Annotated in this window: 57 protein-coding genes and 1 tRNA gene (2 of these 58 running past the window's edge); 24 read left to right on the top strand and 34 right to left on the bottom strand. The window is 65.3% G+C overall.

The features are described 5' to 3' along the window. From AB4118_RS06530 to AB4118_RS06520, 3 genes are all read right to left on the bottom strand, one after another. Positions 1-127, bottom strand: partial view of a branched-chain amino acid aminotransferase gene (locus AB4118_RS06530; protein WP_441488977.1) — the beginning only. Its footprint begins 740 nt before the window's first position; the window shows 127 of its 867 coding nt (coding positions 1-127); it begins with the start codon at positions 125-127; its stop codon lies off the left edge, out of view. A 125-nt stretch (positions 128-252) separates the two neighbouring features. Then, positions 253-570, bottom strand: a complete 318-nt coding sequence (locus AB4118_RS06525; protein ID WP_113515472.1) for an AzlD family protein — start codon at positions 568-570, stop codon at positions 253-255. Beyond that, the gene (locus tag AB4118_RS06520) at positions 557-1,288 is read right to left on the bottom strand and encodes an AzlC family ABC transporter permease (RefSeq protein WP_441488976.1); all 732 of its coding nucleotides are present in this window, start codon (positions 1,286-1,288) and stop codon (positions 557-559) included. The genes AB4118_RS06525 and AB4118_RS06520 overlap by 14 nt, the downstream gene beginning before the upstream one ends. Before the next feature lie 131 nt (positions 1,289-1,419). Here AB4118_RS06520 and AB4118_RS06515 point away from each other — a divergent pair, with 131 nt between their 5' ends. Then, complete coding sequence (locus tag AB4118_RS06515) at positions 1,420-2,028, top strand: 4'-phosphopantetheinyl transferase family protein (RefSeq protein ID WP_441488975.1); 609 nt, start codon at positions 1,420-1,422, stop codon at positions 2,026-2,028. A gap of 8 nt (positions 2,029-2,036) precedes the next feature. On the opposite strand, the gene AB4118_RS06510 is transcribed toward AB4118_RS06515, so the two are convergent. The 8 genes from AB4118_RS06510 to pheS all read right to left on the bottom strand — a co-directional run bounded on the left by AB4118_RS06510 (position 2,037) and on the right by pheS (position 10,943). Beyond that, entirely contained in the window at positions 2,037-2,777 is a 741-nt protein-coding gene (locus AB4118_RS06510) for a TerC family protein (protein ID WP_441488974.1), read from the bottom strand. Positions 2,778-2,795: 18 nt separating this feature from the next. Continuing rightward, positions 2,796-3,500, bottom strand: coding sequence for a TerC family protein (locus AB4118_RS06505; protein ID WP_441488973.1), 705 nt, complete (start codon positions 3,498-3,500; stop codon positions 2,796-2,798). 72 nt (positions 3,501-3,572) lie between these two features. After that, positions 3,573-4,652, bottom strand: coding sequence for a tartrate dehydrogenase (locus AB4118_RS06500; RefSeq protein ID WP_069877427.1), 1,080 nt, complete (start codon positions 4,650-4,652; stop codon positions 3,573-3,575). Next, positions 4,649-5,446 carry an alpha/beta fold hydrolase gene (locus AB4118_RS06495; RefSeq protein ID WP_441488972.1) on the bottom strand — a complete coding sequence of 266 codons (798 nt, stop codon included), beginning with the start codon at positions 5,444-5,446 and terminating at the stop codon, positions 4,649-4,651. Before AB4118_RS06495 ends, AB4118_RS06500 begins: the two co-directional genes overlap by 4 nt. A 359-nt stretch (positions 5,447-5,805) precedes the next feature. Further along, entirely contained in the window at positions 5,806-8,229 is a 2,424-nt protein-coding gene (gene pheT / locus AB4118_RS06490; protein ID WP_441488971.1) for a phenylalanine--tRNA ligase subunit beta, read from the bottom strand. Then, positions 8,226-8,642, bottom strand: coding sequence for an ASCH domain-containing protein (locus tag AB4118_RS06485; RefSeq protein ID WP_441489226.1), 417 nt, complete (start codon positions 8,640-8,642; stop codon positions 8,226-8,228). Before AB4118_RS06485 ends, pheT begins: the two co-directional genes overlap by 4 nt. A 2-nt stretch (positions 8,643-8,644) precedes the next feature. Beyond that, entirely contained in the window at positions 8,645-9,832 is a 1,188-nt protein-coding gene (locus tag AB4118_RS06480) for a ceramide glucosyltransferase (protein WP_441488970.1), read from the bottom strand. Positions 9,833-9,860: 28 nt separating this feature from the next. Further along, the gene (gene pheS / locus AB4118_RS06475) at positions 9,861-10,943 is read right to left on the bottom strand and encodes a phenylalanine--tRNA ligase subunit alpha (RefSeq protein ID WP_441488969.1); all 1,083 of its coding nucleotides are present in this window, start codon (positions 10,941-10,943) and stop codon (positions 9,861-9,863) included. A gap of 129 nt (positions 10,944-11,072) precedes the next feature. Between pheS and AB4118_RS06470 the strand changes: the two genes are divergently transcribed. The 4 genes from AB4118_RS06470 (at position 11,073) to AB4118_RS06455 (ending at position 13,511) form a co-directional block, all read left to right on the top strand. Next, positions 11,073-11,507 carry a hypothetical protein gene (locus tag AB4118_RS06470; RefSeq protein ID WP_441488968.1) on the top strand — a complete coding sequence of 145 codons (435 nt, stop codon included), beginning with the start codon at positions 11,073-11,075 and terminating at the stop codon, positions 11,505-11,507. Between the two features lie 3 nt (positions 11,508-11,510). Then, the gene (locus AB4118_RS06465; protein WP_441488967.1) at positions 11,511-12,026 is read left to right on the top strand and encodes a hypothetical protein; all 516 of its coding nucleotides are present in this window, start codon (positions 11,511-11,513) and stop codon (positions 12,024-12,026) included. Continuing rightward, positions 12,023-12,619: an SCO family protein gene (locus tag AB4118_RS06460; RefSeq protein ID WP_441488966.1), complete on the top strand. Its 597-nt coding sequence runs from the start codon at positions 12,023-12,025 to the stop codon at positions 12,617-12,619. Before AB4118_RS06465 ends, AB4118_RS06460 begins: the two co-directional genes overlap by 4 nt. A gap of 130 nt (positions 12,620-12,749) precedes the next feature. Beyond that, positions 12,750-13,511, top strand: a complete 762-nt coding sequence (locus AB4118_RS06455; protein WP_441488965.1) for an LOG family protein — start codon at positions 12,750-12,752, stop codon at positions 13,509-13,511. A 59-nt stretch (positions 13,512-13,570) separates the two neighbouring features. Here AB4118_RS06455 and rplT read toward each other — a convergent pair whose 3' ends face one another. The 4 genes from rplT to AB4118_RS06435 form a co-directional block, all read right to left on the bottom strand. Further along, complete coding sequence (gene rplT / locus AB4118_RS06450; RefSeq protein WP_043233082.1) at positions 13,571-13,945, bottom strand: 50S ribosomal protein L20; 375 nt, start codon at positions 13,943-13,945, stop codon at positions 13,571-13,573. A 28-nt stretch (positions 13,946-13,973) separates the two neighbouring features. After that, complete coding sequence (gene rpmI / locus AB4118_RS06445) at positions 13,974-14,174, bottom strand: 50S ribosomal protein L35 (protein WP_043233081.1); 201 nt, start codon at positions 14,172-14,174, stop codon at positions 13,974-13,976. Positions 14,175-14,375: 201 nt separating this feature from the next. Next, positions 14,376-14,747 (bottom strand): VOC family protein, encoded by a 372-nt coding sequence (locus AB4118_RS06440; protein ID WP_441488964.1) that lies wholly within the window; start codon positions 14,745-14,747, stop codon positions 14,376-14,378. A 60-nt stretch (positions 14,748-14,807) separates the two neighbouring features. After that, the gene (locus AB4118_RS06435; protein ID WP_441488963.1) at positions 14,808-15,701 is read right to left on the bottom strand and encodes a LysR family transcriptional regulator; all 894 of its coding nucleotides are present in this window, start codon (positions 15,699-15,701) and stop codon (positions 14,808-14,810) included. A gap of 96 nt (positions 15,702-15,797) precedes the next feature. Between AB4118_RS06435 and AB4118_RS06430 the strand changes: the two genes are divergently transcribed. Next, the gene (locus tag AB4118_RS06430) at positions 15,798-16,793 is read left to right on the top strand and encodes an aldo/keto reductase (protein ID WP_441488962.1); all 996 of its coding nucleotides are present in this window, start codon (positions 15,798-15,800) and stop codon (positions 16,791-16,793) included. 149 nt (positions 16,794-16,942) lie between these two features. Here AB4118_RS06430 and AB4118_RS06425 read toward each other — a convergent pair whose 3' ends face one another. Then, positions 16,943-18,166 carry an MFS transporter gene (locus tag AB4118_RS06425; protein WP_441488961.1) on the bottom strand — a complete coding sequence of 408 codons (1,224 nt, stop codon included), beginning with the start codon at positions 18,164-18,166 and terminating at the stop codon, positions 16,943-16,945. A gap of 117 nt (positions 18,167-18,283) precedes the next feature. Between AB4118_RS06425 and AB4118_RS06420 the strand changes: the two genes are divergently transcribed. Both AB4118_RS06420 and AB4118_RS06415 read left to right on the top strand, forming a co-directional pair. Further along, positions 18,284-18,889: a TetR/AcrR family transcriptional regulator gene (locus AB4118_RS06420; protein WP_441488960.1), complete on the top strand. Its 606-nt coding sequence runs from the start codon at positions 18,284-18,286 to the stop codon at positions 18,887-18,889. Between the two features lie 250 nt (positions 18,890-19,139). Continuing rightward, on the top strand, positions 19,140-19,433 hold the full coding sequence (locus AB4118_RS06415; RefSeq protein WP_441488959.1) for a GYD domain-containing protein: 294 nt from the start codon (positions 19,140-19,142) through the stop codon (positions 19,431-19,433). A 192-nt stretch (positions 19,434-19,625) separates the two neighbouring features. Here AB4118_RS06415 and infC read toward each other — a convergent pair whose 3' ends face one another. Both infC and AB4118_RS06405 read right to left on the bottom strand, forming a co-directional pair. Continuing rightward, complete coding sequence (gene infC / locus AB4118_RS06410) at positions 19,626-20,168, bottom strand: translation initiation factor IF-3 (RefSeq protein WP_069877443.1); 543 nt, start codon at positions 20,166-20,168, stop codon at positions 19,626-19,628. A gap of 107 nt (positions 20,169-20,275) precedes the next feature. Then, the gene (locus tag AB4118_RS06405; RefSeq protein WP_069877444.1) at positions 20,276-21,493 is read right to left on the bottom strand and encodes a glycosyltransferase family 4 protein; all 1,218 of its coding nucleotides are present in this window, start codon (positions 21,491-21,493) and stop codon (positions 20,276-20,278) included. Positions 21,494-21,605: 112 nt separating this feature from the next. On the opposite strand from AB4118_RS06405, the gene AB4118_RS06400 reads away from it, so the two are divergent. Beyond that, positions 21,606-22,379 carry an alpha/beta hydrolase gene (locus tag AB4118_RS06400; protein WP_441488958.1) on the top strand — a complete coding sequence of 258 codons (774 nt, stop codon included), beginning with the start codon at positions 21,606-21,608 and terminating at the stop codon, positions 22,377-22,379. Positions 22,380-22,389: 10 nt separating this feature from the next. Here the strand turns inward: AB4118_RS06400 and AB4118_RS06395 are convergent, their stop codons facing one another. From AB4118_RS06395 to AB4118_RS06370, 6 genes are all read right to left on the bottom strand, one after another. Continuing rightward, complete coding sequence (locus AB4118_RS06395) at positions 22,390-22,656, bottom strand: BQ00720 family protein (RefSeq protein WP_441488957.1); 267 nt, start codon at positions 22,654-22,656, stop codon at positions 22,390-22,392. 97 nt (positions 22,657-22,753) lie between these two features. Next, complete coding sequence (locus tag AB4118_RS06390) at positions 22,754-23,182, bottom strand: Hsp20 family protein (RefSeq protein ID WP_043233104.1); 429 nt, start codon at positions 23,180-23,182, stop codon at positions 22,754-22,756. A gap of 225 nt (positions 23,183-23,407) precedes the next feature. Next, a complete protein-coding gene (locus AB4118_RS06385) occupies positions 23,408-23,764 on the bottom strand; it encodes an HdeA/HdeB family chaperone (protein ID WP_441488956.1) in 357 nt (118 codons plus the stop codon). 1,426 nt (positions 23,765-25,190) lie between these two features. After that, positions 25,191-25,267 (bottom strand) — tRNA-His (locus AB4118_RS06380). 150 nt (positions 25,268-25,417) lie between these two features. Further along, positions 25,418-26,551 carry a hypothetical protein gene (locus AB4118_RS06375; protein WP_441488955.1) on the bottom strand — a complete coding sequence of 378 codons (1,134 nt, stop codon included), beginning with the start codon at positions 26,549-26,551 and terminating at the stop codon, positions 25,418-25,420. A gap of 99 nt (positions 26,552-26,650) precedes the next feature. After that, a complete protein-coding gene (locus AB4118_RS06370) occupies positions 26,651-27,046 on the bottom strand; it encodes a phasin (protein WP_069877448.1) in 396 nt (131 codons plus the stop codon). 216 nt (positions 27,047-27,262) lie between these two features. Here AB4118_RS06370 and AB4118_RS06365 point away from each other — a divergent pair, with 216 nt between their 5' ends. The 3 genes from AB4118_RS06365 to AB4118_RS06355 all read left to right on the top strand — a co-directional run bounded on the left by AB4118_RS06365 (position 27,263) and on the right by AB4118_RS06355 (position 34,328). Continuing rightward, entirely contained in the window at positions 27,263-30,178 is a 2,916-nt protein-coding gene (locus tag AB4118_RS06365) for a sensor histidine kinase (RefSeq protein WP_441488954.1), read from the top strand. A gap of 334 nt (positions 30,179-30,512) precedes the next feature. Next, positions 30,513-32,174, top strand: coding sequence for a GGDEF domain-containing protein (locus tag AB4118_RS06360; RefSeq protein ID WP_441488953.1), 1,662 nt, complete (start codon positions 30,513-30,515; stop codon positions 32,172-32,174). 210 nt (positions 32,175-32,384) lie between these two features. Further along, complete coding sequence (locus AB4118_RS06355) at positions 32,385-34,328, top strand: M23 family metallopeptidase (RefSeq protein ID WP_441488952.1); 1,944 nt, start codon at positions 32,385-32,387, stop codon at positions 34,326-34,328. 128 nt (positions 34,329-34,456) lie between these two features. On the opposite strand, the gene mgtE is transcribed toward AB4118_RS06355, so the two are convergent. Next, complete coding sequence (gene mgtE / locus AB4118_RS06350) at positions 34,457-35,830, bottom strand: magnesium transporter (protein ID WP_441488951.1); 1,374 nt, start codon at positions 35,828-35,830, stop codon at positions 34,457-34,459. Positions 35,831-36,153: 323 nt separating this feature from the next. On the opposite strand from mgtE, the gene AB4118_RS06345 reads away from it, so the two are divergent. From AB4118_RS06345 to AB4118_RS06305, 9 genes are all read left to right on the top strand, one after another. After that, a complete protein-coding gene (locus tag AB4118_RS06345) occupies positions 36,154-37,311 on the top strand; it encodes an acyl-CoA dehydrogenase family protein (protein WP_441488950.1) in 1,158 nt (385 codons plus the stop codon). Positions 37,312-37,337: 26 nt separating this feature from the next. Further along, positions 37,338-38,000 carry a glutathione S-transferase family protein gene (locus AB4118_RS06340; RefSeq protein WP_441488949.1) on the top strand — a complete coding sequence of 221 codons (663 nt, stop codon included), beginning with the start codon at positions 37,338-37,340 and terminating at the stop codon, positions 37,998-38,000. A gap of 82 nt (positions 38,001-38,082) precedes the next feature. Beyond that, positions 38,083-39,027, top strand: coding sequence for a DMT family transporter (locus AB4118_RS06335; RefSeq protein ID WP_441488948.1), 945 nt, complete (start codon positions 38,083-38,085; stop codon positions 39,025-39,027). Between the two features lie 135 nt (positions 39,028-39,162). Further along, positions 39,163-40,152: a LysR family transcriptional regulator gene (locus AB4118_RS06330; RefSeq protein ID WP_069877455.1), complete on the top strand. Its 990-nt coding sequence runs from the start codon at positions 39,163-39,165 to the stop codon at positions 40,150-40,152. Next, positions 40,152-40,670 carry a tripartite tricarboxylate transporter TctB family protein gene (locus AB4118_RS06325; protein WP_441488947.1) on the top strand — a complete coding sequence of 173 codons (519 nt, stop codon included), beginning with the start codon at positions 40,152-40,154 and terminating at the stop codon, positions 40,668-40,670. Before AB4118_RS06330 ends, AB4118_RS06325 begins: the two co-directional genes overlap by 1 nt. A 4-nt stretch (positions 40,671-40,674) precedes the next feature. Continuing rightward, positions 40,675-42,177, top strand: a complete 1,503-nt coding sequence (locus AB4118_RS06320; protein ID WP_113518957.1) for a tripartite tricarboxylate transporter permease — start codon at positions 40,675-40,677, stop codon at positions 42,175-42,177. 62 nt (positions 42,178-42,239) lie between these two features. Beyond that, a complete protein-coding gene (locus AB4118_RS06315; protein ID WP_441488946.1) occupies positions 42,240-43,214 on the top strand; it encodes a tripartite tricarboxylate transporter substrate-binding protein in 975 nt (324 codons plus the stop codon). A gap of 81 nt (positions 43,215-43,295) precedes the next feature. Then, on the top strand, positions 43,296-43,823 hold the full coding sequence (locus AB4118_RS06310; protein WP_441488945.1) for an ureidoglycolate lyase: 528 nt from the start codon (positions 43,296-43,298) through the stop codon (positions 43,821-43,823). 121 nt (positions 43,824-43,944) lie between these two features. Beyond that, positions 43,945-44,376, top strand: coding sequence for a DUF1236 domain-containing protein (locus AB4118_RS06305; protein WP_441488944.1), 432 nt, complete (start codon positions 43,945-43,947; stop codon positions 44,374-44,376). A gap of 99 nt (positions 44,377-44,475) precedes the next feature. On the opposite strand, the gene upp is transcribed toward AB4118_RS06305, so the two are convergent. From upp to AB4118_RS06275, 6 genes are all read right to left on the bottom strand, one after another. Next, positions 44,476-45,117: a uracil phosphoribosyltransferase gene (gene upp / locus AB4118_RS06300; protein ID WP_441488943.1), complete on the bottom strand. Its 642-nt coding sequence runs from the start codon at positions 45,115-45,117 to the stop codon at positions 44,476-44,478. A 70-nt stretch (positions 45,118-45,187) separates the two neighbouring features. Continuing rightward, positions 45,188-46,405: a URC4/urg3 family protein gene (locus AB4118_RS06295; RefSeq protein ID WP_441488942.1), complete on the bottom strand. Its 1,218-nt coding sequence runs from the start codon at positions 46,403-46,405 to the stop codon at positions 45,188-45,190. A gap of 15 nt (positions 46,406-46,420) precedes the next feature. Further along, a complete protein-coding gene (locus AB4118_RS06290) occupies positions 46,421-47,683 on the bottom strand; it encodes a GTP cyclohydrolase II (RefSeq protein ID WP_441488941.1) in 1,263 nt (420 codons plus the stop codon). 110 nt (positions 47,684-47,793) lie between these two features. Further along, positions 47,794-47,961 (bottom strand): Thivi_2564 family membrane protein, encoded by a 168-nt coding sequence (locus tag AB4118_RS06285; protein WP_441488940.1) that lies wholly within the window; start codon positions 47,959-47,961, stop codon positions 47,794-47,796. A gap of 231 nt (positions 47,962-48,192) precedes the next feature. Next, a complete protein-coding gene (gene glyS, locus AB4118_RS06280) occupies positions 48,193-50,331 on the bottom strand; it encodes a glycine--tRNA ligase subunit beta (RefSeq protein ID WP_441488939.1) in 2,139 nt (712 codons plus the stop codon). Continuing rightward, a complete protein-coding gene (locus AB4118_RS06275) occupies positions 50,331-51,248 on the bottom strand; it encodes a glycine--tRNA ligase subunit alpha (protein WP_069882152.1) in 918 nt (305 codons plus the stop codon). Before AB4118_RS06275 ends, glyS begins: the two co-directional genes overlap by 1 nt. A 238-nt stretch (positions 51,249-51,486) precedes the next feature. Here AB4118_RS06275 and AB4118_RS06270 point away from each other — a divergent pair, with 238 nt between their 5' ends. Together AB4118_RS06270 and AB4118_RS06265 are read left to right on the top strand one after the other, a co-directional pair. Next, positions 51,487-51,777, top strand: coding sequence for a hypothetical protein (locus AB4118_RS06270; protein ID WP_441488938.1), 291 nt, complete (start codon positions 51,487-51,489; stop codon positions 51,775-51,777). A 137-nt stretch (positions 51,778-51,914) separates the two neighbouring features. Beyond that, the gene (locus tag AB4118_RS06265; RefSeq protein ID WP_441488937.1) at positions 51,915-52,235 is read left to right on the top strand and encodes a hypothetical protein; all 321 of its coding nucleotides are present in this window, start codon (positions 51,915-51,917) and stop codon (positions 52,233-52,235) included. 187 nt (positions 52,236-52,422) lie between these two features. On the opposite strand, the gene AB4118_RS06260 is transcribed toward AB4118_RS06265, so the two are convergent. Then, entirely contained in the window at positions 52,423-53,178 is a 756-nt protein-coding gene (locus AB4118_RS06260) for a tRNA1(Val) (adenine(37)-N6)-methyltransferase (RefSeq protein WP_441488936.1), read from the bottom strand. Beyond that, entirely contained in the window at positions 53,171-53,395 is a 225-nt protein-coding gene (locus tag AB4118_RS06255; RefSeq protein WP_069877466.1) for a putative signal transducing protein, read from the bottom strand. Before AB4118_RS06255 ends, AB4118_RS06260 begins: the two co-directional genes overlap by 8 nt. A gap of 150 nt (positions 53,396-53,545) precedes the next feature. Between AB4118_RS06255 and AB4118_RS06250 the strand changes: the two genes are divergently transcribed. Continuing rightward, the gene (locus AB4118_RS06250) at positions 53,546-54,562 is read left to right on the top strand and encodes a polyprenyl synthetase family protein (RefSeq protein WP_069877467.1); all 1,017 of its coding nucleotides are present in this window, start codon (positions 53,546-53,548) and stop codon (positions 54,560-54,562) included. A 54-nt stretch (positions 54,563-54,616) separates the two neighbouring features. On the opposite strand, the gene AB4118_RS06245 is transcribed toward AB4118_RS06250, so the two are convergent. Then, a protein-coding gene (locus AB4118_RS06245; protein WP_441488935.1) for a 4-(cytidine 5'-diphospho)-2-C-methyl-D-erythritol kinase crosses the window boundary here: on the bottom strand, positions 54,617-55,276 show its 3' portion. Its footprint extends 225 nt past the window's final position; only the last 660 of its 885 coding nucleotides appear in the window; its start codon lies off the right edge, out of view — the gene reads right to left on this strand; its stop codon occupies positions 54,617-54,619.

Here is a 55,276-nt window from a genome sequence, read left to right as displayed (position 1 = left end):
AATAGCGAGCCCCGTCGAAGACGGTCGAAGCCAGCCAGCTGGCATGGGTCCGCGGGCCCATGATGCCCGGATTTCCCTCATGCCATTCACCTTCGAACCAGCTCCAGGTTTGCGAATACCAAGCCATAACCATCCTCGATTTTGTCAGTGTTATTGACCGACACCGTCTGCCGCCCCGCCGCGCGCGTCAACATGCCGAAGGCCCTCCGGCAATGACGTCATGTGATGGAAGCAATGCAGCCGGGTGATGGATCACAAGCCAAAGGCGCGGGCGAGCGAAACCACCGCCATGCCGACGACAAGTGCCAGAAGCTCGCTTCGGCGCAGTACCATGCTGCCGACAGCGGCCAGCAGCGCCAGCGCCGCAGCAAGCCCCAGACGCTCGACCAATGGCAGCACGGTTGCGACGACGATCGAGCCCGGCAATGCGGCCAGCCCGCGCCGGACATGCGGCGTGAGAGGGATGAACCCCATCAACACCACGCCCGAGATGCGACAGAGATAGGTGGCGATCGCCATGGCGGCGATCGCTGCCCAGGCTCCCCAGCCGGCGAGATCAGGCAGCGTCATCGAGGAAAGCTCCAGCGACCGCGCCAGAGAGCGCTCCGACGATGATGAAGGCATAGCCATCGACCAGCTTGGCCGTGACAAGCGCCACGATGCCCGCAACCAGCCAGGGCCGCGCCGCCTTCCGGCCACGCCAGAGCGGCACGATCATCGCTGCGAAGAAGATCGGCATCACGAGATCGATGCCATAGCGTCGCGGATCACTCACCAGCGAGCCGAGCAGATATCCCGGCACGGTGGCAAGAACCCAGACAACCCAGAGCAGGAGTCCGCCGCCGATCAGCACGCCGAGATCGCGCCCACCCTCGGCGTGATAGCGCGTTCCGACCAGCCAGTTCGCATCGGTGAAGAAGAACAGATGCAAGGCGTTGAGGGCCCGCGGAAAACGCGAGAACCAGGGCTGAAGCGACGCACCTTGCAGCACCATCCGCGCATTCACCGTCGCGGTGACGGCTGCAAGGCCGGCGATCGCCCCCCAGGTCCATTCCGGCCGCCAGAGTTCCATCGCCACGAGCTGCGCGACCCCGGCATAGACAATCGCGCTCATCATCACGGTTTCCAGCAGGCTCAGGCCCTTCGCCGCGGCGGCTGCACCGAAGGCAACCGCGAAAACGATGATGCCCGGGAGCACCACGGAAATCTTGCGGACTCCCAGAATCATGCCGCGCCAGGTCACGGGCGCGCGCGCTTCCTTCGGGAGTGGGTCGGGTGACGACGTCATGCTTCTTCCATGGACCAAGCAGGCCCCGCGTCAACGGGTCCAGGCGGCGCCGTTGCATGAATTCCATGCAGGGCGGCGCAACGCGGATCAACAGAGGCGACGGAACGCCCCGAGCCCGCTAGCATTCCGCGATGCTCTGGCTGACCTCGATCGATACAAAGGCCTCCACACTCCCCGCGGTCTGGCTGATCCCGACCAGCGAGCGACCGGCCAATCTGATGGAGCGCGCGCGGCTCAGACGTAGCGTGGCTGGGCTCGTGCTGGACCACCAGCTCGGCCAGCCGGCCGCCACCAGTGAGATCGGCCATGACGAGCGGGGCCGGCCGCTGCTCGTCGGCCCCGCTGGCCGCGACCTGCATCTTTCTCTCGCGACGCGCTCAGGCATCGTTGCCGTGGGCCTTGCCGAGCGGCCGATCGGCGTCGATGTCGAGCGGGTGGAGCAGCAAACAGAGCCGCCGCTGGCCGTTCTGCACCCCACCGAAAGGGACATTCTGCTTGCCCTGCCTGCGGCTGAAAGACCGCTCGCCTTCGCGCAACTCTGGAGCGCGAAGGAAGCCTATGTGAAGGCACTGGGCACGGGCTTCGCGCACGCGCCCGAACGCTTCTGCGTGAGATTCCTGGCGGAAGGATTCTTCACGGTCGAGGACGCGGGCGTTCGCTCCATCGGTCTCGGAGCGGCCCGCCTCATGAAAAACGGCGACCAGGAAGACCTGGCCGCCGCGATTGTCGTTCTTGCCTGAAGGGCGGCTTAGCCGGGCTGGTTCACCGGCTTGCGCTTCAGGACGTAGCCGATGATGCAGACGAGCGCCGCGCCGAGAGCCGCGCTGACATAATGGGGCAGGTTCGCAGGCCCGACGCCGAGCGGGTTGACGTCCGTCGAGACCGCCTTGACCCAGGTCGGCATGTTCACCTGCAGCCATTGCAGCACGGCGATATCACCCAGAATCATCTCTGCCGCGATCCAGCCGAGCAGTGCAGCGCCAATCCAGATCAGGATCGGGAAACGCTCGATGATCGAGGTCAGGAGCTGCGCGCCCATGATGATCAGCGGGATCGAGAGCAGCAAGCCGAAGATGAAGAGCTCAGGGTGGCCCTTGGCGGCGCCGGCGATCGCGATGACGTTGTCGAGGCTCATCACGGCATCGGCGATGGCGATGGTGCGCACGGCCTTCCAGAGATTGTCCGCTGCCTTGATGTCGGTATGCGCTTCCTCTTCACCCTTGGCGAGCTTGACCGCGATCCAGAACAGCAAGAGGCCGCCGACGACCTTCAGATAGGGCACGGCCAGCAGATAGGTGACCACCAGAGCGAAGGCGATACGCAGGCCGACCGCCGCACCCGCGCCGAGCCAGATGCCGACCTTGCGCTGATTCTCCGGAAGGGAGCGGACGGCAAGCGCGATCACCACCGCGTTGTCGCCGGACAAGAGCAGATCGATCCAGATGATCTGCAGCAGCGAGATCCAGAATTGGCTCGACGAAAAATCCATTTTACGGTCAGTCCTCTATCAAGTTGCCGGGTCGGGCCGGCGTGATTTCAGCCAATAGCCAAGGCCGAGAACCAGCAGCGCTCCAAGGATCGCCGCCGGATATTCAAGCTGGTGCATCACTGCTGCACCAAATTGCGATGCGAACCAGGGGTCGCTATCGAGCATCTCGCCCGCGACCCAGCCGAGCAGCCCCGCCCCCGCCCAAACCAGGAGCGGGAACTGGGCCAGCAGGCGGGTGATCAAGGAGGCGCCGACGACGATCAGCGGGATCGAGATCACCAGCCCCGCCACCAGGAGCGGAATCGAGTCCTTGGCGACCGCAGCGATCGCCAGGACATTGTCGAGGCTCATGACGATATCGGCGATCGCAACCGTCTGAACGGCCTTCCAGAGCTTGCTGCTGGCGGCGATGGCGTCGTCGTCACCCTCGCCATCCTCCAGAACCAGCTTCACGGCGATCCAGAACAGCAGCACCGCGCCGGCGATGCGCAGGAAAGGCGCGCTCAGGAGCGAGGCCACCACGACCGTGAACACGACCCGCAGCAGCACGGCGACAATGGCACCAAGCGCAATGCCCTTGGTGCGTTGCGCCGGTGCCAGCGCCCGACAGGCGAGCGCGATCACAACCGCGTTGTCGCCCGACAGCACGATGTTCAGCACGATGATTTCGAAGAGCTTGCCCCAGAGGAGGGGATCGGCCAGCGAAGCAGCGGTGAAATCCATGGATGAAGCAGCCTCTCGCGGAATATGATCGCTTTCTAGCCAATACCCTGGCTGGAGTCGCGCCCTTCTTGCTCAGCCCAGCGCTTGCTCGACTGCTCTGCCCGCAGCCTCGGTGCTCAAGGTTCCGCCGAGATCGCGCGTGCGCGTCCGGGCGTCTCCAAGGGCACGCTCGATCGCGGCCTCGATGGCCTTTGCGGCCTCGCGCTCGCCGAGATGGTCGAGCATCATCGCGCCTGACCAGATCTGGCCGACGGGATTGGCGATGCCCTGGCCGGCAATGTCGGGCGCCGAGCCGTGAACGGGTTCGAACAGCGAAGGGAATTCACGGGTCGGGTTGATGTTCCCCGACGGCGCGATGCCGATCGTGCCGGTGCAGGCCGGCCCGAGATCGGACAGGATGTCACCGAACAGGTTGGAGGCGACCACGACGTCGAAACGATCGGGATTCAGCACGAAATGCGCGGTGAGGATGTCGATATGGTACTGATCGACCGCGATATCCGGATAGTTCTTGGCCATCTCCTTCACCCGCTCGTCCCAGTAGGGCATGGTGATCGAGATGCCGTTCGACTTGGTGGCCGAAGTCAGCTTCTTGCGCGGCCGGCGCTGGGCGAGCTCGAAGGCGTATTTCAGCACGCGGTCGACGCCGACGCGGCTCATCACCGTCTCCTGCAGCACGATCTCGCGCTCGGTGCCGGCATACATGCGCCCACCGACAGAGGAGTACTCGCCCTCGGTGTTCTCGCGCACGACAAAGAAATCGATATCGCCCGGCTTGCGGTTGGCCAGCGGGCCAGGCACGCCGGGCATCAGCCGCACGGGGCGGAGATTGACATACTGGTCAAATTCACGCCGGAACAGCAGCAGCGAGCCCCAGAGCGAGATGTGGTCCGGCACCTGCGCCGGCATGCCGACAGCACCGAAATAGATCGCGTCATGCCCACCGATCTGGTCCTTCCAGTCGTCGGGAAGCATCTTGCCGTGCTTGGCGTAGTAGTCGCAGGAGGAGAAATCGAAGCTGTCGCAGCGCAGCTCGAAGCCGAACTTCTTCGACGCCGCTTCGAGCACCCGCAGACCTTCGGGCATGACCTCCTTGCCGATGCCGTCGCCGGCGATCACAGCGATGCGGTAGACGCGATTGGTTCCGGTCATGTGTCTTCTCCGAAGAAAGCCGTGAATTCGGCAGCGACGAGATCGGGGATCTCCTCCGCCAAATAATGGCCACCGGGCAAGGGCCGGCCTTGGACATTCTGTGCACGCTGGCGCCAGAGCGCCAGGGGATCGAAGCAGCGCCCGATCACGCCCTGCTCGCCCCAAAGCGCCAGCAGGGGCTGCTCAAGCTTGCGGCCACCATCCTCGTCGTCATGACGGAGGTCGATGGTCGCGGCCGCGCGATAATCCTCGCAGCTCGCGTGAATCGTCGCCGGATCGGCGAAGCAGCGCAGGTAGTGTTCAAGCGCCTCAGGCGCGAAAGGGGTCAGACCGGCGGAGCCCGAGCCGCATTTCTTCAGCCAATAGGCCTTGGAATCAGCACCGATCATGCGCTCGGGAAAGGGCGCGGGCTGGATCAGGAAGAACCAGTGCCAATAGGCACGCGCGAAGGCGTCGGTGGTATTGGCATACATCTCGCGCGTGGGCGCGATGTCGAGCGTGGCGAGCCTCGTCACACGGCCTGCGTGGTCGAGCGCCATGCGATGGGCCACGCGCGCGCCGCGATCATGCGCCCCAACGGCAAACCGATCATGGCCAAGCGCAGCCATGACCTCGACCATGTCCTGCGCCATCGCACGCTTGGAATAGACAAGATGAGCGGCATCGGAGACAGGCTTCTCGCTGTCGCCATAGCCACGCAGATCTGCACACACCAGGGTAAAATGCCGCTTCAGCCGGTCCGCGACCTTGTGCCAAAGCGCATGCGTCTGCGGATAACCGTGCAGCAGCAGCAAGGCCGGCCCCTCCCCGCCTGTCCGCACGCGAATTCGCGCACCCGACGTCTGAACGTCGAGCAGGCGAAAGCCAGGGAAAAGGCTGTCCGCAACGGGACATTCGGAGATGGTCATACAGCCAGGGCACGTTGAAACGATCAGCAGCCGATAGCGCGATTGTTCACGGATTGCGCGGGCGGATTATTACACAATCTGGATCAATAACGCGCACTGGCCCATCGCCCCAGAGGCGCACCAACGCTCTGCCCCGAGACAGCCCGATGACAGGCCTGCCAGATACGCAAAAGGCGGGCGCGCCCAGTGTCGCTCCCGCCTTCCCGCATGTCTGCTCCGGGGAACCGGTGCTCCCGGCCTGAGGATCAGCTCCGCAGGGTCGCGCCGTAGCGCTTGGTCATCTCGGCGACGATCTTGCTGCCGACCGCATCGATCTCGACATCGGTCAGCGTCTTCTCGGCAGGCTGGAGCGTGACGGCGAGCGCCACGGATTTCTTGCCTGCCTCGACGCCCGGCCCCTCATAGAGATCGAACACCGTGACATCGGAGATCAGGCTGCGCTCGGCATTCTGCGCCGTGCGCATCATGTCACCCGCCGCAACCTTGGCATCGACGATGAAGGCGAAATCGCGCGTCAGCGGCTGGAAGCCGGAGAGGCTCAATTTCGGCTTGACCTTGGTCGGCCTGGCCTTCGGCAAAGGCAGGGTGTCGAGATGGATCTCGAAGGCCACGAGCGGCCCCTTCACGTCCAGCGCCTTGAGGATCTTGGGATGGACTTCCCCGAAGGCGCCGATGACGCCCTTCGGCCCGAACTGCAATGTCGCCGACCGCCCCGGATGAGCCCAGGCAGGGCCACCGGCCACGACCTGCAAGCCGCCGACGGGGATTCCGAGACCGGAGAGCAGGGCCATGACGTCGGCCTTGGCATCGAAGGCATCGACAGGCTCGGCCGCACCGTCCCAATGACGGCCGACACCCTCGAGCCGGGCCGTGCCGCGGCGCAAGCCGGCGGCCGCTATCACCTGGCCTTCGGGCTCATCGCTGAAGAAGACCTGCCCGACCTCGAACAATGCGACATCGCCGAAGCCGCGTGCCGCATTGGCCTGGGCCGAACGGATCAGCCCCGGCAGCAGCGACGGCCGCATGTCGGAGAGATCGGCGGCAATCGGATTGGCCAGAACCAGCTTGGGCGAGCCGCCGCCGAAGAGCGTCGCCGCCTCGTGCGAGATGAAGGACCAGGTCACCGCCTCGACCAAGCCACGGCTGGCAAGCAGACGCTTGGCGGCGCGGGTGCGCTTCTGAAGCACGGTGAGAACCGGCTTCACCACCTCTGCCTTGATGCGCGGCAGCGGCGTGGAGGCCACGCGGTCGAGCCCGGCAATACGCAGGATCTCCTCGACCAGATCGGCCTTGCCCTCGACATCGCCGCGCCAGGACGGCGCCGCGACCTTCACCCGCTCGCCCGCACCCGAGACATGGAAACCGAGCGAGGTCAGCGCGAGCTTCATCTCGACCTGCGGCAGATCGAGCCCCGTCAGACGCTTCACTTCCGACCACGGGAAATCGATCGCGGGGCGCGACTCCGGAAGCTCGCCCTCGAACACCATTTCGGAGGCTTCGCCGCCGCAGAGATCGATGATCATCACCGTCGCGAGATCGAGGCCCGGCCGGCAGAAATCCGGATCGACACCGCGCTCGAAACGATAGCGCGCATCCGAGTTGATACCGAGTGCTCGGCCCGAACGGGCGATGTTGAGCGGGTCCCAGAGCGCGCTCTCGACCAGGACATCCACCGTGTTCTCGTCGCAGCCCGAAGCCTCGCCACCCATGATGCCGGCGAGCGATTCGACGCCATGCGCATCGCAGATCACCACCTGTTCGTCGCTCAGCTTGTAGGTGCGTCCGTCGAGCGCGAGAATCTCCTCGCCCGCCTTGGCCCGGCGCACCGTGAGATCTCCCCTGACCTTGGCCGCGTCGAAGACGTGAAGCGGCCGGTTGCGGTCGAAGGTCATGAAATTGGTGATGTCGACGAGCGTATTGATCGGCCGCAAGCCGATGGCGCGCAGGCGGGCCTGCAACCATTCCGGTGACGGACCGTTCTTCACGCCGCGGATCAGGCGCAAGGCAAAGGCCGGGCAGAGCTTCTTGTCCTGCGGCGCGAAGTCGAGCGTGACCTTGACCGGGCACGGGAACGAGCCGCGCACCGGCTGGATCGACGGTGTCCTCAGCGTGCCGAGACCTGCGGCGGCGAGATCGCGCGCGACACCGCTGACGCCGAGCGCGTCGGCCCGGTTTGGCGTGACCGCGATCTCGATCGTGGCGTCGTCGAGCTTTGCATAGGTTGCGTAGGGCATTCCGACCGGAGCATCCTCCGGCAGTTCGATGATGCCGTCATGATCCTCGGAGAGCTGGAGCTCGGCCTCCGAGACCAGCATGCCGTTCGACTCGACGCCACGAATGACGCCCTTGCCGAGGGTGATGTCCTTGCCGGGAATGTAGCTGCCCGGCGGCGAGAACACCCCCTTCATGCCGGTGCGGGCATTGGGCGCGCCGCAGACGACCTGCACGGGCTCGCCGGTGCCGGTGTCGACCAGGCAGACGCGCAGCCGGTCGGCATTCGGGTGCTGCTTGGCCTCGATCACATAGGCGATGGTGAAGGCCTGGAGCGCCTTCGCCCTGTCCTCGACGCCTTCGACCTCGAGCCCGACACGCGTCAGGGTCTCGGTGATGGTGTCGACCGTATCGGTGGTGTCGAGATGGTCTTTGAGCCAGGAGAGCGTGAATTTCATGCGTGTGCGTCCATCGGAGCGAGCACTTCCACCAGACGGAAGCGTTCGCAAATCAAGGTCATGTCGGGACTGAAGACGCCGAGGCGTCGGAAATAGGCTTCATGGGCTTGGCGCCATGAGGCCAGAGTACGGTCGTCCTCGCCTTCCTCGAAGGCGAATTCGGCATCGATCTCGTCGAACCGCCGCGTCGTCAGTTCGAGCGTCTCGATGACGCAGACAGGTCGCTTGCCGCCGTCGAGGACGATCCACATCTGGCCGACCTCCGGGCAGTCGGGATCATCGGGCGTGTTCACCGTCGCCCGCTTGCGGCCGCTGACGACGAGCGCGGCCAGTTCGGAGGCCAGCTCCGGGCTGTCGCCAAAGGAGAAGCTCGGGCAGTCCCGGTAGCGCTCGGGGATCGTGGTCGTGCCCATGGTCACGCCGCCCCGTCCCGCCGAGCCGCGACCGGCGACAGCTGGGACTGGTCATCGTTCAACCGGTCCTCGCCATCGGTCCTGATCTTCATCGCGTTGCCGCGCCACGTCACCTCGCCCGCGACGAAGGCATAGGCCCAGATCCCGGGAAAGACGATGTCGCGCACCAGGAAGGCGAAAGGCAGCCGCCACGACAGGTACCAGCCGACGCCATAGGCCAGAAGCATCTCGCCCGCGTACCAGGGCAGCAGCACGGCACATAGCGCGACCCAGGCCGGCAACCCAAAGGCTGGCGCCGCAACAACGGCCGCCAGCACCGGCAACAGCGGTCCCGACAGGATCTCCGGTGCGAAGAAGGGCAGGAACGTCACCCGGCGCAGCCTGGCCCAGCGGAACTGGCGCTGCACCACGTCGCGCAGGCTGCGCTCGCCCAAGGGCTGCTCGAAGGGCTGGCCGACGAGATGGACATGCTTGCCGGCCCGGCGCACCAGCTTCGTCGCCGCCGCATCTTCGGCGATCTCCGCCCCCAACGCTGCAATGCCGCCATTGGAGTCGAGAAAGGGCTTGTTCCAGAGCATCGACTTGCCCTGCGCGAATCCGAAGCCGAGCGCCTCGCCGGCATATTGCCAGCGCGCCTGGAAGGTATTCAGGAAGGCGCATTCGAGTTCGGCGCAGAAGCCCTGCGGGCGCGAACCGGCCGGTGTCGAGCAGACGAGCGCGGTCGTGGGCCGCCACGCCGCCAGCATCCGCTGGATATAGTCCTTCGGCATCAGCACGTTGGAATCGGCGAGAATGACCCAGTCCGTGTCCGCCGCGTCCCAGCCTTTGACGCAGTTATTGAGCTTCGGATTGGCGCTGACGGCGACATCGCCGACGATCAGCCGCACGCGATCGTCGCCGAAGCGCCTGATCAGATCCTCGATCAGCGGTACGATAGGGTCGTCGCCATCGGCAACGCAGAAGATCGTCCTGTAGCGGGGGTAGTCGAGCACCAGCCCCGAGCTCAACGTCTCGCGGCTGAACGCCTCGAGACCGCGCACCGGCCGCACGATCGTGACGGCCGGGCACTGGTCGAGCAAGGCCGAGCCCAAAGCGCGGTGGCGCAGGCGGAAATAGGCGATCGCGAGGCACAGCAGGTTGAGCGCGACGGCAAGCACCGCGAACAGTCCTGCTCCTGCTGCGACTGTCATCCCGCCCTCCCCTGCACGACCGGCTCCCTCACGACGTCAGGCCGCCAGTCAGGGTCGGCAGGTCGAGTGGGCGGAAGCCGTAATGGGAGAGCCAGCGGATATCGGCCTCGAAGAAGGGGCGCAGGTCCGGCATGCCGTATTTCAGCATGGCGATACGGTCGATGCCCATGCCCCAGGCGAAGCCCTGATAGACATCGGGATCGAGGCCGCAATTGCGCAGCACGTTCGGGTGCACCATGCCGCAGCCGAGAATCTCCAGCCAGTCGTCGCCTTCGCCGAAGCGGATCTCGCCGCCCTTGCGCGAACACTGGATGTCCACTTCGGCCGACGGTTCGGTGAAGGGGAAGAAGGAGGGGCGGAAGCGCATCTTGACGCTATCGACCTCGAAGAACGCCTTGCAGAACTCCTCGAGCACCCATTTCATGTGGCCAAAATTGGCCTTCTTGTCGATCACCAGACCTTCGACCTGATGGAACATCGGGGTGTGGGTCTGGTCGGAATCCATACGATAGGTCCGGCCCGGGCAGACGACGCGGATCGGCGGCTCCTGCGAGATCATCGTGCGCACCTGCACCGGGGAGGTGTGCGTGCGCAGCAGCTTGCGCTCGCCATTGGCGTCAGGCGCGAAGAAGAAGGTGTCGTGCATCTCCCGCGCCGGGTGGCCGACGGGGAAGTTCAGCTTGGTGAAGTTGAGATCGTCGGTTTCGACATCGGGACCTTCCGCGATCGAAAAGCCCATGTCGCCAAAGATCGTGGTGATCTCGTCGATGACCTGGCTGATCGGGTGGATGCGCCCGCGCGCCTCCGGCCCCTCGCGCACCGGGAGGGAGACATCGATCCGCTCGGCAGCAAGGCGCGCGTCGAGCGCAGCCTGCCCCAACGCCTCCTTGCGCTCGGTGATGGCGCCCTGGACCTTGTCGCGCAGGCCGTTGATCAGCGGGCCCTTTTCCTTGCGCTCGTCCGGCGTCATCGCGCCCAGCGTCTTCAGCAGCGCGGACACAGAGCCCGACTTGCCGATCGCAGCGATGCGCAACTGCTCGAGCGCGGCTTCGTCCTGCGCAGCGGCGATCTCACCAAGAAGTGAATCGCTGAGGGTATCGATCTCATTCATGCCTGATCTGGTCCGATTGCGAGGCATCTTCTAGGGTGTCATCTTGAGCGATGCTAGGGGCAATCGTGCTGGCAAAGCATCGCAGGCGCGACGGCAGAGACCCTGCTTGGCCGAAATGAGCGCAGCATCATGACAATCCTGTCTCACTGGCGCGCATTGGCATTCCTGATCGTCGCGCTGAGTGCCGCCCCGGCAAGGGCACAGGACGGGCAGCGCGTCACGATCACCGGGGAAATCAGCGATACCTGGTGCACGATCAGCGGGCTGATGTTCGCCAGGGGCACAGCCCACCACCAATGCGCAATCTGGTGTGCGCTTGGCGGCATCCCGGTCAGCATCCGCGACCCGGCCGGCAATCTCTATCTCATTCTCAAGATCGGCGACGACGACGAGAGCGCCGCCAATCCGCGGGTTGCGCGAATGGCCACACACGAGGTCACAGTCGATGGCGAACTGCTCGAGCGCGACGGCGTGAAGTACCTGCTCGTCGACAGGATCGCCGACGACAAGGGCGTGATCAGCATGACCCATGAAGAACACGGCATCCAGCCGTTCGGGAACTGAGCGATGCGAATGCTGCGGCACATGCTGGCTGTGGCCGCGCTTCTCGCCGGCATCCCCGTGACAACCGCGCGCGCGGCCGAAGCCTGGAACATCCCGTACGAGACTGCGACAATCCTCAAGGGGCGGGTCGTCGATGCGCTCTGCCATCTCACGGGCCGTTGCACGCCCGATTGCGGCAGCGGCAAGCGCCAGCTCGGCCTTGTCCTGGCCGACGGCACCTTCCGGCTTGTCGCGAAATCGAACGTCGACTTTGCCGGCTCGGTCCGGGACCTGATCGGTTATTGCGGCCGCGAGATCGAGGCCGATGGCCTGCTGATCGCCAATCCGGCAGTGACAGTATTCTTCGTGCAGGCGGTCCGCGAAGGCCCCTCGCAGCCCTGGATTCCGGCCGAACGCTTCAAGTCCGACTGGGAGGCCCGCAACGGCAAGGCCGCCGAATGGTGGCGGGCCGATCCTGAAGCGAGCCGCATCATCGCCGAAGACGGCCCATACGGAATCAAGGGACTTCGGCCGAAATGATCTCGCGGCGGGTGCTGCTGGCCCTTGGCGCCATCCTGCCAGCCGCAGGCGCGTTCTCGCAGCAACCGCCTGCATCTGGCGCCAGCCCTATCGACCCGCTCGCCACCCGGTTCGGCGGCCCTTTCACGCTCATCGACCACACCGGCAAGCGCGTGAACGACACGGATTTCCGCGGGCGGTTCATGCTGGTCTATTTCGGCTTCACCCGTTGCACCGATACCTGCCCGGTCGATCTTGCGATCATCGCGCAGGCGCTCGACGCCATCGGCCCGCAGGCCGAGCGGCTCGCGCCGCTCTTCGTCACGGTCGATCCGGCCCATGACACGCCCGCCACGATGGCAGCCTATGTCACAGCCCTCCATCCGCGCCTGATCGGACTGACCGGCAGCGAATCGGAGATTGCCGCGATCGCCCGCGCCTACAAGGTGCATCGCCGCAAGCTCACGCTGCCGCATCATGGCACCGCGGAGTACGCCGTCGATCACGGCTCCCTCACCTATCTGCTGGACCGCGAGGGGCGCTTTCTGACCTTGCTGCCGCACAATGCCGGCGCGCCACGTCTCGCCGAGATCCTGAACAAGTACCTCGGCTGAACACGTGCTTGGCCTGAACAAGTGCTTGGCCCGAACAAGTCCCGGGCCTGGCGGAGCAGCCCTGCCAGCGATGCAGGCGACAGTGCCGCCGGGATGCGGCTATGCAGGTGGCATCATGGAGACAGACATCATGCCCGACAGCCAGGCCCAGAAGAATTCCCCCTCGTACCGCCTGGCGGCGCTCGACCCCGATTTCATCCTTGGCGATTCGACACGCGGCGTGCGCTTCATGCTCGAATACCAGAAGGCCGAGGACCATTTGCGCGCGCGCGGCATCGTCTCGACCGTTGTCGTCTTCGGCTCGGCCCGCGTCCGGGAAGGAGACCGCTGGTACGAGGCGGCACGGCAATTCGCCCGCATTGCCTCCGAGCGGGGCGGCGCGCTCATCGACGGCGAGAGCGGGCGCCATCATGTCATCGCCACTGGCGGCGGGCCGGGCATCATGGAGGCAGCCAATCGCGGTGCGACGGAAGCGGGGGCGCTCTCGATCGGCTTCAACATCACCCTGCCGCACGAGCAGGAGCCGAATCCGTGGTCAACGCCGGACCTGACCTTCCGCTTCCACTATTTCGCGATGCGGAAGATGCACCTGGCAATGCGCGCCGCGGCGCTCGTCGTGTTTCCCGGCGGATTCGGCACGCTCGACGAACTCTTCGAGATCATGACGCTGAAGCAGACGGGCAAGATGCCGGCCGTACCGATCGTGCTCTATGACAGCGCCTTCTGGCGTGACCTGCTCAATCTCGATGCCATGGCCGCGGCAAAATTCATCCGGCCCGAAGATCTTTCGCTGTTCTGCTACGCCGATACGCCGGAGGAAGCCTACCAGCGTGTCGTCGACGGTGCGGGCCAGAACTGGGTCTTTCCCGCAAACGACAGCATGCAGAGCTGACAACGAAAAAGGCCGGCATCGCTGCCGGCCTTTTCCAATTCACTTCGCCGAGGCGAAACTCAGGCGGCCTTGGCTTCCGCGCCGAGGGCACCCTTCACCGTCTCGACCACGGCCGCGAAGGCGGCTGCGTCGTCGATGGCCAGCGCCGACAGCGTCTTGCGATCGAGCTCGATACCGGCCTTGGCGAGACCGCCGATGAAGACCGAGTACGTCAAGTCATGCTCACGCACCGCAGCGTTGAGGCGCTGGATCCAGAGCGCGCGGAACGAGCGCTTCCGGTTCTTGCGGTCGCGATAGGCATACTGCATCGAACGATCGACGGCCGCCTTGGCAGCGCGGATCGTATTCTTGCGGCGGCCATAAAAACCCTTGGCGGCCTTGAGTGTCTTCTTGTGCTTGGCGTGGGACGTTACGCCCCGTTTCACGCGAGCCATGTGTGATCTCCGGAAAGGTTAGAGGGCGTCAGCCGTTCGGCAGGAAGTATTTTTTCACGTTGGCGGCATCGCCCTCGAAGAGGGTTGCCGTGCCGCGGTGATTGCGGATCTGCTTGTTGGTCCGCTTGATCATGCCGTGACGCTTGCCGGCCTGGGCGTAGAGCACCTTGCCGGTTCCGGTGATCTTGAAGCGCTTTTTGGCGCTCGACTTCGTCTTGATCTTGGGCATTTCAGCTCCTCAATGGTCGCGGACGCGCGAGATGCGCCGCTTCGATTTTGCTTGCTGGAAGCAAAGAACGACCGCCACGGCAGCCCTTATCAGCCGGGCGATCGAAGGGCGCGCATATGACAGAAAAGCCCGGGGCTGGCAAGTGCAGGCGCCACTCATGCCTAAAAGGCCGCATGGCGAACCGGAACGGGTTTATCCTGATCAGCCCAGCTTTTCGGCGCGAGGCCCTCTGATCCCGATGCAATTGCCCCAGGGATCGCGAACCTGGCACATCCACAGATCACCGTCGATGGCCAGCGGCCCGCGATAGAGAACCGCCCCGACCGCCTGCAAATGGGCAAGCGATCGCTCGAAATCCTCCACCCGCCAATAGACGATCGAGCCGGCAGCGCCGCTGGCCACCTTCGTGTCGGCCGGAACGATTTCAAGTTGCGTCTCGCCAATCTGCAGAAAGGCGAATCCCGAAGGCTGGCTCGTCGCCGGAACGGCGCGGGGAAATGCCCTGCGATACCAAGCGAGCCCCGCGACCACGTCCGAGACGTGAACCAGAACGGCCGAAATAGAACCCGTCACGGAAATCCTCGTGGTCATGATCGGAAGGGAGCCCAACGGGCCCGGAAGCGTGCGGCAGCGCTACCCCTTATCAGCGCGGAAGAAGTCGATGAAAGCCCGCAGCGCCGGGCGCATCTGCCGGCGGCTCGGATAATACACGTAGAACCCGTCGAAGGGCGGACACCAATCCTCCAGAACAGACACCAGCCTGCCCTGCCCGAGCCCATCGCGGACATAGTCATCGAAGAGGAATGCGATGCCGGCACCATCAAGCGCGGCCTGGAGGACGAGCCGGTCATCGCCCAGGATCAGCGGTCCCGTGACTTCGGGTTCGACGACGAGACCGTCCTTCTCGAACTCCCAGCGATAGATCACGCCACTTTCGAAGCGGAAGCGGATGCAGCGATGCCCGGGCAGCTCGTCCGGCGTCAGCGGCATGTCCCGCCCGGCGAAATAGGACGGGGCCGCAACCCCGACGCCGCGCATGCGTGGCCCGATGCGAACGGCGATCATGTCGCGCTGCAGGCTCTCGCCGAGCCGGATCCCGGCATCGAACCCGCCCGCGACGACATCGGCGAACCTGTCGTCAATGACGATCTCGAGCACGATCTCCGGATAGGCCGCGGCAAAGGCGCCGAGCTTCGGCGCCAGCACCAGATGAGCGGCGGTGCGCGGCACGGTGAGGCGAAGATTGCCGGCGGGCTCCTCGCGCGAGGCAGCCGCCACTTCCAGCGCCAGGGCGATCTCCGACATCGCCGGCAGCAGCCGTTCCAGAAGCTGCGCCCCGGCCTCGGTGGGCGCGACGCTGCGCGTGCTGCGCGCCAGCAAGCGCACGCCGAGCCGGCTCTCCAGCAGCGACACGGCGTGGCTGACGGCGGACGGCGCAATGCCGAGCTCGCGGGCCGCGCCACGGAAACCCCGATTGCGGGCGACGGCCGCCAGGACGGCGAGATGCGGGAGATCAGCGCGGTTCATTGATCTGTTTTATCGAACAGGCCGTGCTTTCTCCAGGTGATTATCGATCAGTGGCGCAAGCCTCATCTGTATCGGATCACAAAAGAGGAGCCCGTGATGCAAACTCGCAAGCTTGGTCAAGAACTCGAAGTCTTCCCCGTCGGCCTCGGCTGCATGGGGATGACCTTCGCCTATGGTGGCCAGGAAGAGAGCGCCGCGATCGCCACCTTGCGGCGCGCCGTCGATATCGGAGTGACCCTCTTCGACACCGCCGAAGTCTATGGCCCATTCGAGAACGAGGTCCTGCTGGGCAAGGCGCTCAGGCCTGTGCGCGACCAGGTGGTGATCGCCACGAAGTTCGGGTTCAGGATCCTCGAAGAGGGCAAGGGACCGGAGCGCATGGCGGGGCTCGACAGCCGGCCGGAACATGTGAGGGCCGTGGCGGAAGCCTCGCTCAAGCGGCTCGGGATCGACGTGATCGATCTCTATTACCAGCACCGCGTCGACCCGAATGTGCCGATCGAGGATACGGTCGGCGCCATGGCCGATCTCGTGCGCGAGGGCAAAGTCCGAGCGCTCGGCCTGTCCGAGGCCAATGCCTCGACGATCCGCCGGGCGCACGCGGTGCATCCGATCGCGGCCGTCCAGAGCGAATATTCGTTGTGGAGCCGCGAGCCTGAAGACGGCGTGCTCGCCGTCTGCCGTGAGCTCGGAATCGGGTTCGTGCCCTACAGCCCGCTCGGCCGCGGCCTGCTCACCGGCACGATCCGGACGCTCGACGAGTTGGGCAGCGAGGACTGGCGCCGGACCCTGCCACGCTTCCAGGCCGAAGCGTTGGAAGCCAACGCGGCGCTCGTCGAACGGCTGGAACGCCTGGCCGCGCGCAAGAACGTCACCGCCGCGCAGCTTGCGCTGGCCTGGGTGCTGCATCAGGGGGACTTCATCGTGCCGATCCCCGGTGCGCGCAAGATGACCCATCTGGAGCAGAACAGGGCGGCGGCCGACATCGTCCTGACCACCGACGAAACAGCAGCCATAGGCGAAGCGCTCACGCCGGCCGACGTGGCGGGCAAACGCTACACCGACGCCGCGCTCGCCCTCGTCGACGGCTAGCCCTGTCGGGCATCGTTCAGGAGGCGCGCTCTGCGCGCCTCCTTCTTCGACGAGCGCTCACGCAGGCCAATGATGGCAGGCCCCACGGATCGGATGCTCCGGCGCGGCTGCAATGATGCGAAGGCTCTGCCCCTTTCGGCGTTCTGCCCCTAAGGGCCGATACAGGCTGCGGCCTCACGCAGGACGGGCTGCGGCTTCTCACCATGCAGGCGGCGATAACCAAGCAAGGCCGTCGCGAGGGCAACGCCACCTGCGGCAACCGAAATCCAGAAACCACTGCGCGCGCCAAACCCGTCGATGACCCAGCCTGAGGCGGAAGAGCCCACCGCCATGCCGATACCGATGCCGGTCATGGCCCAGGTGATGCCCTCGGTCAGTTTCGCGGCCGGGACCAGGCGCTCGATCAGGCCGATCGAGACGATGATCGTCGGCGAAACGGCAGCGCCGGCCAGGAACACCACGACGGCAAGACTGCCGATGCTGTTGACGGCGAGCAGAGGCAGCGTGGTCACCGCTGCAAGCGCAATCGCAATCAGCAACTGGCTGGCCAGCGACATGCGCAGCTTGAGCGCGCCGAACACGATCCCCGTGATCAGCGATCCCGCGGCATAGCTCGCCAGGACGAAACTGGCGGCGGCCTTATTCCCTTGCGCCTCGGCGAAGGCGACGGCGGTGACCTCGGCCGTCCCGAAGATCGTGCCGATCGCAATCAGGATGAAGGCGATGATCCGCACCGACGCGAGGCGAATGACCGAGTCACCGCCACTCGCCCCCTGCGGATGCACGGGCGGTTCGGATGCACGCTGCGCGACGAACAGCGCAGTTCCGATGGTCAGCAGCAGCGTCGCGGCGAGCGGCCCGGCCTCTGGAAAGAAGGATACGCTCAGCCCGATCGCGATGACCGGCCCGGTCATGTAGATGACCTCGTCGACCACCGACTCGAAGGCGAAGGCGGTCCGCAGCTTCGGCGTATCGCGATAAAGCTCGGTCCAGCGCGCCCTGACCATCGCCGATATGCTCGGCATCGTTCCTGACAGCATGGCGAAGACGAAGAGAGCCCAGACTGGCGCTTCGTAGCGGGTCGACAGCATCAGGCCCGATAGCGCCGCAATCGCTGCGAGTGTTGCGGGAATGAGCAGCCGACGCTGCCCGTAGCGATCGACCAGCCTGGAGAGCTGAGGCGCGATCAGCGCGTTGGACAAGGCGAAGGTCGCCGCGACCGCCCCTGCCAGCCAGTATTCGCCGCGCGCCTGGGACAGCATGGTGACGACGCCGAGCGTTACCATCGAGACCGGCATGCGCGCGATGAAGCCCGTCGCCGAGAACGCGATAGCGCCTGGAGCCCTGAAGATCTCGCGATAGGGGTTGGCCATGACGGGCCTCTTTCCAGAAGTTTCTGTACCACTTACATACGGAGCGTATGCAAGTGAAGTAGGAGCCGACCCGGCCCGTGTCAATTGACATACGCCGCGTATGCGAAAGGAACATGGATGGCTCGCAGACCACGCACGGAGATGATCGCCGAGACGCGGGCCAAGCTCCTCGGTGCGGCGCGCCATGCCTTCGGCACCGTGGGCTATGCCGACGCCTCGATGGATGAACTGACCGCCGCCGTCGGACTGACACGCGGGGCGCTCTACCATCACTTCGGTGACAAGAAGGGCCTGCTCAGGGCCGTGATCTCCGAAATCGATGACGAAATGAACGAGCGCCTTCGCATCGTCTCCGCCAGTGCGGCAGATGAATGGGCCGGCTTCCGCGACGAGTGCACCGCCTATATCGAGATGGCGCTGGAGCCGGAGATCCAGCGCATTGTCCTGCGCGATGGGCCAGCCGTCCTCGGCGATCCCTGGAACTGGCCAACGCAGAGCGCCTGCATCCGTTCGATGACGGCGAGCCTCGAGACGCTTGTCGCGGACAGGATCCTGCTCGCGATCGACCCCGAGGCGGCCGCCCGCCTGATCTCCGGTGCGACGCAACATGCGGCACAATGGATCGCCCATGCCGAGAACCCGCAGGCCGCCTCTCACCGGGCGATCGCGGCCCTTAATGCCATGCTGGATGGATTGCTGCTTCACCCTGCCGGGAGTGGTTGAGGGGTCGCCCGCCGGAGCCTCGCCCGGGACGCGCCATAGTCGGCGGCGACGGCCGGCAGCGCCGCTGACGGTCACGTTGGAGCATCGGCTGTCCCGAAAACCGCAATCCACTTTTCGGGCCGATGCTTTAGACTGGCGCCAGAGGCCCGGCGGATGGCGAAACATCCCGTCCTAGACCGAGCGGCGACGATCGGGCCGCCGCACACGACACTTCCGACGCATGGGCCGGGCCCAGCCAGGGAGAAGCGTGATGACGACCTATATCCTGCTGACCAACTGGACCGACCAGGGCGCGCGCAACGTCAAGGACTCGCCGACCCGCCTCGACACGGCCAGGAAGCTGCTGCGCGACATGGGCGGCGACTTCAAGGCCTTCTTCATGACGATGGGGAAATACGACATGGTCATCGTCTGCGAGGCACCAGACGATGCCGTTCTGGCGCGCTTCTGCCTGCAACTGGCAATGCACGGCAATGTGAGAACGCAAACGCTCAAGGCATTTCCGGAAGCCGCCTATCGCGAGATCATTCGCTCCGTCAGCTAGATCATCGGACCGGATTCATAACCGGTCCGATGATCTGGTCTTCTGTGTTTGCATCGGCCTTCCGGAAAACCACAATCCACTTTTCGGGCCGATGCCTTAGGACGACCCAGCAGGGATCAAATGAGACAAGGCCCAGCCGAAGCGGCCGGGCCTTGTCTCAACCTAATTCCGAGGCAGGGCGCTCCAGGCGACCTATTTTGGCGCCAGGACCATCACCATCTGGCGACCCTCAAGCTGCCAGTCGCTCTCGACCTTGGCAACATCGACAAGATCAGCCTTGACCCGCTCGAGCACCTTCACGCCGAGGTCCTGGTGCGCCATTTCGCGGCCGCGGAAGCGCAGGGTCACCTTGACCTTGTCGCCCTCCTCGAAGAAGCCGTGCATGGCCTTCATCTTGACGTCGTAGTCGTGCTTGTCGATGCCCGGCCGGAGCTTGATCTCCTTGATCTCGATGGTGCGCTGCTTCTTGCGCGCCTCGGCGGCCTTCTTCTGCTCCAAAAAGCGGAAGCGGCCGTAGTCGAGAATCTTGCAGACCGGAGGCACTGAATTGGGGGCGATCTCGACCAGGTCGAGACCGGCATCCTCGGCAATCTTCAGGGCCTCGAAGAACGACACAACGCCACGGTTGGCGCCGGTATCGTCAATGAGCTGAACCTCACGGACACCGCGGATGTCGCGGTTGGAACGCGGGCCGTCTTTGGTCGGGGTTGGGGCAGCGCGGAACGGACGGCGAATGGCTGTATTCTCCTATGAATGGTGCTGTCGGCACCGTTGATCAGACACATTGCATAAAGTCGGGCATTGTCAATGCAAACACGGCAACACCCGCTCAAGTACAGAGCCTAGCGCCCAAGCAAGGCGCAATAGACGTCGAGGGTTTCGCTGACCATGTTCTCGAGCGAAAAGTGCTGCTCGACATGGAGGCGGGCGCGGCGGGCCAGCGCATCGCGCGCCGAGGGGCGCAGCGCCAGCGCCTCCTTGAGGCCCGCGGCCAGTGCAGACGCATCGCCCGGCGGCACGCGCCAGCCCGTGCGCTCGCCGGGAGCCGTCTGCGGCGGCGCGAGTACGGTTTCGGGAACTGCTCCGAGATCGGAGACCACAACCGGAATGCCCATGGCTTGCGCCTCGACCGCGACACGGCCGAAGGCCTCCGGCTCGGTCGAGGGCACGGTGACGACCGCCGCCGCGAGCAAGGCCGCCGGCATGTCGGTGCAATGGCCGACGCGCTTGACCTGTTCTTCGAGCCCGGCCTTGGCAATGGCCTGGTCGAGCTCCCTGACATAGCCATCGCGGCCCTGATGGTCGCCTGCGAAGATGAAGGCGGTATCGTTGTCGCCGCCCTCGCGCAGAAGGCGAGCCGCCTCGATCAGCACACGATGCCCCTTCCAGCCGGTCAGTCGTCCCGGCAAGAGCACGATGCGCTGATGTGGCTCGACGCCCCAGGCGCGACGCAGGGCCTGGACTCGCTCCGGCCCGACCGCGGATGGCGCGAAGGCCGAGAAATTGGTGCCGCGATGGACGACACGGATGCGGTCACGCGCAAAGCCGTGCTTCGCCAGAATCAGGTCGGCCGTGTAGCGGGAATTGGCGATGACCACGTCGCCGCGCGCCATGACCGAATTATACTGCGTCTTCACCGCCGAGCGGCTGGCATAGGAGCCATGATAGGTGGTGACGAAGGGCAGCTTGAGTGCACGCGCCGCGGCAAGCGCAACCCAGGCCGGCGCCCGCGAACGGGCGTGAATCAATTCGACGCGCTCCCGTCGGCAGAGCAGCACGAGCTTGCGCACATTGAGCGCCATCGTGACCGGGTTCTTCGAAGCAGCCGGGAACGGCAGCCAGACGCCGCCCTTCGCCTGCAGTTCGGCGACAAGGCGGCCGCCTTCTGTCGCGACGAGCGCGCGCGCGCCGGCTTCGGTCAGCCCCTGGGCGATATCGACCGTCGTACGCTCGGCGCCACCTGCCTCGAGATCGGGGATGATCTGCAGGATGGTCCGCCCGCTCAGGGGATGATTATCCGTCGAAGGCAGCGACGGATGCGCGCCTGACCGCAAGGACATGTTCACCGTTTCAAAAAATCTCTCGGATCGGAGGCGGACAGTATGACAGCGCACAGGGCCGATCCCAGCCTATAATGCCCTGACAGGACAGATTCGTCACAGGAGATTTCAGGTGGAGCAGCCTGCCCCGCAATGGCTTGATGTCGGCAACGGCGCGGACGGCCGCCGCATCGCCTTTCTGGAGCAGCCGGGAACGGGACATCCCGTCGTCTGGCTCGGCGGCTTTCGCTCCGACATGCGGGCGACCAAGGCTGACGCACTCGCGCAATGGGCAAGCCGCAGCGGACGCGCCTTCCTGCGCTTCGACTATTCCGGACATGGCGAGACCGGTGGCGATTTCGGTCGCTGGACCTTGTCGCATTGGCTGGAGGACACGCTCGCCGTCATTGCCGCGCGCTGCGCGGCGCCCCCGGTCCTGGTCGGCTCGTCGATGGGAGGCTGGATTGCGCTGCTCGCGGCCCGGAGACTGCGGGGCACCGCTCTTGCTCCCGCCGGCATGGTGCTGATCGCGCCCGCGGTGGATTTCTCCGAAGAGCTGATGTGGGCTCAGATGCCGACAGCGATTCGCGAGACGATCCTGCGTGACGGAGTCTGGCAGCGCCCATCCGCCTATTCGCCGGAGCCGACGCCGATCACGCGGGCGCTGATCGAGGATGGCCGCAGCCATCTCCTCTTCGGCGGCGAGATCAAGACGGGTTGCCCCGTCCATATCCTTCAGGGAATGCAGGACCCCGACGTGCCCTGGCAGCATGCGATCAAGCTGGTGGAACACCTGAGCGGCGATCCCGTGACGCTGACCTTGATCAAGGACGGCGATCACCGGCTCTCGACGCCGCTCGACATTGCGAAACTGCAGGCTGCGGTGGCGGAAATCGCCACCGCCTGACGCTCGCAGTTCAATGCACGCTGACCATCCGCAGGTCGTGTTCCCAGGCATTGGCGGTCGCAGCTTCCCGGGAATCGGTTACCAGGATCGGCGCACCATCGGCGGAGAGCAGCGCGAAGAGCTTGAGGCCCGGCTCGATTTCCGGAGCCTGCGGAAAGATCCTCAGCAGTTCCTCGGAACTCATCGGCTTGAGATAGGCCACTTCGCCCGTGCCAAGGGCAGCGAATTCTGCCTGGGTCAGTGGTGGCGTGCGAATAACATTGGTCTCTTCAGTCATCGCGCCCTCCTTTGAGCAGTGCGAATGGCGGTTCCTATGTTGATCACCAGATCATGAACGAAAGCACAACCGCGAAGCCTTCGTTCCGACCTTGGGCTCAATCGCGACTGATAATATCAATACGCCTGATGAGCCGCTCCGGTTCCGGCCTGACCAAATCAATGGCTAGCAGGCCATTTGACAAATCCGCCCCGAGTACCTGCATTCCGTCAGCCAGCAGAAAGGAGCGTTGGAACTGACGCGCCGCGATGCCGCGATGCAGGAACTGCCTGCTCTTGTCGTCGCTCTGTCGGCCACGAATGGTGAGCTGATTCTCTTCCAGCGTGATCTCAAGCTGGTCTCGCGAGAACCCCGCCACGGCAAGAGTGATCCGGAGACGATCCGGCTCATCCTCCGTGCGCGGCATGCGCTCGATATTGTAGGGAGGATATCCCTCGCTTGCGCCTTTCGCGACCCGGTCCAGCGCGCGTTCGATATCATCGAACCCAAGCAGGAAAGGATGGGACAGGCTAGGCGTACGCGTCATGCAGAAGCCCTCGAAAGGCGCCTCATCTGTCGATCGGAGCCCGCTGGCGCAGCACTCCGCAGGCGGAAGGCGAAGCCCTTCCGCTTGATAGTGATATGGCAATCGCCAGCAACGGGTTCAAGACCGTCGAAAGCTCAGCCCACAAGCGCAGCGTCGGAAGGACGTCACTCGGCCAAATCGCGACGCCGCGCGAGGGCGATCAGCGGCGCCGGTGCGCGACCCGCATCATTTGGCGAGGACGATGCCACGCTCCTTGCGCATCTTGTCGAACACCAGGCCCATCGCCTTGATGACTGTCACCTTTGGGTTGGCCTTGCAGTAGACAATGGTCTCGTGCTCGGCCTCCCTGGCCCGCGCGACGTTGATGAAGTGTTTTTTGCCAAGGCCATTGTACCAACCGCTATACCACGTCGTCAGGAGATCGGCGTCTTGCTGGAAAGTACCGGCCAGCTGGGCACAGGTCAGTTTCTGGACATCGATGTAACCGTTCGCGTCGGCGTAGGTTTTCAGCTCGACCTGTGCATTCGCACCGGTTGCGGCGAAGGCGATGAAAGCTGCGGTGGCAAAGGCGAGGCTGCGCATGGTTCGTTCCTTCATTATCCAAAGATTGAGAATGGGAGGCGATGCCAGACTAGACCGTCGAAAGCTCGTCAGCAGGTTTTCTCGAGTTCAGTATCCGCCAGTCGTTATTCTTTCTCAGCTCAGATGACGGAAAAAGCGGCCTGTTGTCGTGCCTGCGCGCGAGGCTGGGACGTCGCTCATTTTTGGCATTTACGAGCGACGCCACAACAATGGACTGATCCACTTCGGCTGCACAAGTTGTATTCGGAGCGAAGCGAACTTCAAGTCCGCTATCCGAGAGCCGGACATCCAATCTCGGGCTATGCCATTTCAATCTGGAATCGAGGGAGAACCTCTGAGCTCAACGTCGGAATCCGCCGCTTCGCTTCCGGTTCGATTGCCCCATCTCGACCCAATTGACGCACCCCTTTGGGAGCTCAGGCGCGGCAGCACACGAGCACAGCCCTCCCCGATTATTGAGCAACCGCGAGGCGTTCAAAAGCGCCCGGCGGTTGCTGAACGATCAGCGAAGGCTCTGATGGCTCGTGAAAACAGAATTAGGCGCTAGCGACGGACGCCGACCCTGTTGACCCCACCATTGCGATTGCCCGGACGAGGCGCTGTCACGGCACCGACCCCAACGGGCCGAGCTACGAGACGAACGCCGGGCCGCGCGACGCACCCGGCGGGATAACCGATATAGCTGCAATAAATGACAGCATTTGCGGGAGCCGTTGTCGCGGCAAGACCGGTGAAGGCGATTCCGACCGTCGCCATTGTGAAAATCGCAAGTTTAACTTTTGTCATTTCAGGTCCCCGGGACTTTGAAGATAACAAGCGCTGGGGAGGATAACATCACATCTACTTCGACGGAAGGACCGATGACATCACCGACACCACCGACACCCGAGTCGAAAATGGGATTCGCGCGTCCGGAATGTGGCGCCTGTGAGCCACCATCGAAATGCGCGTCGCCGGTCTATTTGACGCGCGCCGCACCAGGGGGATAGCCGATGCTGACGGCGGCTGCGGCGCAGATCACGCGGGGGCGTTGACGGCGGATCGGCCTCGCCCGATGCCGCAGCATGTCGACGCCTTTGGCAGACACCGACACCCTGCCCCGCCACGCGCCCGTGCCGAGCCCCACCACAAGCGCGCGGACGTTGATGGCACCAAAACGCCTGAAGGCCCGCACCGGCCGCTGATCAGGGCCACTGGGGCGCTGACATCCCATCCCGCGATGGATGTGCCGCACATGGCCGCTTCGACGATGGAGCGGCTTCGCCGCTTCATCTGGACGGCACTGCCCCGAATCGCGGCGACTTCGAAAGGGAGCCCGGGAGCCCACGCGTCGGGTCGCTCAAATCCGCGCGGAGCCCCGACAGGCGAGGCCAGTCCAACCGGACACGCCTCCGACACGATCGATGATTTTCAACGGGGGGGGGAATGGTACAGCCACCCCGGCTTGAACGGGGGACCTCTAGATCCACAATCTAGCGCTCTAACCAACTGAGCTATGGCTGCACGGCACTCTCGGCGCCCTTCGGGCGCCCTGCCAGACCGCGCAAGGATGCGAACTGGCCGGCGGCGCGGAACCTAGTGCCGTCGCGGCGCGATTGCAACCGCCGAAATGCACCGCACCACACGAAATCCAGCGCGCCGTCGTTTGCCCCTTCAATCCCGCCGCAAAACGGCCTGCGCGGTGCGTGCCAGATCCGTCACATGGGCGGAATAGGCCTCGTAGCCACGGCGCAACGCCTTGGCGTGAATCACCACCGCATCGGCGGGATTGTCCGTCCTGGCGAGCGTCTCCGCCTCGCTCAATGCTGCTTTCAGCTCGGTACAGGCATGGTCGAGAACCTTTGCCTGCAGCGCGCCGACCACGCGTGCAGCGGCGAGCATCTGAGCCAGCCAGGTCGAAGCTGTCAGCGTCGCAAATTCCGGTGGGCGCGAAAGCGGCGATACAGCGGCCGCAACCGGCGGGGCCGCGCTGGCAAGCTTCCGAACGTCTGCGGAGACGGTCGCCGTCGCCTTCTTCACGACTTCCGTGCCGGTCTTTACGGCGGCGGCACCGACTTCTGCGGCCGATTTGAGGATAGCGGCCGGCTGGCTGGTGGCCGCAGTCGAAACTGCCTTGGCAGCGGCAGCCGGCTTTCTGGTCACCTGCTTTGCGACGCGAACCTTGGTCGACGGCTTGGCCTTGGCCGCAGCCGCTGCGGGCTGGCGCGCCACCCCGGACTTGGCAGCGGGCGCGACTGGCGCCGAGACGGGGGCAGCGGCGACCTTGGCGGGCGGCACAGCGCTGGCGGCCTGGACTGGCGCAACCGGAGGCTTGACGGCGCTCTTCAGCGGCTCAACCGGCTTGCTCACGGCCGCAGACGGCAGGGCGGAGGCCGGGACAGCGGCGACCTTGGCGGGCGGCACAGCGCTCGCGACCTGGACCGGCGCGACCGGAGGCTTGGCGGCGTCCTTCAGCGGCTCAACCGGCTTGGCCACGACAGCAGCTGCCGGCGATACGGCGGCAACGGGACCTGCCGGCTTGGCGACGACGGGCGCGGGAGCCGGCTTGACCGGCGCAACCGCGACGGGCTCCGCAGGCGCTGGAGCAGGATTGGCAGGGGCGGAAACTGGAGTTGGGGCCACTGCAGCAGCGAAAGCAGCAGGCGGCGCACCGACGACCGGACCGGTCGCGGCCGGGATTGCTGGCGCGGCCTTCGACTCAGTCGGCGCGTCGCCCGAGAGGGCCTTGACGGAAGCGAGACTGATCGGAGCCTTTGATCCGATCTTTGGCGGAGCAGGCTTAGCCATCGTCATTCTCCTTCAGCGAGCGAACGGGTGGCGCCGAGCCCTGGCCCGGCGCCAATGACCTTGTCGCGTGGAGCGGCACAGTACTGCGCCGCTGGCGACTCACTTCATCTTGGTCGCCTTGGCGGCGGTCTCGGCGGCCTTGGCCGCAACCTCCTGGGCGGCAACGCCCAGATCCTTGAGCTGGCCCTGGAGAGCCGCAACCTGCGACTTCAAGAATTCGGACTGATGCTGCAGGACCTCTGTCAGGTCCTTCGACTTGACCAGCTTCTGGGCGAGATCGAAGGCGGCGGCGACGTTGCTCTCGGCATAGGTCATGGCCTTGCGGGTCACGTCCTGAGCGTTGACGCGTGCGGATTCGGCCGAACCATGCGCACCGTCCACTGCCTTGTGGGCCGCGCCGATGAAGCCATCGAAGGCCTTGCGGGCCTGCTCGACACTGCGCTCGGCGAACTCGCGCATCTCGGTCGGCACTTCATAAGGCGTCTTGCCGGTCATGGGTTATCCTCCTGGCTGTGGATGGCTTGGTTTACCACTCGATTGTGCACTGCAATATCATTATTGCGGCGCAATGACAATCGCGTGACCCCGCTACGTTAACGCTGTTTCGATCAGACGCGGGAGAGCCTTCATCAGTTCCATGGATTTGCAGTCATTTGCCCGCTATTAAGGCTTTGTTAGCCATATCGGCGCAGACCGAACGAGCGGATGGGAATGAGCGAACCCGGGCAGGATTGGGCGATGCAGGGAACAGACGCAGCGAAAGACGCAGCGCTGGCGCCCTTCATTGCGGACGGCGCCTTGATGCTCTGGGACCAGAAGACTTCCCGGGTCGGCTTTGTCAACGCGGGCGCCGAAGCACTGCTCGGCCAGCACGCCGATGGCACATCATTGCCCACACCAACGCGCAACAGGCTGGCACTGCTCGCCGGCGGGCTCGCTCCGCGGGATCATTTGCGCCTTGAACGCCTCCGGCTGACGCCCGGCTTCACTGCCACGCTGGTGACATGCGGCTGCAAGTTGCTGACGGGACCAGAGGGTCAACAGATCCTCGCGATCGCCATCGCTCCGTCGGAGCTGCGCCGACTCGGCATTACGGTTCCGCCGGCTCCACGTGTCGTGGCGCCATCTGCCCCGGGCGCAACCGTCGCTTCTCCCGCTCCGGCGCCGGCAATTGCTGCACCGAAGCGCGCGACCGTGCGTTTCGTCTGGCAAAGCGACGTTGACGGCCGCTTCACGAGTCTTTCGCCCGATATTGCCGAGATCGTCGGGACCGATGCCGCCGCAGGCCTGATCGGTCGTAGCTGGCTCGAGCTGATCGACCGCGATCTGCTCGACCGCGAGGGCAGTCTGATCCAGCGGCTGGCCTCCGCCACCACCTGGAGCGGACACCCGGTCCTGTGGCGGACTGCCGGGCTCGCCGAAGGGGTTCGGGTCGAGCTTTCCGGTGTGCCCGTCCTCGATGCGAAGCGTGATCTTGCAGGTTTCCGTGGTTTTGGTCTCGCCCGCATGATCGAGCGCGAACCATTCCCGCTGCCCACCGATGCGTCGGACAGCCCCGTGCCCGCTTCAGCGCCGCCCCCCCCTGCCCCAGCCTCCGATGAGGCTGGTCCCGCGCCGCTCGTCGCGGTGTCCGCCGACAGCGCCGACGAAGGCAAAGCCCCGGAGATGAGCATCGACGTTCCGGCCACGGAGCCGACACCGGCGGCTCGCACCGAAACTCCGCCTCCGAACGAGGCCGGCGCCAATGTCGTGCCGCTTCGCAACGGTCATCTCACAACGGTCAGACCGCTGCTCGAACCTTCGAAGGCGCTGCTGACCTCCGCTGAGCGCAATGCTTTCCGCGAGATCGCCAAGGCGCTCGGCGCCCGCATCGCCGGAGACGACGAAGGCGAGCCCCGGCTGCCACCGGCGGTCCCGTTGCGCCTGAACGAAGAAGCCGACCGCCCTGGCCAGCCGGCACCCGAGCCGACGGAGCCGGTCGACACGGCGGCAGCGGAATCGAAGCCCGCTGCGGCGGAAGCGTCCTTCGTTTCCGAGCCGGTGCCGTCGGTCGACGCCCCCTCCGCAGCTGCGGCGCGGCAACGCCTGCCGAATTCGCATGCCGATGTGCTCGACCGCCTGCCCGTTGCAGTCCTGGTCAACCGCGGTGACGAACCGCTCTATGCCAATCGCACGCTTCTCGATCTGCTCGACTACGCCGATCTCGCCGACCTGACGTCCGGCGGCGGCATCAGCCGCATGATCAAGGGAGCGGCCCGCTCCGATGGCGGCACCATGATCCTGGTCGATCGGACGGGCCATCTCGTCAGTGTCGATGCCCGCCTGTCGAGCGTCTCATGGCAAGGCGAGCCCGCGACGCTGATGGCCTTCCGTCATCCCGATGGCGGCGGCGAGGTCAAGGTCCTGACCGCGGAAGAGACTGAAGAAGCGGAACTCGCAGCCGAGTTCGAGGCCGAGGAGGCCGAGATTGCGGCGCGCGTCGACGCGTTGCGGCTCGACATCGACGCCCGTGAAGCCCGGATCAGCGAGATGATCGCGGTGCTTGATACCGCGACCGACGGCGTCGTCACCGTCGACGAGCGCGGCCGCATTCTCTCGCTCAACAAGACCGCGGAGGCCCTGTTCGGTTACGACCAGCGGGAGGTCTCAGGCGAATTGTTCACGTTGCTCTTCGCTCCGGAGAGCCACGCTCCTGCTCTCGATTACCTCGAAGGCCTCAAGGGCGGCGGCGTCGCCTCGGTGATGAATGACGGGCGCGAGGTCATGGCGCGCGTGCGTCAGGGCGGCCGCATTCCGCTGTTCATGACCATGGGCCAGATCGCCGACGGCGCCGAGCGACGCTTCTGTGCCGTGCTGCGCGACATCACCGCCTGGAAGAAGACCGAAGGCGAATTGGTCGAGGCCCGCAAGGCGGCCGAGAAGGCCAGCGCTCAGAAATCGGACGTGCTCGCCAAGATCAGCCATGAGATCCGCACGCCGCTGAACGCGATCATCGGCTTCGCCGAGGTCATGGCCGAGGAGCGCTTCGGGCCCATCGCCAATGAACGCTACAAGGAATACCTGCGCGACATCCACCAGTCGGGCGGCTATGTCATCAGCCTGGTCAATGACTTGCTTGACCTCGCCAAGATCGAGGCCGGCAAGCTCGATCTCGACTTCGTCAGCGTCAATCTGAACGAGATCGCGCTGTCCGTCGTCAATCTGCTGCAGCCGGAGGCTCAACGTGGACGCGTGGTGCTGCGCTCCGGGCTCTCGCCCAAGCTGCCGCCGGTCGTGGCCGATCAGCGTTCGATCCGTCAGATCGTGATCAACCTGCTCTCCAATGCGGTGAAGTTCACCGATGCCGGCGGGCAGGTCATCGTCTCGACGGCCCTCGGCGATCAGGGCGAGGCGATCCTGCGGGTCCGCGATACCGGCATCGGCATGGACGACAGCGAAATCGCAATGGCGCTGGAGCCGTTCCGCCAGGTGCCGACGACGCGACGCGCCGGAGGCACGGGCCTGGGCCTGCCGCTGACCAAGGCGCTGGTCGAAGCCAACCGCGCGGCGATGACCATCACCAGCGTCAAGAAGGAAGGCACGCTGGTCGAGATCACCTTCCCGCCGCAGCGCGTCCTGGCGGGCTGAGGCCCGCGCGCCTTCGGTTTACATCTCGGGGCGCGCCGCCTTGTCGCAGCGGAAGCTGCCCCGCATGCCCTTTACTTTGATGTCGTCCTGCGCGCCTAAGCTCTGACGTTCGGAGCAACTCTGCCTCCGAAGGCACCGGCCCGGGATCGGTCCGCCTGGACTTTCCCCTTGCGGCGATATTCTGAGCGGAATATCCGCCCCCTGGGCAGTTTCCCAAGGGTGATGCGAGTAAATTCTGTCTGCCATGGTTCCCGCTGGAAGAAATGCCGCAGACCGCCCTGGCTCAGAGCATCCCAATCTGAGCTACCGGTTCTGGGCCGCGATCATCCTGGTCATGGCCTGTTCACTGGCCCTCGGCCTGACACTCATCGCCAGCTATTACAGCGATCTGGACGCCAGTCGCGACAATCTCTCCAAGCTGCAGGCCTTCCGGTTCGCCCTGGACGCGGCCAATCGGCTGACTGCTGAACGGGGGCCGACGAACAGCGTCTTGGGCGAGGAGCCGTCGCTCGACAGCCCTTCCCGCCAGCGGCTGATCGCGTTTCGCGCCGAGACCGACGCCGCGCTGGCGCGGATTTCCGAGACCGCGCAACTCAAGCCATCGCTGGATGCCCTGGTCCAGACGCTCGCCTCGGCCCGGCAGCAAGTCGACGCTCTCGCCAGCCGCCCGCTGTCAGGGCGCAGCAATGCCGAGATCGAGCAGGCGGTCGAGACCATGTTCGGCGTCTTCGATGCGGCCCAGCCGATGCTGTCCATGGTCATGACCGGCCTCCTGGCTGGCGAGACCGATCTCGTCGGCCACGCCATGGTCGCGCGCATGCTGAGCGAGCTGCGCGAATATGCCGGGCGGCTCGGCTCCCATCTGGTCATCCCGATGGCCAGCGGCCTGCAGATCGATCTCGACCGCAGGGGCGCGTTCGAGCTGAGCCGGGGGCGGGTGCTCGCCTTGTGGGAACTCGCCGGGCAACAGACCGGGGCGAGCGACGATGCGCGAGTCGCCGCTGCGCACCAGGCGGTCGTCGAGCGCTTCTTTGGGAACGGGATGGCGCTGCTCGAGCGAACGCTCAAAGCAGGCCAATCCGGCGATTTTGGCGTCACCCCGACCAGCTTCACCCATCTGATCGTGCCGACATTCGCACCGCTGGAGCAGCTTCGCGACGCCTATCTCGATGTCACCGTCGAGCATCTGCAGATGGAGCGCAACGTCGCTCTGCGGTCCCTCATCGCCGTCGTGGCCGCGACCTGCCTTGCGCTCATCATCGAACTCGCGCTGCTCGTCGCCAGCCAGAACCTGCTGTTCCGGCCCTTGCTGCGCGCCCGCAGCCACGTCCTTGCCCTCGCCGACGGAGCCGTGCAGGAGCCCATCGACGGTCGGGGCATGCGGGGCGAGATGCGCAGCCTCTTCCTGGCGCTCGATACGCTTCGCCGGCGGCTGATCGAGCGCAACACGTTGGACAACGAACGCGCGGCACTGACGGAAAAGCTGAGGAAACGGGCCGACACCGATGGCTTGACCGGCGTGCTGAACCGGGGCGCCCTGGAGCGGCTGGTCGCTCACCTCCATGACGGGGAAGCCGACCCGACGGGTATCGGTCTGATCCTGCTCGACATCGACTACTTCAAGGACGTCAACGACCGATTCGGCCATGCCGCGGGAGACGCGATCCTCAAGGAAGCCGCCCAGCGCCTGCGCTCGGCGCTGCGGCGCGACGACGTCATTGCCCGCTTTGGCGGCGAGGAGTTCGCCATCCTCCTGATGGATCCACACGTCGAATCGCCGGTCGACGTCGCAGAGCGGCTCCGGACGCTTCTGCGGGCCTCCCCCTTCACGCTGGAAACGGGGCAAAGCATCGAGGTGACCGCGAGTTTCGGCGTCGCCCGAAGAGAAAACCAGGACGGAGGCTGGCCTGCGCTCGTCACAGCCGCCGATCGCGCGCTTTATGTCGCCAAGGCCGCGGGGCGCAACCGTGTCGAGGAAGACCGAGAGACGTCCTGATTCGGGCTCATCGCCATCCCGGCCGGGGATGACGACCAGCAGAACGTCACCGGTTCACGACGATCCTCGAACCGTCTCGCACGCGCATGCGCTGACGGGCCGCGGGTGAAAAGTTTCTGCCGTCATAGTTTCGCCCCTTCCCGCCGCACATAGGGAGGCACCCCGTTCTCGCAGGCAGAGTCGCGAAGAGTTCCGACCGACGGAGTGGTGTTGCGCCCGTTCTACGACGAAAACGCCGATGCGCTGACCGATCCCTTTGCGCCTCGCCCGAGCCCCATGCCGCTGCGCGATCATGCCGCCTTCTCGGGACGGTGGCTTTCGGCCAGCCTGCTTCTGGGGCTGGTCGGAGCCGGATTGCTGACCTCGTCATTGCTGGTTTCCGAGGCCGATAGCCCCGCCACGCGAAGCCCGGAAAGGGCCGTCACGGCCTTGCCGCGCGGCACCAGTGCAAACGGCTCGGCCCGCAAGGGCGACCTGCTTGTGCAGCGCGGGTTCTCGATCGGCACAGCGCGTCATTTCCGTGCGCCGCTCACCGAAACGGTCGGCGCGCGCGAAATCACCAAGGTCCATGCACTCGTCCATGTCGCGGCGGAACTCTCGCCGCTCGCGATAGCTGCTCCCAACATGCCCGACCTCGAATCGCTCAGCTCTCCGCCCAGTGCCGGTCGAGAGGCTGCGCCGCAGGCGGCAGTCGATCCCGCTGATGCCGATGTGTCGGTCGTGAGGCGCGATCTATCCGATCAGGCGGCGACAGGCACCGAGCCCGGCCTCTCCGATACTGCCGCCGCCGAGCAGGTTGCCGAGTTGCTCCGCCTCTCCGGATCGGAACCGCAACCGCCGCTGGAGTATTCGAACCAGCGCATTCTCTCGCGCACCCTTCGCTTGGCCGGGGAAGCCGAAACGGAGCAGGCGGCTCCCCTCGGCTCACCGGCATTCGGCTCTCTGGATGTCAGAATCATCCCGGAGAACGTCACCAATATTCCTGTGCGCACCGGCTCTCAGGGACCGTTCGAAGAACGCGACATCATGCTCGGCCATGGCGACACCCTGGCCTCCATCCTTCAGAACAACGGCGCAGACGACCGGCGGGTCGCGGCCATCGTCGCCGCACTCGGAAAGCGCGCGAAGGCGGACCTCCCGGAAGGCCAGCATCTGCGCCTCCTGATCGCACCGGAGGGCAGCGGCCAAACCATCCAGCGCGTCATTCTCTTCGACGAAACCGGCCCGGAAGAGATCGCTGCGGCAGATGATGGCGGCCGGTTCGTCGCGGTGGCCAAGAATGACGCGCACCACAATCCAGCTGACGACAGCAGCGATGACGACGACGAGGACAGCGGCGAGCGCGCCACCCTCTTCCAGAGCGTCTATGCCAGCGCGGTCAAGAGTCAGGTACCGCGTGAACTCATCGACGAGTTCGTAGGCATCTTCGCATCGAATCTCGATCTCAAGCAGCGAACGAATGTCGGCGATCGCCTCGAGATGATCTTCAGCGACGACGAGGCCGCCTCGACCGGCCGCCGTGAGCTGCTCTATGCCGCCCTGACGGCGGAGGGAGAGACCCACCGCGTCTATCGCTACGCTTCGCCCGAGACCGGGGATGTCGACTATCTCGACGAAGAAGGGCTTTCACTGCGGAAGCTCCTGCTGCGCCGCCCGGTCCAGATCGGACGCATCAGCTCACCGTTCGGTATGCGCCGTCACCCGATCCTGCGCTATTCACGCCTTCACAGCGGCGTCGACTGGGCCTCGCCCCGCGGCACGCCGATCATGGCTGCAGGTGACGGGAAGGTGGTCGCCGCCGGCCCGCATGCCGGCTACGGCAACCGCGTCGAGATCGAGCACGCGAACGGCTACGCTACCGCTTACAACCACATGGCCAATATCGGCTCGCAGATCAAACCGGGGGCCACTGTCCGCATGGGCGAGATCATCGGCACCGTCGGCACGACGGGCCTCTCGACCGGACCTCACGTCCATTATGAGGTGACGATCAACAGCCACTTCGTCGATCCGATGAAGGTCAAGCTGCCGAGCAACCACACCCTGGGCGGCACGGCGCTGAGCGAGTTCAAGGACCACCAACGCCAGATCGAGAAGCTCAGGCAGCCCGGGCCCGCCACCACGGTCGCAGTGCAGAACGGACGCGCCGGCTAAGGCATTGCCCCGGGACGGGGATTGCGGTTTTCGGGGCAGGCCGATGCGAGCACGGAAGGCTTACATCATCTGAGCGGGTACGAGATCCGGTTCGATGATGGAGCCGTGCCCGTCCTGCAGCCGGGCGTTCAAAGCAAGGTACCGCTCAAGATCATCGCGGCCACCCCGAAATAGATCATCAGGCCGGTGACATCGACCAGGGTCGCGACAAAGGGAGCCGAAGCACTCGCCGGATCGAAACCCAGGCGCTTGAGGATGAAGGGCAGCATCGAGCCGGTGAGCGAGCCAAAGGTGACGATACCGAGCAGAGCCACGCCGACGGTTGCCGCGATCAGGGCCCAGTGCTCGCCATAATCGTACAGACCGAGCTTCTGCCAGGCGATGACGCGCACGACACCGATGGCGCCGAGGATGGCACCAAGCGTGAGGCCGGTCGGAATCTCACGCAGCGCCACCCGCCACCAGTCGCTCAGCTTGATCTCGCGCAACGCCAGCGCCCGGATCAGCAGCGAGGTGGCCTGCGACCCGGAATTGCCACCCGAGCTCATGATGAGCGGGATGAACAGAGTCAGCACGATCGCCTTCTCGAGCTGGCCTTCATAGTGCTGCATCACCGAGGCCGTCAGCATCTCGCCGATGAGCAGGATGCTGAGCCAGCCGGCGCGCTTGCGGATCATCCGGCCGAAGCTGATCTCGTTGTAGGGCTCGTCGAGCGCCTCCATGCCGCCCAGCTTCTGCACGTCCTCCGTCGTCTCCGCGATCATCGCATCGATGACGTCGTCGACCGTGACGATGCCGATGACGCGTTCGCCCGCATCGATGACGGGAACGGCAAGGAGGTCGTATTTCGTGAACAGCCGCGCGACATCTTCCCGGTCGACCTCCGGCGTCACGCTGATCGGCTTCATCTCGGGCACGACAGAGGCGACGAGCGCCTGCGGATCGCCGCTGATCAGCCGGCGCAGCGAAACGGCGCGGACCAGCTTCCCGGTTGCGGGATCGAGGACATAGATCGCATAGATCGTCTCGCGCGTACGCTCGACATGCCGGATGTAGTCGAGCGTGCGCGCGACGGTCCAGTCGGCCGGGACGCTGACGAATTCCGTCGTCATGATCGAGCCCGCGCTTTGCTCGGGATAGGCGAGCAGGCGATTCAGCGTCGCGCGCGTGTCGTGGTCGACACGGCCGAGCAGGCGCAGGCGCAACGGCTCGTCGAATTCCGGGACCACGTCGGCGACGCGGTCCGCCGACATGGCGGACAGGAACTGCGCCGCGCGCGCTTCCGGCATCAAGCCGAGGGCTTCGGAGGCCGCCGTCAGTTCATGCTGGTCCAGCACCTCGACGGCCCGTTCGAACGGCAAGGCAAGGAGCACGGCGGCAACCGTTTCGACGTCCTGGTCGTTCAGGGTTTCGACAATGTCGGCGATATGGTCCCGCGCCAGCGTCTGGGCGAGGGTTGCAGCGAGAAGATCCCGCTCCGGTGCGGTAGCAACGGCATTCATAGCTCGTATCCTTTGATCGGCCGTCATGGCCGATCGCAGGCGAGCCGGTTTCCCCGGTCAGGCGCGCGAAGCGGCGTCAGACGGCATCGACTGTCGACTGGGACTGTCGGTTGGCATTGGGTCGGGGTTCCTGTGAAACTGCCGCCGGAAGGCTTGCAGCGAGGCCGAGATGCACCCGAAGGCTCATCGCGTCAACCCCCATCTCCGTGACCGGAGCGCATGTGCGGGAACGCGCGTCCATCTTCGCAGGAACGAGCCGATCACGCCGGTTGGCGGTTCAGTGCCGGCCCTCTAAGGTCGGGGCACGAAACGACGAGGGCAGCATGGAATTCGCGCTGAGCGACGAGGAAGGACTGATCCGCGAAGCCGCCCGGAAAATCGCGTCCGACCGGCTGGCGCCGCTGGCCGAGGCTCTCGATCGCGGCGAGGGTCGCAGCGAATTCCTGGCCAATCTGAAGACCCTCGCCGAAAACGGCTTCATGGCGCTCAATGTCCGCGGCGAGTTCGGCGGCAGCGAGGCCGGCACGGTCGCCTTCGCGCTGACACTGGAGGAACTCGCGGCCGCCTGCGCCTCGACCGCGGTCACGACCTCGGTGACCAATATGGTCGGAGAGGTCATCCAGGCGGTTGGCTCGGCCGCGCACAAGGCCGCCTATCTGCCGAAGCTCGCTGACGGCACCTATGCGGCCGGCGCCTTCTGCCTGACCGAAGCCGGAGCGGGCTCAGACCCCGCGGGCATGCGGATGCGGGCGCGCCGCGACGGCGACAGCTATGTGCTCGACGGCCAGAAGATCTTCATCACCAGCGGCGAATATGCCGGCCTCTTCGTCGTCTGGGCCGTGACCGACCCCGACGCACCGAAAGGCAAGGGCATCTCGGTCTTTCTGGTTCCGGCCGACACGCCGGGCGTCAGCGTCGGCAAGGCCGAGAAGAAGATGGGGCAGACCGGCTCGGCCACGAATACCATCCATTTCGAGGGCGCACGCATCCCGGCCTCGAACCTGATGGGTCGGGAGAATGACGGCTTCCGGGTCGCGGTCGGCGAGCTGGCCGGCGGCCGCATCGGCGTCGCCGCCGTTTCGCTCGGCATCGCCCGCGCGGCCATGGAGGCCGCGAAATCCTACGCCAAGGAGCGGCAGCAATTCGGCCAGGCGCTCAGCGACTTCCAGGGCCTGCAATGGATGATCGCCGACCGCGAGCTCGATCTGCATGCTTCGCGGCTGCTGATCCTCGACGCCGCCGCCCGGAAGGATCGCGGCGAGCCTTTCGCCCGGGAAGCCTCGATGGCCAAGCTCTTCGCCTCGGAAGCGGCGCATCGCTGCACCGACACGGCAATCCAGATTCATGGCGGCGCCGGCTATTGCCGCGACTTCCCCGTCGAACGCTATGCCCGCGATGCCCGCATCACCCGCATCTATGAGGGCACCTCCGAGATCCAGCGCCTGATCATCGCCCGCGAGACCTTGCGCCAGACCGTCTGACCACCCCCAACCTGAAAGCCTGCCTCATGACCCTGACGATCTACGGGTGCTATCGTTCGCGCGCGACGCGCAATATCTGGCTCGCCAACGAGCTTGGCCTCTCCTTCAGGCACGTGCCTGTGATCCAGGCCGGCCGGGTGCCTGATCCCAAGGCGGCTGACGCACCGGTCCATACCCGCAGCACTGAATTCCTGAAGGTGAACCCCAACGGGCATATTCCGTCGATCGACGATGACGGCTTCGTCCTGCACGAATCGCTCGCGATCAACCTCTATCTCGCCCGCAAGCATGGCGGGCCGCTGGCGCCGAAAGACGTCCAGGAAGAGGGGCTTGCTGCGATGTGGACGCTCTGGGCCGCGACCGAATGCGAGACCAACGCGCTCAACACGCTCTATCACCGCATTGCCAAGCCGCCGGCGGAGCGCGACGCCAAACTGGCCGACGCCGCGGCAGAAGCCCTACGCGCGCCTCTGGCCGTGCTCAACGATGCCCTCGCCAGGGCCGGCTATCTCGTCGGCGGTCGCTTCACCGTCGTCGACATCAATGTCTCCGAAGTCATTCGCTATGCCCAGACCGGCGCGCCCGAGCTGTTTGCCGCCGTCCCGCATGTGAAGGCCTGGCTCGAAGCCTGCCAGGGCCGCCCCGCCTTCAAGGCGATGTGGCAGGGACGGGACGCCGAAGCCGCCTGATCAGAAAGCGGGTGGCGGCCCGCCTGACTTCACCCTAGCGATCCTGCAACTGCGTTTCAGGATCGCGTCAAGGACCGAGCCCATGGCCTCCACTCCCGCCTCCCCGCCTCCCGCGATGGGCACGCGCGAGTGGCTCCTGCTGCTCGTGCTTTCGCTGCTCTGGGGCGGCTCTTTCTTCTTCGCCAAGATCGCGGTGACGGAGTGGCCGCCGCTCGCCGTGGTGCTGGCGCGGGTCGCGCTTGCGGCAGCCGTGCTCCAAGTCGCCGTGCGCGCGCTTGGCCTGACGATGGCAGTGGGCGGCCGGATGTGGCTCGCCTTCTTCGGCATGGGCCTGCTGAACAACCTCATCCCCTTCGGCCTGATCTTCTGGGGGCAGACGCAGATCGGCGCTGGCCTCGCCGCGATCCTGAATGCGACGACCCCGGTCTTCGGCGTGGTCGTCGCTCATCTTTTCGGAAGCAACGAGAAGGCCACACCACTTAAGATCACCGGCGTGCTGGCCGGTGTCGTCGGCGTCGCCATCCTGATGGGCCCGGATGTGATCAGTGGGCTCGGCAATGCACTGCTTCCGCAGCTCGCCTGCCTGGCGGCGGCACTTTCCTATGGCTTTGCCGGTCTCTATGGCCGCCGGTTCCGCGAGCTCCCGCCATTGGTGACGGCAACGGGCCAGCTCAGCGCCACGACGGTCATGACCCTGCCACTGGTCCTGCTCCTCGCCCCGCCATGGCTTCTCCCGTTCCCATCCAGGGCCGCGATCGGCGCGTTGGTCGGACTCGCCCTGCTCTCGACCGCGCTCGCCTATGTCATCTTCTTCCAGATCATGCGGCGCGCCGGCGGCAGCAACGCCATGCTGGTGACCTTCCTCGTGCCGGTCAGCGCCATCCTGCTTGGCGTCGGGCTGCTCGGGGAAGCGCTGCTGCCACGGCATTTCCTCGGCATGGCAGCGATCTTCCTCGGCCTCGCCCTGATCGACGGACGGCTCTTCCGGCGCCGCAAGGACCCTCATCCCAAGGAAAGCCGCGGCTAGGTCCACGGCTTTGTTGCCAAAAAATTATGAATTGCTCTACGGTCGCTTTCACGGCACCAGCCGCTAAAGGCCATAACCGCGAAGGCTGGAAGATATCGCAAAAAGCGATACGCCAGAGGGGAGCAGACGATCGTCATGGATGTTCGGCAACTGCGATGCTTCATCGCGGTGGCGGAGGAGCTGCATTTCGGCCGCGCGGCTGAAAGGCTTGGCCTCGCACCACCCGCACTTTCGCGCCAGATCAGCACGTTGGAAGACGAGCTGGGCGTCAGTCTGCTTACGCGCACGACACGTCAGGTGGCGCTGACCCGCGCCGGCCTGCTGATGCTCGAGGAAGCCAAGGGCATCCTCGTCAAAATGGAACATGCCTCGCGCGCCGTGCGCGAAGCCTCGCTCGCCTCGAGCAAGGTCTTGCGGGTCGGCGCAATCGACGCCGCCTCCTCCAGCTTCGTCCCGCAAGCGCTCGTCGCCTTCCGCGAACGCCATCCCGGTATCGAGATCAAATTTGTCGAAGCCATGACCGCGGCACTGATCCAGATGCTGGAAGCCGGCAAGCTCGACATCGCGCTCGTACGTCCGCCACGCAAGCCGACAGACTGCGCCTTCGAGATATTGCGTGTCGAACGGCCGATCGTGGTGCTCAACGAGAGCCACCCTCTCGCCGCCCGTGAGAGCCTGACGATGAACGACCTGATCGGCGAGCCGTTCGTCGTTCCGTCCAAGCGGATCCGGCCCTTCGCCTATGATCTCGTGATGGCCTATTTCGAAAGCGTCGGCTCGGTGCCGAACGTGACGATCGAGGCCACGGAAAAACCTGCCATGATGTCTGCGGTCGCCGCGGGGCTCGGCATGGCGCTCGCCCCCGACTGGGTCTCACGACTGACCTTTCCGGGCGTGACCATGCGCCGCCTGCGTGGCGCATTGCTCGATCCGCCGCCGCCCGGCGCCCTCGTCGGCGTCGCCTGGCGTCCGCACCAGAAGCTCGCAGCGCGCGACGACTTTCTGAACATCCTTCGCGAAAGCGTGACGTTGATCGACGAGAAAAACGTCCTGCCATTCACAATGCCTGTCAAAAAACTGAAGCGTGCGGCCCAGACCGCCAGACCGCAGACTGGAGGAGCCTGATGAGCTTGAACACTATTGAACGCGCGCAGGGGCTGCGTGTCCGTTCGCAACAGGATCTGGCCGCCGGGCTGTTCATGATCCTTCTCGCTGTCGTGGCGCTGTTCCTCGCCAGCGATCTGCCGATGGGGTCGCTGCGGCAGATCGGGCCGGGCATGCTGCCGAAGGCGTTCGCCGTGATCTGCGCCGGGCTCGGAGCGCTGCTGGCCCTGAGTTCGCTGCGCTATAACGGCGAGAAGCTCTCGGGCTGGTCCTGGCGCGGCGTCATCTTCGTGCTCGGCGGCGCGGTCGTCTTCGGCCTCACCATTCGTGGCTTCGATCTGGGGCCGATCAAGGTCCCGCAGCTCGGTCTCGTCGTTTCAGGCCCCCTCGTCGTGCTGATCTCCGGCCTGGCCGCGGATGATCGCAAGATCAAGGAGCTGGTGATCTTCGCGCTCGTTATGACGACCTTCTGCGCGCTGCTGTTCAAATATGCATTGGGCCTGCCGATCCCCCTGGCACCCTGGCTGTTGGGGATCTGATTCAATGAGTGAAATGATTGCACACCTGCAGCTCGGCTTCGGCGTCGCGCTCTCGCTGCAGAATATCGCACTCGCCTTCGCCGGCTGCCTCGTCGGCACGCTGATCGGTGTGCTGCCCGGCGTCGGGCCGATCGCCACCATCGCCATGCTGCTGCCGATCACCTTCGGCCTCGATCCTGTCGGCGCTCTGATCATGCTGGCCGGCATCTATTACGGCGCCCAGTATGGCGGCTCGACTACGGCGATCCTGGTCAACATCCCCGGCGAGGCGACAGCGGTCGTCACCACCCTCGACGGCCACCAGATGGCCAAGCAGGGCCGCGCCGGCGTCGCGCTCGGAACCGCAGCGCTCGGCTCCTTCTTCGCCGGCTGCGTCGCCACCCTGATCATCGCCGCGCTCGGCGCGCCCCTGACCAAGCTCGCACTGCTGTTTGGCCCGGCCGAGTATTTCTCGCTGATGGTCATGGGGCTTTGCTTCGCGGTCGTGCTTGCGCGCGGCTCGATCCTCAAGGCCTTCTGCATGATCATGCTCGGCCTTCTGCTCTCGACGATCGGCACCGATCTCGAGACCGGCCAGGAGCGCATGACCTTCGGCTTCCCACCTTTGTCCGATGGCATCGACTTCGCCGTGCTTGCAATGGGCGTGTTCGGCTTCGCCGAGGTGCTCAGGAACCTCGAGAATCCCGAGACGCGCGACGTCGTGCGCGCCAAGATCGGCCGCCTGCTGCCGGACTGGAACGACATCAAGCAGTCGTTCTTGCCCGTCGTACGCGGCACCGCCATCGGCGGCATTCTCGGCATCCTGCCGGGCAACGGCGCGGTGCTGGGCCCGTTCGCCAGCTACACGATCGAGAAGAAGATCGCCAAGGACCCCTCGCGCTTCGGCCGCGGTGCCATCGAAGGCGTGGCAGGTCCGGAATCGGCCAATAATGCCGGCGCACAGACGGCCTTCATCCCGCTGCTCACGCTCGGCATCCCGCCGAATGCGGTGATGGCGCTGATGGTCGGCGCGATGACCATCCACGGCATCATCCCCGGCCCGCAGGTCATGACCAAGAACCCAGAACTGTTCTGGGGCATGATCGCGTCGATGTGGATTGGCAACCTGATGCTGCTGATCATCAACCTGCCGCTGGTCGGCGTCTGGGTGAAGCTGCTTCAGGTGCCCTACCGCCTGATGTTCCCGGCGATCCTGATCTTCTGCTGCATCGGCATCTACTCGGTGAACAACCAGCCGGTCGACGTCGCCTTCACGGCGCTGTTCGGCCTGTTCGGCTACATCCTGATCAAGCTCGGCTTCGAGCCAGCCCCGATGCTGCTCGGCTTCGTGCTCGGCAAGCTGATGGAAGAGAAGCTGCGGCAGGCGCTGATCATCTCGCGCGGCTCGTTCATGACCTTCATCGAACGGCCGATCTCCGGCGGCCTGCTGGCCGTCGCCGTGATCATTCTGGTCGTCGCTCTGCTGCCATCGATCTCCCAGAAGCGCGACGAGGTGTTCACCGAATGACGGGGTTGCCTCGCCATCCATTTCACCATCACGCTACGTCACCGATCTCTGGGAGGATCCACATGAAGAAACTCGTACTTGGTTTGGCTACGACAGTTGCGCTCGCCCTCACCGGCAGCGCGCAGGCACAGTCGAAATATCCGGAGAAGCCGATCACCATGATCGTGCCCTTCGCTGCCGGCGGCCCGACCGACATCATCGCCCGCATCGTCGGCGAGAACATGTCGAAGACACTCGGCCAGCAGGTCGTGATCGAGAACGTGGCGGGCGCCGGCGGCACGACCGGCATCACCCGCGCCCTGACCGCAACGCCCGACGGCTACACCATTGCGATGGGCCATCTCGGCACCTTCTCGGCTGCGCCGGCGACCTATCCAGGCCTGAAATACGACCCGATCAACGGCATGCAGCCGATCGGCCTCGCCGGCGGCACGCCGATCCTGATCGTCGCCCGCAAGAATTTCGAGCCGAAGGACCTGAAGGAGTTCGTCGCCTATGTGAAGGCGAACACCGACAAGGTGAACGAGGCCCATGCCGGCGTCGGATCGGTCTCATGGACGACCTGCACGCTGTTGAAGGGTCAGCTTGGCGTGCCGAAGCTGAATGCCGTCGCCTATCGCGGCACGGGCCCGGCCCTCAACGATCTCGTCTCCGGCCAGATCGATTTCATGTGCGACCAGATCGTCAGCGTCGCCGAGCAGGTCAAGGCCGATACGATCAAGGCTTATGCGATTGCCTCGACCGAGCGCTCGCCCGCCCTGCCGAACGTGCCGACCACCAAGGAAGCCGGGATGCCCGAATATCAGATCGAGGCCTGGAACGGCATCGCCGCGCCGAAGGGCACGCCGAAGGAGGTCGTCGACCGGCTCGTCGATGCACTCGACAAGGCGCTGAAGGACGAAGGCGTCAAGAAGCGCCTTCTCGATCTCGGCACCGTGATGCCGAGCGCCGAGGAGCGCACGCCCGCCGGCTTCGGCGCGTTGATCAAGCGTGACGCCGACAAGCTCAGCCCGACCCTGGCGGCGGCGCCGAAGTAAGCGCCCTCCCTATCGGCTTCCATGGCGGCGGGCCCAGCGGTCCGCCGTTTTCTTTTGGCCCCGAACCGATAGCATCGCGCCATGACCGAGACTATCAGCCTCACCATCGAGCCTCTCACCGCCGAGACCTTCGCGCCCTATGGCCGGCTGCTTGCGCCGGAAGGGCCCCGCGATGCCGGGCGCGAGGGCTATGACATCTGGATCAAGCCGTTCAGCGCCGAGAGCCAGGCCAGGCTCCAGATCGTGCGCTATCACGCCCGCCCCTTCGTCGTGCGGGTCATGGAACGGCATCTTCATGTCACTGAAACCCGGATGCCGCTGGGAGGACCATCCGCCATCCTCGTGGTCGCACCGCGCGAGGCAGATTGCCCGACTGGTGCCAATCTGCGTGCCTTCCGCCTCGAACAAACCGGCATCCTGCTGCATCGCGGCACCTGGCATTCGATCGACGCCTATCCCGAGTCAGGCGCGCATGCAGATTTCCTCTTCCTTTCGGAAGAGGCGACCGTAAGCGAGCTCTTCGACACCCCAAACAGCCCCCCACGAAGGACCGAAGTCGTCGACCTCGGCAAGCGAGACATTCACGTCGTGATCGACGTTAGTCGTTGATATCGCGGACCGATCGCGAGTTCTTTCGCGGTCAGTCACATCTCGTTACCTCGAAATTCCGGAACCTAATCTGCAGTACATCGTTCTCCTCCCAGTTTCCCGATTTCGAAGGAGAATGAAAATGATCAAGAAGCTCCTTATTGCTGCTGCTATCGCTGCAACTCCTGCGATGGCCTTTGCCCAGACGGATACAGCGCCGAAGGGCGGCGCGGTCGGCGGTGCAACCAGCGGGGCGGTGAGCGGCGCCGTCGGTGGCGCGGTTGTCGGCGGTCCGGTCGGTGCCGTTGTCGGCGGCGTCGGCGGCGCGGTGGTCGGCGCGATCATCGGCGACGCGACGACACCGCGCTTCCGCCAGTATGTCGTCGAGCAGCGGGTCCCGTCCTACACCTATGCCGAGCCCGTTGCCGTCGGCACGGTCCTGCCGGAGCAGGGCGTGGTCTACCGTCAGGTTCCGGCGGAGTATAATGCTCCGAACTATCGCTATACGGTCATCAACAACCGTGCCGTCCTGGTCGAGCCGCAGACTCGCCGCATCGTCCAGGTGATCGAATAACCGGTGATCGAAACGATCCGAAGGGCGACCTTGTATCGAGACCCGGTCGCTCTTCAGATCCGGCCCGCTCCAGCGATGGGGCGGGCCTCAATCCTTGTGTCAGCGCGTGCCGAACATGCGGTCGCCGGCATCGCCGAGGCCCGGCACGATATAGCCGTGCTCGTTCAGGCGCTCGTCGATCGCTGCCGTCCAGATGCGCACATCCGGGTGCGCACCGCGCAGGCGTGCGACCCCTTCAGGCGATGCCAGCAGGCAAACGAAGCGAAGGTCCCTGGCACCGCGCTCCTTCAGCCGATCCATCGCCGCCACGGCCGAGTTTGCCGTGGCCAGCATCGGGTCCATGACCACGATCATGCGGTCGGCAATGTCGGACGGGGCCTTGAAATAATACTCGACCGCCTGGAGCGTATCAGGATCGCGATAGAGCCCGATATGAGCGACGCGGGCAGCCGGGACGAGTTCCAGCATGCCATCGAGGAAGCCGACGCCGGCGCGCAGGATCGGCGCGAAGACCAGCTTCTTGCCGGCGATGATCGGCTGCATGCTCTTGGTCAGCGGCGTCTCTATCTCGATCAGCTCGGTCGGCAGGTCGCGCGTGACCTCGTAGCAGAGCAGCATGCCGATCTCGTTCAGGAGCTGCCGGAAGCTCTTGGTCGAGCGATCCTTCTCCCGCATCAGCGTCAGCTTGTGCTGGACCAGCGGATGGTCGACCACGGTGACGCCGTCGGAATGCCTGGTCATACGCTCTACCCCTCATCGTTCTCATGAGCCCTCGCCCCAGGCGAAGGCTGCTGCTCACGGCAGCACGGTCTCAGAATACCGTGCCATCGCTGACGATGGTCAAGGGCGGCCCGCCATCCCCGCGTTTTTCTCGTGCGATGCGCCGTCCGGCAGCCCAGGTCCCACCCTCGAGGATCTTGGCGAGCGGGAGTTCGTCCCGCGAGCGATCAAGCCGCTCCCGAATGAGCACACCCAACTCATCGAGCAGGGCCACCGTGAGCGCCCGCCATTCGACCACGAGCGGCGACGCGACCTCGTGACTGCGCGCCGCATCATCCGCATGCTTGAGCGTGATCACGCCCAGGTCGAGGAACAGCCCGCCATTGCGATACTCGGGCAGGCCGGTGAGATCATCGATATCTACGACGGTGATGCCGGCCCATTGCAGCGGTTCGATCAGCGAATATGAGAGCCATTGCGAGAGCTTGTGGAACGGCACGAGCCCGGCCGTGGAGACATCCGGAGCGATCAGCGGATGCCGCCAGGTATCGCCCAGGGCAATTCCTGCGATCGTCAGTCGTGACGGCCAGATGCCGCCAAAGGTGCCGAGAACCTCGGCCAGGATGTGGGCGGCGCGGATCGAGCCGCCCGACGCCGTCTCGATGAAGCGATCGAAGAGGTCGCCCGGCCGTGTCAGGCCCTGGCGTTCGAGTTCCTCGCCGAGTCGGTTCAGCAATGCGGCCCGCCCTTCGAGCGCAAGCAGGGGATTGGCCGGTCCGGCCTGGAAACCGGCGGCGAATGCCTCGGTGTCGAGCCGCTTCAGGGCCTCGGAATCGGCCCGTAGCGGGTCCGCCGCGTCGCTCGAGAACAGCCCCGCAGCGAACATGCCGAGCGAGGCGAGCGCCAGCCCTTCCGATCGGCCGATCGGCTTGCCCGTCACCCTGTCGTGATAACTCCAGGCGGGCCCCGCACCGGCATCGAGCAGAACGCTGACGACCGCGAGATCGTAGGCCGCGCGGCCGCGCGCTCCGGCATCCGGGAAATGCGCCCCGCGCTCAAGCATGCTCCAGCGATCCATGCCTCCGACCACGAAATGGCGCCAGCGCGCGTGGAAGGGGATGTCCAGCGTCGGATAATTTGCCCGGATCGTCTCGAGGACATAGTCCGCGCAGGCCGCCAGCCGCTCGGGATGCACGGAGAAATGCAGCAGGCGGCCTTCAAGGCCGAGCTGGAGCATTTCCTGCGCCCGCTCACGGATTGCGGCGGGCTTCAGGAGCCGGCGGACGGCCTCGGGGTCACGGTCGGGCATGGCTGGCTGGTGCTCTCAGAACTTGTCGAGGTCGCGACCGACGGTCGCCTTCAGCGTGTTGTCGCCAGGCGTGCCCTCCGGCGAGTAGTAGCCGGCTGCCTTCTTGGCCTCGATCTCGACCGAGGCATCGGGCGGGATCAGCTCCGGCGGAATGGCAACGCGCTCGCCGATCTCGATGCCCGACTGCACCATGGCGTCGTATTTCATGTTCGACATCGACATCAACCGGTCGATGCGCGTGACACCGAGCCAATGCAGCACATCCGGCATCAATTGCTGGAAGCGGGCATCCTGCACGCCGGCAACGCATTCGGTGCGCTCGAAATAGGTCGCAGCGGAATCGCCACCCTCCTGGCGCTTGCGGGCATTGTAGACGAGGAACTTGGTGACCTCGCCAAGCGCCCTGCCCTCCTTGCGGTTGTAGACGATGAGGCCGACGCCGCCGCCTTGCGCCTCCTTCACCGCCTCCTCGATGCCATGCACGAGATAGGGCCGGCAGGTGCAGATATCGGAGCCGAAGACATCCGAGCCGTTGCATTCGTCATGGACACGGCAGGCAACCCTGCGCTTCGGATCGGTGATCGCTGAGATATCGCCGATGACATAGCAGGTGATCGAGCCGATCGGCGGCAGGAAGACGTGCAGATCGGGTCGGGTGACGAGTTCGGGGTACATGCCGCCGGTCTGCTCGAACAGCGTGCGGCGCAATTCCTGCTCCGACGTACCGAAGCGCTCGGCAATGCCCGGCAGATGCCAGACCGGGTCGATCGCGATCTTGGTGACGCTGATATCGCCGGACTTGTGCAGGATACCCTCATCGGCGGCGAGCCTGTGGCCAGCCATCGCCGCGAGAATCTCCGGCAGGTTCAACCGCGCCTTGGTGATGGCGATGGTTGGCCGGATATCGACGCCCTCGGCAATCAGTCGCCCGAAATCCTGTGCGACCCGATGGCCGTAAGGGTCCAGCGAGACGATCTTGCCGGGTTCAGCCCATTGCGGCTGCGGCAGAATGTCAGTGGTCGGCTGCGTGTTCGTCAGGTCCGGGCGCTGCGACGGATTCATGGCGCGCGCCGAGATCGCAAGCGCACGATAGACCGAGTAGGAGCCGCCATGGGCTCCTATGACGTTGCGGTCAGCCGGGTTGGTGGTCGAGGCAATGACCGGGCCGCGCTCGACGGCGGTTTCCGCACCCCATCGGATCGGGAAGCGCGTCGCCGCACTGCCAGGCTCGGGATGCGACGTCAGGCGGATATGGGTGGTCCGGTTCTGCGAATTCATCGCGACGCTCTCGAATCGGAAAAGGGCCCATGACGGAGTCGTCCGGGCCCTTTTGACCGATAGGAGAGTGGATCAGTGCTCAGCGCACGTCAATCGACCCGCGCTGGCGCTCAGAAAACCGCGAGATAGCGCAGCAGCGAGATGATGCCGATGATGATGACGATGATCTGGACGATGTTCTTGATCTGGGCATCGAGCGGCAGCATGCGCACGAGATAGAGCACCAGACCGATCACCAGAATCGTGATCAGAAGCGAAATCAGAATACTCAGACCCATAGCCCACATCCTTTATCGCGGCCGCTTGCCGGCCCCCCGGAGGCCGTGCGCGAGGCGTTCGCGGCACGGTTTCTCTGCAGGACAGAACGTCGCAGGATGGGAATTGGTTCCGTTTCAGGGGCCGAGCGCCCGCTTATCCCGAGCTTTCACCGCCATTTTCGGCATAATCGGGCCTGACCCGACCATGCCTGTCGCGAGGCGCGGATGCTCGCCGCAAGGCGCCGTGGCGCGCTAGCCTGCGATCCGCGAGAAATCCGCCACGGCGCGCGTCGCCTCACGCAGCTGGTTGAGCAGCTTGAGGCGGTTGGCGCGCAGGGCCGGATCGGGATCGTTGACCGTAACCTTGTCGAAGAAGGCATCGACCGCGGGCCTGAGCTCGGCCAGCGCAGCCATCGCACTCTCGAAATCCTCCTTGGCGACGGCAGCCTCGGCCTTCGGCGTTGCCTGGGCCAGTGCAACGGCGAGCCCCTTCTCTTCGATCAGCCCGGCATCGGCGATGAGCTGGAGATCGGCGGCAGCGGCAAAAGCGCCCTCGCCGTCCTTCTTCTCCTCGGCCTTGAGGATATTCGCCGCACGGCGATAACCGCTGAGCAGGTTCACGCCGTCTTCGGTGTCGAGGAAGCGGCTGAGCGCGTCGACGCGGCGGGTGATGAGCAGGAGATCGTCGCTGTTCGATGCGCCTTCGCCCAGCACGGCATCGACCAGGTCATGCCGCGCCCCGGCATCGCGCAGCACGACCTTCAAGCGGTCATGGAAGAAAGAGACGAGGTCTGGATCCCTGGCCAGATCGGCGAGCGAGAGCCTGACCCCATTCTCGACAACCAGCCTGATCACGCCCAGCGCCGCGCGGCGCAGCGCATAGGGATCCTTGCTCCCGGTCGGCTTCTCGTCGATGGCCCAGAAGCCGACCAGCGTATCGAGCTTGTCGGCCAGCGCCACGGCAACGGAGACCGGATCCGTCGGCACGCGATCGGAGGGGCCGAGCGGCTTGTAGTGCTCTTCGATCGCTGCGGCGACAGAAGCGTTCTCGCCCTGCAGCTCGGCATATTTCCGGCCCATCAGCCCCTGCAATTCCGGGAACTCGCCGACCATCTCGGTCGGCAGATCGGCCTTGGCGAGTTTCGCCGCGCGTTCGGCGAGAGCGGGATCGGCACCGACGAGCGGCGCCAGCTCGCGAGCCAGCGCCGCGATGCGCTGCACGCGCGCGCCCTGCGTCCCAAGCTTGGCGTGGAAGACGACGCCGAGCTTATCAAGCTTGGCCATGCGCTGGTCGAGCGGCTTGGCGAGGTCGAGGCCAAGTGTCCCGGCACTCTCCCTGAACGTGTCGAGATCGGGCAGTGAGCCCTTGTCGGTCGCGAAGAAATAGGCCGCGTCCGAGAGGCGCGCACGCACGACGCGGCCATTGCCGGCGACGATTGCGCTGCCGCCATCGCTGGCGTTCAGGTTCGAGACAAGGATGAACTTGTTGGCGAGCGCGCCCGTCACCGGGTCACGCAGCACGAAGCATTTCTGGTTGGCGCGGATCGTGGCGCGGATCGCCTCGCCCGGAATCTCGAGGAAGCGCTCCTCGAAGGCGCCCATCAGCACGACCGGCCATTCGACGAGGCCGGCGACCTCCTCGAGCAGGCCTTCATCCTCGACGAGGTCCAGCCCCTGCGCGAAGGCGAGGTTCCGGGCGTCGGTGAGGATGATTTCCTTGCGCCGGTCGGCATCGAGCACGACCTTCGCCTTTTCCAGATGCGCGACATAATCGTCGAAACGCCTGACTGTTATGGCCTGAGGCGCATGGAAGCGGTGGCCATAGGTCGTGTTGCCGGAGGCAATGCCGTCGACCTCGAACCGGACCACCTCGGGCTCCTCGGTCTCCGGCCCGAAGGTGCAGAGGATCGAGTGGAGCGGGCGCACCCAGCGCAGGCTGGCGCCGGCGGCGGAGGCTTTGCCCCAGCGCATCGATTTCGGCCAGGGAAAGCTGCGAATCACCTGCGGGACGATCTCGGCGATGGCGGCGACCGTCTCCTGCCCCGGCTTCTCGATGATGGCGACGTAGGAATCGCCCTTCTTGGGGTCGCTGACGATGGTCGCCTGGTCGAGCGAGGCAAGCCCTGCCGCCTTCAGGAACCCTTGGACGGCGGCGTCGGGCGCGCCCACGCGCGGCCCCTTGCGCTCCTCGCGGATATCGCGGCCGCGCACCGGCAGTTCAGCGATGTGCAAGGCGAGGCGGCGCGGCGTCGCAAAGGCCCTGGCGCCCTCATAGACGAGGCCGCGTTCGACCAACTCATCGGTGACGAGCTTCTTGAGGTCTTCCGCCGCCTTGCGCTGCATGCGGGCGGGAATCTCTTCCGAGAAGAGTTCGAGCAGGAGATCGGGCATCAGTTCGCTCCCCCGCCGGCGGTCTTCAGCCAGGCCGCACCGCAGGCCTTGGACAGTTCACGCACGCGCAGGATGTAGCTCTGGCGCTCGGTGACCGAGATCACCCCGCGCGCATCGAGCAGGTTGAACATGTGGCTGGCCTTGATGCACTGGTCATAGGCCGGCAGCGCCAGCGAGTGGCGCGGATCATTGGCTCCCTCCCCGGCTTCGCCCGCGGCGAGCAGCGCCCGGCACTCGGCCTCGGCATCGTTGAAGTGGCGGAACAGCATCGCCGTGTCGGCATGTTCGAAATTATAGCGCGAGAATTCCTGCTCGGCCTGGAGGAAGACATCGCCGTAGCTGACGCGATCCTCACCCTCGAGCCCGTTGAAATTCAGATCCATGATGCGGTCGACGCCCTGCAGATAGCAGGCGAGACGTTCGAGCCCATAGGTCAGCTCTCCCGCGACAGGCGCGCATTCGACGCCGGCGACCTGCTGGAAATAGGTGAACTGACTCACCTCCATGCCGTCGCACCAGCACTCCCAGCCGAGCCCCCAGGCGCCCAGTGTCGGGCTCTCCCAATCGTCCTCGACGAAGCGGATATCGTGGAGCCCCATGTCGACGCCAATGGCCTGGAGCGAGTCGAGATAGAGCTGCTGCAGATCCGGCGGCGATGGCTTCAGAATGACCTGGAACTGGTAATAATGCTGCAGGCGGTTGGGGTTCTCGCCATAGCGGCCGTCCTTCGGCCGACGCGAAGGCTGGACATAGGCAGCCTTCCAGGGCTTGGGACCGAGCGCGCGCAGCGTCGTCGCCGGGTGGAACGTACCGGCGCCGACTTCCATGTCGTAGGGCTGCAGGACGACGCAACCGCGCTCCGCCCAGAAGCGCTGCAAGGTCAGCAGCAGGCCCTGGAACGAGCGGGTCGGGTTCATCGGATCGGAGACGGGAGCACCGGCCAAGAGCTTGAGCCTTCCAGACAATCTAAGAATAGCGGCGTGCTTAGGGGCAGCCACGGCGCGCGGTCAAGCATTCCGCGCATGACCATGGAACCGACGCGGACAGCATTCGTTCATGATCGGCGGGATAATCTCCGCAGCAACCGTACAGTCCGCGGCGTTCGGGGCGAGCGCTCGAGACGGGCCGGCGGCGTCAGCCAGCAGGAGTAGCTTAATGCTGTCATCACGTTTCATTGCCGCTCTCTTCGGAGCGCTCACCCTCATGTTCGCGGCCTTCACCGTCGCCCCCGCAACGGCCGCACCGGTCAGCACCGGCACGATGCAGACGACGCAGGCTCCGACTGATCTGGTCCAGCAGGCGCAGTACTATGGCCCGCGTCCCTATTATGGCCCGCGCCGCCCGTATTACGGCCGCCCGGTCTATCGTCCGCGCTGCTTCTACAGTAACCGCCGCGTCTGGAACGGCTATCGCTGGGTGATGCGTTCGGTGCGCGTCTGCCGCTGATCGCGGCGTGAATTGTGGCTGCCATGTGGCGGTCCGATGAAGGATAGCTGAACGGCGCGGTGTCGCGCCGTTCAGTTTTTGAGCGTTAGCATCTTCACCGAATTGGTGTTCGACCGGCAGGGGAGAGAATCCACGCCATGCTTCGCAAAGCTTTTCTCGGTGTCGCGGCAGCGGTCAGCCTCGGCGGCGGCGTCATCGCCAGCGCCCCGGCCTCGGCCCAGGTCGTCACCCTCGGCTTGAGTGCAGCCGCGCAGGCGGATCATGGCTACGAGCAGGTCCAGTACGGCTATGGCCCGGGTTGGGGCCCGCGCCCCTATTACGGTCGGCCCTATTATGGCGGTCCGCAGCCCTATTACGGCTATGGCGGTCCGTATTACCGCCCGCGCTGCTTTTTCCGCCCGTTCCGTTATTGGGATGGCTGGCGCTGGGTCGTGCAGCAGCAGCGGATCTGCCGCTGATCTCACCGTCCGTGATTGCATCGGCTTTCCCGAGAGCGGTGATCCACTTTTCGGGCCGGTGATCTAACCTTCTATGTTCGCATCGGCTTTCCCGAAAACCGCAATCCACTTTTCGGGCCGATCATCTAACCTTCTGTGTTCGCATCGGCTTTCCCGAAAACCGCAATCCACTTTTCGGGCCGATGCTTTAGCCGAGCAGTGCCCGGCCACGGTGAACCGCTTCGCTGAGTTCGGTGAAGCGGCCATCAGGCCCGTTCAAGACAAAGGCCGGCAGCAGCGCTGCCGGCTTTCTGCTGTTCAGCGTCGCCGTGACGATGATGCGAATCGCCGGCCGGTCGGCCGAGGCGTGCACGGGGCGGATGGCCACGCCACCAAAGCCGGTTTCCAGCCCATTCAGAATAGCCCCCAGCGCCTCGGCCCGATGAATGATCGCGACGCGTCCGCGCGGCTTGAGCAGCCGGCGCGCTGCCTTCAACCAGATTTCGAACGGCTGATCGGCGACATGCGCCGTTCGCCGGTTGCTCACTGGCGACGCCTTCACCGTATCGTCTGCAAAGAAGGGCGGGTTCATTGCCACGCAGGCGAAACCTGCTGGCACAAGGCTGGCTTCGGCACCGGCCCCGACATCGGCCGCAACGAGCCTGACCCGATCGCCGAAGCCGTTCAGGACGATGTTCTGCTCGGCCAGCGCCGCAAGGCGGGGATGCCGCTCGATCAGCGTGACCGTCAGCTCCGGCCGAAGCATCGCCGCGGCCAGACCGACCGTCCCGACGCCAGCGCCGAAATCGGCCAGCGGGCCTGTTTCGTCTTCCGACAACGCCGCAGCGAGCAGAATCGCGTCCGTGCCGGCACGATGCCCCTTCTTCGGCTGACGAAGAATCAGACGGCCATCGAGCAATCGATCCTCGACGATCTCGCCGAGATCCGTCTCCGAATCACTCATCGCGCAGCTCGGCGCCGAACCCCGCCTCGATCAAAAGCGCGCGGGCCCTTCGGCGATCCACCTCGCGCACGAGCAGGCGCCTCTGGAAGGCTCCGGTCATGCCCTCAAGCGCGCTCATGTGCTGGTCGGCGATCAGACAATCGAGATTGGCGGATGCGAGCAGCGCCTCGATGGCGCCAAGCAGGACAAGGTCATTGGTACGGACGAGTTCGTGCATTGTGTCATGGAGACGAAGGCAGGGTCTGCGCGCAAGCCATTTTCGGCCCTGGACTCGCGGGTGCGGCGTCAAAGTGCGATTGCGGGGGCTGGCCACCCATGCAACGGTTGTGGCAATGCAACAAAGCTGAAATCGGCCGGAGTGAGCAGCGTGGGCGTCGTCGTACCCTTCGAGGACAAGGAACAGGGACAGGCCAGTATCGAGGGTCTCGTCGGCCTGACACGCACCGACATGGAGCGCGTCAATGCGATGATCCTGTCGCGCACCGGCTCGGACGTCACCATGATCCCCGAGGTCGCCAACCACCTGATCTCGTCGGGCGGCAAGCGCCTGCGGCCGATGCTGACGCTCGCCACGGCCGCGCTCTGCGGCTATCGGGGCGAGGGTCATGTCAAGCTCGCGGCCAGCGTCGAGTTCATGCACACCGCAACGCTGCTTCATGACGACGTCGTCGACGAGAGCGACATGCGCCGCGGCAAGCTCGCGGCCCGCATGGTCTGGGGCAATGAAGCGAGCGTGCTGGTCGGTGACTTCCTGCTCGGACAGGCCTTCAAGATGATGGTCGAGGTCGGCTCGCTCCGCGCGCTCGATATTCTCTCCACCGCAGCCGCCGTCATCGCCGAAGGCGAGGTGATGCAGCTCGCCGCGGCCAAGAACACCGCCACGACCGAGGACGAGTACCTCGCCGTCATCCGCGGCAAGACCGCGGAGCTGTTCGCGGCGGCCTGCGAAGTCGGGCCGGTGATCGCCGAATCACCCAAGGCCGATGCTGCCGCCTGCCGCAGCTATGGGCTCAATCTCGGCATCGCCTTCCAGCTCATCGACGACGCGCTCGACTACGGCGGCGTCGCGAACAAACTCGGCAAGAACACCGGCGACGATTTCCGCGAGGGCAAGATCACCCTGCCGGTCGTGCTCTCCTTCCGGCGCGGCGACGAGACCGAACGCGCCTTCTGGCGCCGCACGCTGCAGGATGGCGAGATCAAGGACGGCGATCTCGAGGAGGCGCAAGCGATCATGCGCCGTCACCGTGCCCTCGACGATACGATCGAGCGGGCCCAGCACTACGCCAAGATGGCGAAGGATGCGCTCGGCCTCTTCCCCTCATCGCCGATGAAGCAGGCGCTGAACGAGACAGTCGATTTCTGCGTGGCGCGGGCGCACTGAGCGTGGCGCGGGCGCACTGAGCGTGGCGCGGGCGCACTGAGCAGCCCGCGGACCTCATCTCAGCAGGGTCGGCTTGATCCACCAATCCGGCCGCTCATCCGCCAGCAGCTTCGCAGCGGCAGCGCTCTGCCGGCAATCGTCGAACAGGGCAAAGCAGGTCGCGCCCGAGCCTGACATTCTGCCGAGCCGGTAACCCGGCAGCCGGGACAGCCGCTGCAGGACGTCGGTGATGATCGGCGCGACCTGAGCCGCCGGGGCTTCGAGATCGTTGCCGGTCCGATGCAGCGCCGCAAGCAGGTCCGGGGCAGCAGCGAAGCGCTCCGCCGCACCGATGCCCGATTCCACTGCGGCCGGGCAAGATTGCCCCTGCGCAAGTCCGAGCGTACGGAAAACGTCTGCGGTGCCGACGGCGACATTCGGGTTGACCAGAATGGCGAAGAGCGGCGGCAGGCACAGTGCGGGGCCGAGGCGCTCGCCAATCCCGGCCATGATGCGAGCGCGCGACTCGAGGCAGACCAGGACATCGGCGCCAACCCTGATGGCAGCGCGCTGCAGCTGAGGCGAGGCAGGCGAGAGCCCGTTCAGCCTTGCCAGCAGACGCAAGGTTGCTGCCGCGTCAGCCGAGCCTCCGCCAATGCCGGAGGCGACCGGCAGACGCTTGACGAGGTGGAAATGTCCGGTTCGCAGTCCGGGGAGCTCGTCTGCCAGCGCCTG

The organism is Allobosea sp. 2RAB26 (assembly GCF_052115465.1).
Taxonomy (GTDB): domain Bacteria; phylum Pseudomonadota; class Alphaproteobacteria; order Rhizobiales; family Beijerinckiaceae; genus Allobosea.
The sequence above is the reverse complement of the archived record's forward strand: the minus strand, read 5'-3'. Positions and strand labels throughout refer to the sequence as shown.

Bases quoted from the DNA above. Each gene is read 5' to 3' on its own strand.
- AB4118_RS06525 (WP_113515472.1), bottom strand. From the start codon at position 570: ATGACGCTGCCTGATCTCGCCGGCTGGGGAGCCTGGGCAGCGATCGCC.
- AB4118_RS06520 (WP_441488976.1), bottom strand. From the start codon at position 1,288: ATGACGTCGTCACCCGACCCACTCCCGAAGGAAGCGCGCGCGCCCGTG.
- AB4118_RS06515 (WP_441488975.1), top strand. From the start codon at position 1,420: ATGCTCTGGCTGACCTCGATCGATACAAAGGCCTCCACACTCCCCGCG.
- AB4118_RS06510 (WP_441488974.1), bottom strand. From the start codon at position 2,777: ATGGATTTTTCGTCGAGCCAATTCTGGATCTCGCTGCTGCAGATCATC.
- AB4118_RS06505 (WP_441488973.1), bottom strand. From the start codon at position 3,500: ATGGATTTCACCGCTGCTTCGCTGGCCGATCCCCTCCTCTGGGGCAAG.
- AB4118_RS06500 (WP_069877427.1), bottom strand. From the start codon at position 4,652: ATGACCGGAACCAATCGCGTCTACCGCATCGCTGTGATCGCCGGCGAC.
- pheT (WP_441488971.1), bottom strand. From the start codon at position 8,229: ATGAAATTCACGCTCTCCTGGCTCAAAGACCATCTCGACACCACCGAT.
- AB4118_RS06485 (WP_441489226.1), bottom strand. From the start codon at position 8,642: ATGGGCACGACCACGATCCCCGAGCGCTACCGGGACTGCCCGAGCTTC.
- AB4118_RS06480 (WP_441488970.1), bottom strand. From the start codon at position 9,832: ATGACAGTCGCAGCAGGAGCAGGACTGTTCGCGGTGCTTGCCGTCGCG.
- pheS (WP_441488969.1), bottom strand. From the start codon at position 10,943: ATGAATGAGATCGATACCCTCAGCGATTCACTTCTTGGTGAGATCGCC.
- AB4118_RS06470 (WP_441488968.1), top strand. From the start codon at position 11,073: ATGACAATCCTGTCTCACTGGCGCGCATTGGCATTCCTGATCGTCGCG.
- AB4118_RS06465 (WP_441488967.1), top strand. From the start codon at position 11,511: ATGCGAATGCTGCGGCACATGCTGGCTGTGGCCGCGCTTCTCGCCGGC.
- AB4118_RS06460 (WP_441488966.1), top strand. From the start codon at position 12,023: ATGATCTCGCGGCGGGTGCTGCTGGCCCTTGGCGCCATCCTGCCAGCC.
- AB4118_RS06455 (WP_441488965.1), top strand. From the start codon at position 12,750: ATGCCCGACAGCCAGGCCCAGAAGAATTCCCCCTCGTACCGCCTGGCG.
- rplT (WP_043233082.1), bottom strand. From the start codon at position 13,945: ATGGCTCGCGTGAAACGGGGCGTAACGTCCCACGCCAAGCACAAGAAG.
- rpmI (WP_043233081.1), bottom strand. From the start codon at position 14,174: ATGCCCAAGATCAAGACGAAGTCGAGCGCCAAAAAGCGCTTCAAGATC.
- AB4118_RS06435 (WP_441488963.1), bottom strand. From the start codon at position 15,701: ATGAACCGCGCTGATCTCCCGCATCTCGCCGTCCTGGCGGCCGTCGCC.
- AB4118_RS06430 (WP_441488962.1), top strand. From the start codon at position 15,798: ATGCAAACTCGCAAGCTTGGTCAAGAACTCGAAGTCTTCCCCGTCGGC.
- AB4118_RS06425 (WP_441488961.1), bottom strand. From the start codon at position 18,166: ATGGCCAACCCCTATCGCGAGATCTTCAGGGCTCCAGGCGCTATCGCG.
- AB4118_RS06420 (WP_441488960.1), top strand. From the start codon at position 18,284: ATGGCTCGCAGACCACGCACGGAGATGATCGCCGAGACGCGGGCCAAG.
- AB4118_RS06415 (WP_441488959.1), top strand. From the start codon at position 19,140: ATGACGACCTATATCCTGCTGACCAACTGGACCGACCAGGGCGCGCGC.
- AB4118_RS06405 (WP_069877444.1), bottom strand. From the start codon at position 21,493: ATGTCCTTGCGGTCAGGCGCGCATCCGTCGCTGCCTTCGACGGATAAT.
- AB4118_RS06395 (WP_441488957.1), bottom strand. From the start codon at position 22,656: ATGACTGAAGAGACCAATGTTATTCGCACGCCACCACTGACCCAGGCA.
- AB4118_RS06390 (WP_043233104.1), bottom strand. From the start codon at position 23,182: ATGACGCGTACGCCTAGCCTGTCCCATCCTTTCCTGCTTGGGTTCGAT.
- AB4118_RS06385 (WP_441488956.1), bottom strand. From the start codon at position 23,764: ATGCGCAGCCTCGCCTTTGCCACCGCAGCTTTCATCGCCTTCGCCGCA.
- AB4118_RS06375 (WP_441488955.1), bottom strand. From the start codon at position 26,551: ATGGCTAAGCCTGCTCCGCCAAAGATCGGATCAAAGGCTCCGATCAGT.
- AB4118_RS06370 (WP_069877448.1), bottom strand. From the start codon at position 27,046: ATGACCGGCAAGACGCCTTATGAAGTGCCGACCGAGATGCGCGAGTTC.
- AB4118_RS06365 (WP_441488954.1), top strand. From the start codon at position 27,263: ATGAGCGAACCCGGGCAGGATTGGGCGATGCAGGGAACAGACGCAGCG.
- AB4118_RS06360 (WP_441488953.1), top strand. From the start codon at position 30,513: ATGGCCTGTTCACTGGCCCTCGGCCTGACACTCATCGCCAGCTATTAC.
- mgtE (WP_441488951.1), bottom strand. From the start codon at position 35,830: ATGAATGCCGTTGCTACCGCACCGGAGCGGGATCTTCTCGCTGCAACC.
- AB4118_RS06345 (WP_441488950.1), top strand. From the start codon at position 36,154: ATGGAATTCGCGCTGAGCGACGAGGAAGGACTGATCCGCGAAGCCGCC.
- AB4118_RS06340 (WP_441488949.1), top strand. From the start codon at position 37,338: ATGACCCTGACGATCTACGGGTGCTATCGTTCGCGCGCGACGCGCAAT.
- AB4118_RS06335 (WP_441488948.1), top strand. From the start codon at position 38,083: ATGGCCTCCACTCCCGCCTCCCCGCCTCCCGCGATGGGCACGCGCGAG.
- AB4118_RS06330 (WP_069877455.1), top strand. From the start codon at position 39,163: ATGGATGTTCGGCAACTGCGATGCTTCATCGCGGTGGCGGAGGAGCTG.
- AB4118_RS06325 (WP_441488947.1), top strand. From the start codon at position 40,152: ATGAGCTTGAACACTATTGAACGCGCGCAGGGGCTGCGTGTCCGTTCG.
- AB4118_RS06320 (WP_113518957.1), top strand. From the start codon at position 40,675: ATGAGTGAAATGATTGCACACCTGCAGCTCGGCTTCGGCGTCGCGCTC.
- AB4118_RS06315 (WP_441488946.1), top strand. From the start codon at position 42,240: ATGAAGAAACTCGTACTTGGTTTGGCTACGACAGTTGCGCTCGCCCTC.
- AB4118_RS06310 (WP_441488945.1), top strand. From the start codon at position 43,296: ATGACCGAGACTATCAGCCTCACCATCGAGCCTCTCACCGCCGAGACC.
- AB4118_RS06305 (WP_441488944.1), top strand. From the start codon at position 43,945: ATGATCAAGAAGCTCCTTATTGCTGCTGCTATCGCTGCAACTCCTGCG.
- upp (WP_441488943.1), bottom strand. From the start codon at position 45,117: ATGACCAGGCATTCCGACGGCGTCACCGTGGTCGACCATCCGCTGGTC.
- AB4118_RS06295 (WP_441488942.1), bottom strand. From the start codon at position 46,405: ATGCCCGACCGTGACCCCGAGGCCGTCCGCCGGCTCCTGAAGCCCGCC.
- AB4118_RS06290 (WP_441488941.1), bottom strand. From the start codon at position 47,683: ATGAATTCGCAGAACCGGACCACCCATATCCGCCTGACGTCGCATCCC.
- AB4118_RS06285 (WP_441488940.1), bottom strand. From the start codon at position 47,961: ATGGGTCTGAGTATTCTGATTTCGCTTCTGATCACGATTCTGGTGATC.
- glyS (WP_441488939.1), bottom strand. From the start codon at position 50,331: ATGCCCGATCTCCTGCTCGAACTCTTCTCGGAAGAGATTCCCGCCCGC.
- AB4118_RS06275 (WP_069882152.1), bottom strand. From the start codon at position 51,248: ATGAACCCGACCCGCTCGTTCCAGGGCCTGCTGCTGACCTTGCAGCGC.
- AB4118_RS06270 (WP_441488938.1), top strand. From the start codon at position 51,487: ATGCTGTCATCACGTTTCATTGCCGCTCTCTTCGGAGCGCTCACCCTC.
- AB4118_RS06265 (WP_441488937.1), top strand. From the start codon at position 51,915: ATGCTTCGCAAAGCTTTTCTCGGTGTCGCGGCAGCGGTCAGCCTCGGC.
- AB4118_RS06260 (WP_441488936.1), bottom strand. From the start codon at position 53,178: ATGAGTGATTCGGAGACGGATCTCGGCGAGATCGTCGAGGATCGATTG.
- AB4118_RS06255 (WP_069877466.1), bottom strand. From the start codon at position 53,395: ATGCACGAACTCGTCCGTACCAATGACCTTGTCCTGCTTGGCGCCATC.